The following is a 52,573-nucleotide window of genomic DNA, read 5'->3' as shown; positions in this document are numbered from 1 at the left end:
AGATCCTAGACTAATCTAGACTTAGCAACACAAGCCAAAAAAAGCGCACTTAGGTGCGCTTTTTTTATGCCTGCGATTTAGTTCGTGATTGTTGTGCCCTCTGAAACACGCCGTAAAGCCATCCATGGCGGCTTCGCAGCAGCGTCCCTGCTGCTGAGAGTTCTAGATTGAATAAGCGCCACCCCTTTGGCATCTATAAAGCTTGGTGAGAGGGTAATAACACGCCGCGAACCCATCCCCGCTTTTATGTAAGAGTTCCTGAATCGCACCATGCGTTGTCGGAATTAAAGAGGCTCAGCATTCACTCCCCTCTATCGGTATAAGATAAGCATGAAGCGAAGAAGTGGAAATTTAACGCCTTTGTTGTGATACTGTAACAATTAAAGGGTACTATGCTCTGTTTATCAGTTTTGCGAGATTTTCATGATTACACGACGCCAGTTTTTAGTGGGTTCTTTGGCATTTGGTGGCCTAGCTAGCAGTGCTTTTGGTAAAAAGTTGGATTTGGCGTCTATGCCGATTAGTGAAGGCTATGGTGCACTAATCGCCGACCCTCAAAAGCTGCTCGATTTACCTAAAGGCTTTAGCTATAAGGTTATATCAAGCCTTGGAAATAGCATGTCTGATGGTATGCATGTACCTGACAGAGCGGATGGCATGGGGTGTCTTCCTATAGAAGGTACTAGCGACAAGGTTGCGCTAATACGTAACCACGAACTGCACCCCAAACACTTAAGTGCTCAGCCAAAGTCTATTCAAAAGCATACTAGCGAGTTGGCCTACGACAACTATCATAGTGGGGTTGCTTTACCAGGCGGCACCACAACCATGGTGTACAACCTTACCACGCAAAAGGTAGAGCGAGAGTTTATTAGTCTTGTTGGAACGGTAAGAAACTGCTCGGGCGGCATTACACCTTGGGGGACGTGGCTAACCTGTGAAGAATCTGTAGACCGACCTCATGGCCCGAACGGCGATGTGGTAAGCAAAGATCATGGCTACATTTTTGAAGTCCCCGCAAACGCTGACTCACTCATTGAAGCTAAACCGCTTAAAGCAATGGGTCGTTTTAATCATGAAGCGGCTTGTGTCGACCCCAAAACCGGTGTTGTCTACCTTACCGAAGATCAGGGTGACAGCTTGCTGTATCGCTTTGTACCTAACGAGTACGCTAACTTGGCAGCTGGCGGCCAATTAGAAGCCCTGGTAGTAAAAAACAAACCTCAGTTTGATACACGTAACTGGAGTTCCACAACTATGCCATTGGCGACGTGGTTCGACGTTGAGTGGATAGCATTAGACAATCCAGAAAGCCCGAACGATGACCTACGCGCTAGAGGATATGAGAAAGGTGCTGCCTTATTCGCTCGCGGTGAAGGTATACATTGGGGGGAAAATGAGCTTTATTTTTGCTGTACTAATGGTGGCCAAAAGCAGCTCGGTCAGGTGATGAAACTTGTTCCTTCTGCAGATGGTAAACAAGACAAGCTTCAGCTATTTTTAGAAAGTGAAGACAAGAACTTATATAACTTCGGCGATAACCTAACCGTATGTCCAAACGGGCATCTATTGGTGTGCGAAGACCAATATACTGATATTGTTGATAATCACTTACGCGGTGTTACACCAAATGGAGAAGTGTATAACTTTGCAAAGCTCCATGCGCAAACTGAACTTGCCGGCGCGTGTTTCTCGCCTGACGGCAATACGCTTTTCGTGAATATTTACTCTCCAACGAAGACCTTAGCTATAACCGGGCCATGGCTTGAAGGTTAGAGAGCAGATATTAAGGGTTATCTAGTAAACTGGCGTCATTTATTCTTATTACTTTAAAACGGCGCCGTTATCCCCCAAGTGTGAACTGCAAATTTCTATCGACCTTTCTTTCGTCACGCGTTATTTACTTACTTTCATGCCTTTTCTCGATTAGCTAGTATCTTTATAATTAAATAAATTAATTGTTTGAATCGTTTTAACCCGTTTTAATAGTTTTGCTCAATTAATGATAATGCTCTCAACTTAAGAAGGAGAGCCAAATGAGCGCACTATTAAAAAAGCTAACAACGGCGAATAGCCACCGTGTTTCCTCCACAACTAATCAACCCATTCGAACGCAATGCAATTACGCTGATAACTATTATGGCGACCAAGTTTGCGTAGAAGTCAAAGCCCCTAAACCTCGTACCAACCTTCATGTGGGAGTACAGCTGTGAGAACCTCAATGAAATCAACGTTAACTAAGTTTGTCCTAGGCGGCGTAGCTGCCAGTATGCTTACCTTAGGCGTAAGCGCCGATACACTAACACGTCAAAATGGTGCCCCCGTAGGCGATAATCAAAACTCGCAAACAGCAGGCCCATGGGGACCGGTTTTACTACAAGATTCGCACCTTATTGAAAAGCTAGCGGCATTTGACCGCGAGCGTATTCCTGAGCGCGTTGTTCACGCACGTGGTACAGGCGTTTACGGATATTATGAAAACCTGGTCGACCTTTCAGATGAAACACTGGCTGCGCCGTTTCAATCAGCGGGTAAAAAGACCGACGTTTTTGTTCGTTTTTCATCGGTAGTACATGGTCATCTGTCACCTGAGACGCTGCGTGACCCGCGTGGCTTTGCGGTGAAGTTTTACACCGAACAAGGTAACTGGGATCTCGTCGGTAACAACTTCCCGGTTTTCTTTATTCGCGATGCAATCAAGTTCCCAGATATGGTGCATGCATTTAAACCATCGCCGGTAACGAACAAGCAAGAGCCTAAGCGCATTTTTGATTTCTTCTCGCACGTACCAGAGTCAACGCACACGTTAACTATGCTTTTCTCTGACTACGGCACACCGGCAAGCTATCTAAATATGGATGGTTCAGGTGTACATGCTTTCAAGTTTGTTGATGACGAAGGTAATTACAAGTACGTGAAGTTCACATGGAAGTCGAACCAGCCAATAAAGAACTTTACCAATGAAGAAGCCATGAAAGTGCAGGGAATGGATATGCAGCCGCATACTACCGACATCTACACGCGAATTGGTGAAAAAGGTGAAACAGCGTCTTGGGATCTTTATTTACAAGAGCTGGAGCCAGAGCAATTGGATGATTTTGAGTTTAACCCACTTGATACCACTAAGATTTGGCCTGAATCGCTTGTGCCGGCTAAAAAGATTGGTCGTCTAGTGCTTAATCGTGTACCAGATAACTTCTTTGAAGAAACTGAACAAGCGGCATTTGCACCAAGCAATTTAATTCCTGGTATTGAGCCGTCAGAAGACAGAATGCTTCAAGGTCGATTGTTTTCGTATGCGGATACACAGCGCTATCGCCTAGGTGTAAACGCGTACCGCATTCCGGTTAATTCACCTAAAAATGCGGTTATTAATAACCACGAACAGCATGGTCAGCTTCGAACGACTAGCACTGCGCGCGACGTGAATTATCAGCCAAGTCGACGTCTTGATCTTAACGAAGATCCAGCGTTCCGTTACTCAAGCAAACCGCTTGCAGGTATGACGCAACAAATTCCGTTCTACAAAGAACAGAACTTCAAGCAAGCGGGTGAGTTTTTCAGAAACCTAACTAAAGAAGGTCAGAAAAACCTAATTAGTAACTTAGGTGGTGCGTTGGCATCGGTGCCTGAAGAAGAAATTCGCGTCATTATTAGTGCTTATATGTACAACGCTGATAAAGACTACGGTGCAGGTGTAGCAAAATTAGCGAAAGCACCAATGTCTAAAGTTCGTCAAACGGCGAAAGACTTAATGGAACAGCAAGCTGCACGTGCCGCTAAAGCAAAGCAAGTTGCTGAAAGCCTAACCGCACTAATGCAATAAGCTAAGTAGCAATAGGGTTGGGAGTTACATCACAGTGTTGAGTAACTCCCATTTTTCTCAAACAATTCTTCTTTAACAATCTTTCTGTAACAGCTTTACTGAAAACAGTTTTGTAGTAACCAAATTTAGATTTACCAGTAAGGGGGCACAATGTCTTTTTTAAAGCAAACACTTACGGCAGCACTGTTCGTCGTTGCCACCTTCACCAGTTTTTATACGAGTGCGGTAAGTGACGCAACCACTCAAGCTGATACTCAACAAAGTGCAACTAGGCCTAATATGGAGACCTTGAAAGCACGTTATTTTGATGCAGCGCGGGAAGGTGATAGCGCCATGCTGAGTGCGTTTTATCAAGCCGGTTTAGATGTTAATGTGGCCGATGAAAAAGGCTACACCGCGCTTATTCTTGCGGCGTACCATGGGCATACCGACACCGTGAACTTTCTTATCAGCGAAGCTAATGCCAGCCCATGTCAAGAAGACAACCGCGGAAACACCGCACTTATGGGGGCCATATTTAAAGGTCACGTCAGTGTAGCTAAGCAATTGGTTTTTGCCGATTGCGATATAGATGAAGAAAACGAGCAAGGCCAAACGGCGTTGATGTTCGCAAGCCTTTTCGATAGACAAGAAATTATCAATACGCTTATCGATAAAGGGGCTAACCCAGCTCACATGGATAAAGCGGGTAATTCGGTAGCGGATATCGCTCTTTCGCAAGGTAATTACGAACTAGCAAAAGTACTACGCGAACAAAACGCTAATTAAACCACGTCATATTAGATAGCATTGAATACAACTAGGGGGAACTCCCTATTTGTATTCAATGCATTAAGTTCAATACTAAGCCCATAAGAATTTAGAAGTGGGTTTACTATGAAGTCATTAATTGCCGCTGTGTTCGTTCTGTTTTCTATGCCTTCTTTCGCTGGCGTAATTACCTATGATTTCACACGATTAGTGTTAGGTGACGAAGCTGACCAAACCAGCTTAATTGGGCAAATCACCTTTGATGAAAACGAAACCCAGTTCAATATGAATACATGGCTATCGTTTTTCTTTCAGTTAAAGTTCGATAACGTCTCTTACAACATTCTAGAAGAAGACATCGCTGAATTTGCAGTAGTTGATTTAAATAATGGTGTGTTTGGTGATGAAAGCGGTGAAGGATTTGAGTTCTACATTGAAGATTCAAGCGTTCCCTACGAATTCACTATTAGCTCAGGTTTAGCCGGTCTAGGCGAAACAGACACCTGTGTTTTCTTTGACGGTGGCGACCGCTGTGCGGGTGGCTTGTTTCAAGTAGTTAAAACTGTTGAATCTAATAATGGCTCAACTCAAGTGAGTGAACCTGCTTCTTTTGCCACTGCGATGCTAATTCTGTTTGCGTTTACTTCAATGAGAAAGCGCAAACAGTAATCCTTTTTAAGTTAATGTGTTTCTGGTACCTCGTTCGTTCCCTCCAACATATCTATGTTTCTCGATAGTTGGTGTTTTTAGCCCTCCTTTTGTGAGGGCTTTTTTCTTTTTAAGTTTCTGCTTTTTCAACGCTTTTATAAATTACATCGAATAGGGGGAACTCCCCATAGTTTTGCTTCTTTGGTTGTTAAATACTCAAGGGGTACTCAAAGAGAGGTGTATTATGAAGTTCCTTAATAACAAAACAGTATTATCAGTAGCTATTGCTTGTGCCCTACCAGCGAGCATGGTGAATGCAAAAACTTTCGATAAAACATTGGCTGATGCGCTTGCGGCTTCGCCACTAGAACTACAACAAGTTATTGTTACATTTGAAGGTAAGGGACCTGCCACAACAGAACAAATTACAGCACTTGAATCGTTAGGTATCACTGGAGGTGTTAGCCTACGTAACGTGCCTATTGTTGGTGTGTTAGCCAACAAACAGCAAGTTGAAGCGCTTTATCAACGCGATGATGTGGTGTCAGTGTGGAACAACGACCCACTAGAACTAGAAAACCATGAGTCTACCCAAATTACGGGTGTACAGGCACTACAGGCTGACCGTGACATTCGCATAAATGGCATGCCGGTATCAGGTAAAGGCATTGGTGTAGTAGTAAACGACTCGGGTGTTGACGGCACACACGGTGATTTAGCATTCCCTGATCACGTAGTTCAAAACGTCTTAGCGCAAGTAAACTTAAACAGCTACAGCGGCATTTTACCGATTACATACCAAGAAAACGTATCTAACACCGATATTTTAGGCGGTCACGGAACGCATGTGGCAGGCACAGTAGGCGGTAATGGCGCCAAGAGCGGTGGCTTGCATGCAGGTGTAGCACCCGGTGCAGACATCATTGGTTATGGCTCGGGCGCAGGTCTATTTATTTTAGATACGATCGGTGGCTTCGACTACGCGTTAACACACCAGTTCGATTATAACATTCGTGTTATTTCTAACTCGTTCGGTAACACTGGCGATGTAGGTACAGAATTTAATCCAGATGATCCAACAAACGTTGTGACTAAAGCACTGGCTGACAACGGTATTATTACCGTGTTCTCGGCAGGTAACTCAGGCCCAGGCGAATCGACAATTACCGGTAACTTCAAAAAAGCACCTTGGGTAATTACAGTGGCTGCGGGCAACAAGCAAGGGGAGCTAGCTGACTTTAGTTCTCGCGGTGTCGACGGAAAAGGCGGACAAGCGGTTGTTGATGGTGAAGTGTTCACGTGGGAAGACCGTCCTACCGTAACGGCGCCAGGTGTAGACGTTATTTCTGCTCGTGCATCACTGTCTAGCTTAGGCGGTTTAAGTGCAGCTGACGACGCTGAAATGATTGAACCACAACACCTACCGTTTTATACCGTATCTAGCGGTACTTCAATGGCTGCGCCGCACGTGTCTGGTATTGTTGCACTAATGCTAGAAGCAAATCCAAACCTTCAGTGGGAAGATGTGAAGCGTATTCTTCAGGAAACCGCAACACCAATGGCAGGTATGGACGAGTGGGAAGTGGGCGCTGGTTATGTTAACGCTTATGCTGCGGTAACTGCAGTGCTTGACGGTGAAGAAGTATTCGGCGATACCGTGAAGAAAAATCGCGAATTTAACGCATTTGCTAATGTTGCTGAAGGCGATAGCTTTACGCTACCTACGACTTACCTACCTGTTGGTGAGTCACCTGTAGAAGAGTTTGAAGTAACGTCTGACGTATCTATGGTGGTGGCGAGCGCGTCAATTGAAACGGCTACGGCGTTTGTACTGGAAGATCCAGCAGGCAACCGTTATGGCTCTGGTATCGGCCTACCTGTTTTAGGCTCTTCTGTTGGCACAGCTGCGCCGGGTATGCCGGGTACATGGAAACTATATAGCCGCGGAATTGGTAGCATTAGTGGTGTGTCAGTTGACCCACTAGGTGTTACAAACGGTGTGGGTATCCCTGGCACTAACGATGTGAATATTCGCTTGTTAGTCACATCAGGTTACACCGGTATTGATGATGCAGTAGGTCATCCCGCTAAACCTTTCATTGAATACGTCGTTGCTAATGAGCTAATGGATGCAAAAGAAAGTGGGTTTGCGCCAGACGCACCACTAACTCGTGTAGAGCTTGCTGATACGTTGGCGCTTAGTGCAAACCTTCGTCAAACAAACGACGGTAACACAGTTAACTACACCGATGTGAGTGCAGAAAATGCTGCAGCGGTAAACTCTGCGACAGCGACAGGTGCGGTGTTGGGAGATTTAGAGATGAATACTCAGCCCGTAATGCAAGCTGATGGTGACTTCTTTGGTAGCAACATGCAGGTGAGCAAAGAAGAAATGGCGTACTCAATGGTTCAAGCATTAGGTCTTGAAGATGCAGCGCAAAGCTTTGACTCTCAGAAGGTTATCGCAATTGTTCTTGGTGAAGCGGTGGAAGTTGAAGACACCGATGCGATTGCTCCTGAGTATCGCGGCTATGTTCAACAAGCACTGGCTGCAGGGCTAATGCAGGTAGAAGTAAAAGTAGAGCAAGGTCCATTTGACCTACAGCCTACGCTTAAAGCCTTCTTTAATCCACAAAATGGGGTATCAAGAGGCGAAGCCGCGTTTATCCTAACGCAATACACAGAACTTTAGTCCTTTGAGGCGAGGGCCGGTTGTAACATTCAAAACACGCGGTAAACCCATCCATGGGCGCTCCACAGCAGCATCCCTGCTGCTGAGGGTTTTGAATGCCACAACCGGCCCTCACACACTTTTTAGAGAGGGGTGGCTGAAGTAAGGCCCCTCTTTTTTGTTTAGGGCTTTAATTACCGCAACCAGCATTCGCTGAATATGGAATATGGTAGGGGGGAATGGAAAAGAGTTCCACACTGAGAATAAATCCCAACTATTCTAACAGACCTGCTTTTCCTGCCATTCTGATAAGTTCTGCCGAACTGCTTAAATTAAGCTTCTTATAAATATTACTGCGGTGATTTTCTGCAGTTTTAAGGCTCATATCTAATAGCTCAGCAATCTTCTTACTGGTGTTGCCTGCAGCAACTAAGAAAAAAACTTCTCGCTCTCTTCTAGTTAATACGCTTAGCGGCGATACGTGCTTCTGACATTGATCGCTAGATGACTGGGTTAGTTCATCGGGAAAACAGGTTTTGTTTGCGGCCACTTTCTTGATGGCTTCAACCAGGCTTTCACCGGAAGATTCTTTTAATATGTAGCCTTTAGCGCCTGCGTCGCGCATGGCTTCAATGTATTCCACTTCGTTGTGCATAGACAACACAAGAATTTTCGCATCACTACGCTGAGATAGAATTTTATCAATAGCGACCAGACCACTCATACGTGGCATCGAAATGTCCATCAAAATAACATCTGGCGAGAGCTTTAACACTGCAGCGATTAATGCGACACCATCGTCGCATTCTCCCACTACGCTGATATCTGGGTTGGCATTTAGCATTTGAGACACGCCTTGACGCATAAGCACATGGTCATCGGCTAGCACTACACGAATTGTCATACGGGTACCGTTACTGTTGTTCTGGTGCCTTGCCCTACTGCAGAGTCTATTTCCAGTGTCGCATTGAACGCTTCTGCTCTGTCGCGAATACTAGAAAGGCCAATGCCGGGCTCTATGGCTTTACTGTCAAACCCTACACCATTATCAAGAATATCCAAACGAATAACGTGATGATGGTAAGAAATTGATAAAGTAAGGTTGGTGGCCTCGCTGTGTTTTATAGCATTAACCAGCGTTTCTTGCGCAATTCTAAATAATAATGTGCTTATATCTTTGGGCAGATCAGACGGTACGGCAATCTCGGTGTGATATTCAATATCTTCACCACTAAGCAAATTTCTACAAAGCCAGTTAAGTGCTGGTTTAAGACCTAAGTCATCAAGGATTGTTGGGCTCATTAGCCGCGATAATTGTCTGACATCATTTAACGCCATTTCAGCGATGCCGTGTAGTGCCTCAAGTTCCGGCGATGAGGTTGATAATGCTTGCAGTCTTCGTGTCAGTCCTGTGAGAAGCTGACCAATCCCATCATGTAATTCCCGAGAAAGCTTCGCTTTTTCTGATTCTTGTTGAGCCCACAATCGTTTTGCGAGCTGTTGCAAAACCTCTTGGTCGGCATCTAATCGAGCCTGAAGTGTCGCCTGTAGCGCTTTAATGTTCTCTATCTCGGTGGCCAAGTCAGTCAAAATAGGCGTTCCTGTAGTCTCCAACCTGTTGCTCAGGTAATTGAGATAGCCATTTGGATGTTAAGTCATCCACCGTGTCTTCTTTACCTGGTATGGCGCGATAGTAAAGGTGGTTACGCCAGTAGGTAGGATATAACGCTAATTTTTGCTTTAACTTTTCGATGGACTCTTCATCACCTAGTGACGCCTTTACGTATAGCCACTGCAGGTAAGGCTGGTAGTAGGTTGGTTTAATGAGCGAGCCAAGCTTCTCCATGGCGCTGCTATTTTCATTCAAAGAAAGTCGCTGCTGTATGTCGAGCAGAATTTTAATTTCAGTGATTACCGGTACGTTGGTGTTATCGACAAGTGTAGTGTAGATCTCGTCACGTTCGTTATTTAGTGTGCCTTTATGATGCTTCAATCCCAATGTTAACCATTGATAAACGGCAAATTGCTCGTGGCGCTCTTCGCTAATGGTAGGCGTCACGGTTTCAAGACTGTTTTCTAGGCATAACCAGTTTGCGGTAAGTAAACACATCTCTCCCTGCCATAGTAATACCTCGGTTTGGGCTCTGACATCTTCAGAAGCCTGAGCTAAGCGCCTTGCGTCAGCGGCGTGCTGCGTGGCTTCAGTCAAATTTCCGTTTGCAAAGTTTAAGTAGCTGAATAGCAGGTGGTTATAAAGCTTTTCTTGATTGTGCTGTGTACCGAGTCGTTGCTCGACAGTGGTTAAATAATTGGTGGCGGTATTCTTGTCCCCTTTTACCAAACTCAATTGTGCAAGATTTTGATGGGTTCGAAGTAAGTGAGACTCGTCCCCATTTCTTTCAAATAGCATTTTCGCCTGCTGCCAGTAAATCTCAGCTAGAGAGATATCTCCAATTAGAAAATGCATATAGGCCACATTGCTCATACTTTGCGGCTGAAGTACCTTGTCATCGGTTTGCACACGAATATCAAGACCGCGTTTGTAGTACTCTAACGCTCTTGCGAACTGGCCTCGCTCTTCAAACATAAAACCTAGTGTATCGTTTACATGGGCTTCTTGTGCCAAGTCACCTAAATCGTGGAGTAGTTTTACCGCTTCTTCTAATGACGCCTCTGCAGTGGCATAGTCGCCCGTAAGAGATGTGGCAATGGCGAGGTTGGCTAAGGTTTTAGCCCGCTGAGAGGGCTGCGTTTTTGCATCACGCAATGCCAGTGCGTCTTTAAAATACTGCGCTGCAGCCACATTGTCAGCTGTACGTAGGTAAGCAATACCAAAAGCGTTAAGTACTAAACTCTCGCCTCGGGGATTTTTTGCTTGACGAAACGCTACGAGTGCTCGAGTTAATGAGTCGCTGGTGGCAGTTTCAATGTCCCCATTAATAATTTGCAGACGAGCAAGTTCAAACCAAAGTTGTCCATTATTGGGGCGAAGGACTAAAGCAGCTTTATAGTCGGACATTGCTTTGGCATCTTCGCCAGCCCACTGATATATGTCTGCACGCATCGACAGCAAGTCTGGTCTGTCAGGGAACTGAGAAACAAGCGCATCTATTGATTGTTGAGCAAGAGACAGATCTTCGTTTAGCTCTGCTCTTAATAGCTCGCCCTGTAAACGCCAATACACTGCCAAGTCAGAGAGTTGGAATAAAGTTTCTACCGCTTGCCTGGCACCGTCATAGTCGCCCGTATTTAAATCGTTTCGAGCCTTTGCCACCCATCCACCCGGATAGTCCGGTGTGGTTGCTATAATCGCCTCAACGGTGTCTGCGCTATTTAACGCTTCTCCTTTTTGCCAAGCGGTATCCAAGGCATCAAGGTAGCGTAAGTCAGGAAGTGGTTGGGGCGATTGCGTTTCGATGGCGTCAAATAACGATTGAATGAGCTTGTTAGCAAATACACTTAAATCATCTGACAGGGTGTTTGCATTTACATTATGCGACACGGTAAAAATAGGTTTGTTAGCGGGCATACTAAGTACGCTGGCGTGAAGTAAGTAACTATCGCTACTGGTAGGCGTAGCATCAAGTAATAATACGCTGTTTACCGACGTGGAAGCCGCTAAGTCTACTCTGTCATTGTCGTTATTAAATGGGGATAACGCTAAGTTTGACATCAATGTTTGGGTTTGCGCTTTATCATCTAAAACAATGTGAGGATGAGTAGACAGGGGATAGCGCAGTAACGTGTTTATCGTATCCAAAAGTGGATATTGAGGGTCATTGAGTACGAGTAGCTGAATAGGAGTATCAGAGGGCAGTCTGGGTTGCGTTTTTTGATACCAAGAGTAAGAAAAAATGCTGGCGCTAATCACAAGTACCAATATGGCAATGGCGGAAAAAGTGACAAGGGTTTTGTAAGTTACATTAGCACTGCCGTTATCGCCTGATGAGCTAATGTTAAGCGCTTGCTCCAAAGAGAGTCTCTTCACTGGCAAATGGTGTGTTAATTGATCAATACAAGCTCTGCGTTTTTTCGTCCACAGGTAATGAGAAAAGCCCAATCCTTCTTTTTGGACACAGCCCAGCATATCTTCTAACACTCTTCCTAAGCTGTAGGTGTCAGAATGTTCGCTCGCTTTTCCAGTTTGGATGACTTCAGGAGCGGTATAGCGTTGGTGTCCGCTCGTTTGAGCGCCAGATGCAGCGCTCTGCCCAATTCCAAAGTCGATCAGTTTAATGTCTTCATTGTGATCAAGAAGAATATTGTCTGGCTTTATATCGCCATGTTTAATGCCTATCGATTTACAGGCCAACAGTGCCTCAACGAGCTGTTGCTGCCACTTGTCGAAATCGGCTTTGCTGATAGGTTGTTGAATGCGTGTATACAGAGGCTCGCCTTCAATAAACGCCATTGTAAAAAAGGCGGTATCTCCATCAGAGAAAACGTCATGAACACGGATGATATTAGGATGCTGTAGTTGCCTAGCAATGTTGACTTCATTGCGGATGGTTTGCATTTTAACCGGGTCGCTGGCGCCACCCTCAATGACCTTAAGTGCAACTTTCACATCAAGTAATTCATCGATGGCGCTGAAAACGGTGGCCTGAGCACCTGAGCCAAGTTGTTCAACAATTCGAAACCGGTTAGCTAGACGGGAATTTGGCGCAATAGAAGTCCCTAAAGCAAGCGCCTCAGTTTTAAGAGAATTGTTTTGCGACGAGAATACATCGGGCCTGTTCAAAGCCTTCTCCACACTTCACTAACCACTACAGCGACGCAATCGAATAGACGAATTGCGTCACTAAATTGTTATTTTTATTTTAGCTTATAAGTGAAAGTTTATGCTCAATTGTGTGGAATAACAAACGCATCGAAATCATATTCGCTAAAGAGGTGGCAAAATCTATGTCCGTTTGGGTAAAGTAACGGCGTCCCAGCGTCGAGTCTGCGTACAATACGCCAACGGGCTTTTCATCAATACAAACAGGTACACAGATGGCAGCCTGAATGCCGTGACTGATTATACTATGCTGCTTGTTTAACGATTTGTCGCAAACAATATTGCCAATGGCACGAACAGCGTTAGCTTGCATGCACTGGTTGATGATAGTACGGCTACCGGTAAAGTCCTCACCTTGCATCCAGCTTTCATAGCCTATCCCGAGTTGATAGTTATTTATCTTATCAAACAAAATGAGTGATGCCCGTTCACACCCTAATGATTGGGTTAAACATTCTCTGGCAAGGTTAATAAGAGCAGTACTGCTATTACACTGTTGAAGCTGCGTTTGGTACTGCTTTAGTTGTTGCTTTCTCCACTCTCGTTGGCTGTCAAGTTTGACCACATTATTGAGCGCAAGGGGAGTAAATTCACAGGGTACTGGACCAAGCTGTAATACATGGGGTTTGTCTAGCGTCAGGTGCTTTATTTGAATTCCCGCACTGAAGCACCCTGTAGAGCTCATGTCATTTAGCTGCCAAACGTGATCGTTGTCAGCTTGTTTGTTTGCTCGTAATACAATATGAGAGCGAGAAACTTGGGGGTGGGGTATAACGATGTCTGCGCTTTCAGCGCGGCCGACCTGATACTCTCGACCTTCAAAAAGCAAGTGCTCACTTACGCTTCCGTTATTTTCTGTAAAGGCTATTTGTAACGGCATGGCATATTCCTCGTCGCGTCACTGGTGCCATCTCCTCCCATCTGTTTGTATAAAATTACACAAATAAGAGAGTTTCTTGCTTATCAGTGACGCCAAACGCTGGTTTAATTGCTCTGGTTTCGACGCAATTAAACGTTTCAGTCTCCAACTTGATTTACAATGTTCTTAAGCTAAAGCGTAATGTTTGTAGTTGAGTAAGTAGTAAACCTTTCACGTTCACAACGTCACCACTTGAACGCCATACATCTGCAATTTCATTGCCAGACGCATTATCAATAAGCGATATAAGGCTATCTACAGCAGCCAGTGCCGCATCGTCATCGTTTACCGCCAATGCCGACTGGACATCGTTTATTCCACTGTCTATGGCTGCCTCTAATAGCGCAGCAATTTTATTGCGATTGCCATTTACGATCGTGCTTAAAGAAGCAACTTTGTCATTGATAACAGAACCTGATGGGCGATTATCTAATAAGATAATAAAATCTGAAAATTGTCCTGTGCTGCCGCGTGCACGAAAACTGCCTGATGACGTTAACGTTGTTATGTCTTCAAACTCGCCACCGTCGTGAGACGTAAACAAGCGCCATGGAATGGTTGGCGTGTAGTGAATAGCTTTAGTGTAAAGCTCAACCATCGCTAAACCTTCAAATCCAAAACCAGCGTCAGCTTTCGGAGAGATTGATACAAGAACCGGAAAACCCGAAACAGCGCTTGTTAGTGCTGAGGGCAGGCGGTCTGTAATGGTCAAATCTGTGGGATCAAGCAGCTCAGCGGTAATGTCAATGTTGTTAGCATTTAGGCCAATACTGTTTTCGAACTCTACAGTTAAATCTACTTCAATTAAGCTGCTTAGCGTCAGTTTTGCCTGAATCTTATTGTCGTCGACAGTGAGAGTTGCAGGCGTGACTACCTGTGCTTGTGCAGTGGAAAACAAAAGTAGAGCTGTGGTGGCAACAACGGTGGTAAGTTGTCTGAATTTCATCGCAGTAAACATCATAGGATGACCTCTTTCAGTATTGGTTAAAATTTAACCTAAAATGGTGCCATTATCAATTAATATAATGGCACCGTTTTCAGTGGTTTGCGATTTTATTCGAAATACTGAGCAAAGAAGCGCGAAGCCAATACAGCGTAATGCGCTCTGGTTATAACCGTATCTGGCGCGAAGCTCGCAGTGATAGTAGGCGTGATGCTGAATGGACTTTGCTCTACACCAAACTCTGCGTTAATCAACGACAAAGTAAGTGCTAACTGAACGTAGCCTTTCATATCAGCCGGAATACTGTCTTGATCTTCTAGCACAATTTGCTCACCGTTATAGTCAACAACGATGTCGGCGTTAGGGTCAAAACTAAGTGCTGCTTCTTCCAAGCCAAGCATCTGTACCAGTGAGTAAGCGATATCTAGCTTAGTAACACTAGCGAACGGGTCAGCACTACCATTTTCGCTGCGAAGTACAGGAGACTGTGTACGAAGCTTATCTTTAAGTGCGCCACCTTTAACCATTACTGATTCAACGAACGCTTTGTCAAAACCAGGTACTGAACCAATATTAGGACGTTCTTCATTCAAGAGGTCACGGTACTGTCTAACGGCTCCACCCATAACCGCATAGCGCGCAAAGTCCTTGCGTTTAAGACGCGCATCAGGTGAGAAGCCTCGACTATTGATGGCGTCCATTAAGCGCTCACTTACCGCGAACTCTATGGCGTTTTGTTGAGGGTGACCTTCTACGTCGTCCATACCTTCAAAGCCGCCGCTATTTTCGAACGACACGGTGACGTTAAATGTTTCAGGTAAACCCGGGCCGTTAGTTAAACCTAATGGGTCAGCTTCTACACCAGAGAGTGATGTTAAACCATAAACATATACGCCCCACGTACCAGGCATGGCTGGTGCAGCAACACGCATGGTGGTAGAAAGTACTGGCGTAGTTAAGTTACCGCGATATTCAGTGCCGTCAGGGGCTACAAGAACAAGCTTGGTCAAATTTGCAAAACTATCGGCAGACGCTTTAACAAGTACCTCTTCTGTACCTACTTCAAAAGGAATAACCTCAGGCTCTCCTACCGGTGAATAAAAAACATCGAAGTTTTCTACTCGATCGCTGGTGGTTACAAGTGCATTTGCCTTAAAGCTTTTACCATCTAAGTTATTAACCGTGACTTTATGGTCCATATCTTCAAGTAGGGCAGCAGCAACTGCTGAACGTGCATTAACGTAACCCGCTCCGACTTCCCAGCGCTCATAACCAGGCATGTTAGTGGCTGTCTCTTGCAGCAAGCGCTTAATGGTCGCGTTATCAAGATTCGGGTTCGCTTCCAGCATCAATGCGATAATGCCTGAAACATGCGGTGTCGCCATAGATGTGCCAGAAATCATGGTGTAGAAAGGAAGGTTCTGAGGTTCAATTGCATCTATGTCTGCGTCTCCACCATTCGCGGCGGCGTTCAGTACGGCGCGAGTAGAGATAATGTCCACACCTGGAGCGACAACAGAGACTTCGTTGTTATACGTCCATTGCGTGCCGTCAGGCATTGTAAAGTCTCCAGTCTCGCCTTTTAATCCGCGAGATGAAAAGCCAGCGAGTTTTCCGAACTTGTCACCCGCACCTACAGAGATTCCCCAAGGAATTTGTGCATATGGGTTATGCGAGTCTTCACCAGGGCCATCGTTACCTGCTGCGAATACACTAATCATTCCCATGTTATGTGCTTTGTAACTTGCCAACGAAACAGGGCCGAGTGGTTCGTACTTGCCGCTAGAACCCCACGAGTTGCTGATAACTTTGATAGGGTTGTCGAAGGTGTATTGCTTGCTAATTGCGTAGTCGAAGCCGCCGATAGTATCTAAAAGCAGCACTGCTGCGCCTGAACCATAGCCAATGATGTCAGCATCTGGGGCTGCTCCACGGTGCTTGCCATCAGACATTACACCGCTACCCGCGATAGTACCGGCAACGTGTGTGCCGTGTCCTGAATTTAGGTCGGTATTCACTTGGTTTGATAGTGTTGGACCCGTTACGCCAACGATAGAAAGCGCACCCGGATTCAATATTGCTTGCACGTTATCAACCACAGTATCGCCAAAGAAGTGGTCTTGGTGAGAAGCGTCGATACCTGAATCAATCACTAAAATAGTGGAGCCTTTACCAGTGAACTCAACGTTGTTTCTTGAAGCAAATCCTTCGCCTTGCAAATCAGCAACGCCTGTGATCTCACGTGCATCAGCGTTGTATAGCTTCATTTCACGGTTCGCAAAAACTGATCGTACACCGTCGAATTGAGCAATAGCCTCAATTTGCGCCTTCGTTGCCACCACACCAATAATTGGAAGGTTCTTAAATTGCACGCCTTCTGTAATACCCAAGTTTAATAATTGCGTAATTTGTGACTCGGCAAGTGGTGACATTTGATCGTACGTAACAACAGCCATCAGCGATTCAGCAGGGGAGAGCGACACAAGTTTCTCAGCCATTTGTGAGCCAATGTAGGCATCGGCAAGTGTGTGGGCTGACGGGCTTGCTAGCATAGCTGCAGCTAACGTAGATAGGGCGAACTTCTTCATATTCTTCTCCAAATTCTTGAGGCTGCGCTTTTTCTTAGATGCTTAAGACAATCATTTGACTTGTTGTGTCGTTAGCATTACCGAACGCGTTTATGTTGCTGAAGCGCATGGCATTCGTGCCATGTACTTAATTAAAACGCGGCGTTTTTGGATTAACGTCATCGCAGCAAAGTACGCACTAATAGTGGCCGTTTGAATTTTGTTCGAACATAGGGGTTTCACCCTAAATGTGTGACTTTTTTTGATGTAATAATGTGCAAAATTGCTACAAAGGTTTAATAAAAAATGTCACGTTAAGCACCTATAGTAATGGCGTATGTTGGCGAAATTTAAACATTTATTAGTTTTTGTTTATGTCTTGTTCGCTCTGTTTTCTCCCAAGAGGAGTTTGTCATGAAGTTTGATTCAATTAAGTCTCGATTGGTTTTAATGACCCTTATCTGTGTTATTGGAATGGCTATGCTGGTGATAAGTCAGCATTATTTCACTCAGCGTTTAATTGGCTTAAATCAGCAGCGAGATGCGCTACTGAGAATGGGGCAAGATTTGCTTCAGATGAGACGACACGAAAAGGATTTTTTACTTCGCCACGACACCGATTACTTTGACAAGTTTCTTCAGCAGTCGTATTTGTTCAAAGGGCGACTTACTACCCTTGTCCCCATGTTCAATGAATACCGTCTTCCTGTGGCCGATGTCGAAAGCTTGTCTGCCTCAATGGAGGCCTACAGCGGGGTATTCCAACAGGTTGTCTCTCTTCAAGAGCGAATTGGGCTCACACAAAATGACGGGCTGAGAGGGCGTATTTCCGAGCTAGAAAAGGTACTCAACGAAGGGGCACTTTCTCAAGACCCATTATCAAGAGAGTTGTTAACCAATATTCAACTCGCCACGCGAAATTATCAAATAACCCAAGAAGGGTATTATGCGAAGTTGATGAACGAAATGACTGAGCGTTTAGTTGCTGATTACCGCAATAGTTCGGCGCTTGATGAGTCATTGATACAATATAGAGAAGCGCTGTTGCAATTAGTTGATGCGTTCACAACCTTTGGTGTAACTCACAATGAAGGCCTTCGCGGAGAGTTCAGACAAAGCGCACATAATGTGGAGACACAGCTAAAGGGTGTCGATACCGCATTGAAACCTATGATTGAACAACAAGAAGGCCAAGTGCGTGTTTACAGTCTAAGTATTGCTGCGCTCACGTCTATCGTGTTAATTCTGGTATTGATCAAGAGTTTTGCGACATTTCACCGCGCTTTTGTTAACTTTCTTACTTTCTTTTATCGCTGTAAGCGTCAGTATCAAATGATTGATACGAGAAAGTTAGGGTTTGCAGAGTTAAAATCACTCGCAGAATTGGCGAATGAAATGGTCGAGTCTAAAAGAGATATTGAGGCGCGGCTAGCAAGTGTAGAAGCCGAGTTGGCCACTAAGAAAGCCTCATAACCACAGAGGGCACTTTTATTTCTTAAGCGGTCGACTCATTATTGCATCAATAAGGTATAAGCCAAGCAAGGTAGAAGCAAAAATGAAGTTTAACCGCTTAGGAAATAGCGACTTACAGGTGTCGGATGTGTGTTTGGGCACAATGACATGGGGCATTCAAAACACCCAGCAAGATGCAGACGAGCAAATGGCGTTTGCCCTGGATAAAGGCGTGAACTTTGTCGATACGGCCGAAATGTATCCTGTTCCCCCAAATGTAGATACCTATGGCGATACAGAGCGCATTATCGGTAATTGGATTTCGCGGAACGAATCAAAGCGCTCTGACATTGTTTTAATGACTAAAATTGCTGGCAGCGGTTTGAAGTACATTCGCAACGCAGGGCCCATTACAGCTGACGCTATCGCAAACGCACTCACCTATTCATTAGAGCGCTTAAAAACCGATTATATCGACGTTTACCAGCTTCATTGGCCGAATAGAGTTACACCTCATTTCGGTAAGCATTGGCCGGATGGTGCTGATCCAACCAAAACCAATCGAGAAAAAGAACTGGATGGTATGCGTGATATCCTTTTAGGCATTAAGCGCGCGCTGGATGAAGGGAAAATTAGACACTGGGGGCTGTCAGATGACACGCCTTGGGGCATTCACGCCTTTCTTACACTTTGCAAAGAGCTGGATATGCCGCTTCCAGTTTCTATCCAAAATGAGTTCAGTTTACTTCATGCGAAAGACTGGCCTTATGTAATTGAAATGTGTGAACTAGAGAACATTGCTTACCTTCCGTGGTCGCCGTTAGCAACGGGTATGTTAAGTGGTAAGTATCAGGATGGAGCCAGACCGGAAGGTAGTCGTTGGACACTAGCTCAGCGTATGGGGTTATTTAGAGATAAAGCGCCAGCGCAGGCAGCTACAGCAGAATATATGAAGATTGCAGAAAACGCAGGAATAACACCTTCGCAGCTCGCGTTGGCGTGGTGTAAGCAAGTGCCTGGTGTTACCTCAACAATTATTGGTGCTACCACTGTGCCTCAACTTAAAGAAAATATAGACGCGTTTGATATTTCACTTTCGAAGGAAACATTGGACGACATTCACAGTGTACTAAGGCAGTATCCTTTAGGCTTCTAAGCGAATTTATTTTCTTCCTAAGAATGGCGGGGTAGTACTTCACTCCCCGTCATTTTTGTGTAATACGCACGTCATATTATGAGTTTTTCAAGTATGAAGTTGTGCGTATTATGTCAATGATTGACCCTCAACTAGCCCAGAACAGCGTGCTAGAAAAAGCACATAACTGGCGTAAGTGGTTTCTTTTAGCCTTGTTAGTCTATGTGATGTTATTAGCTGTCAGCATGATTGGCAGCGGATTCAAATTTGCTACTGGCGATCACGCGAAATCTCTTTTTAGTTTTGCTTCTAATCCTGTCATGGGATTGATTATTGGTATGGTGTGTACCGCACTTATTCAGTCTTCAAGTACGGTTACCTCTATTATTGTCGGAATGGTAGCGGGTGGTTTACCCATAACTATCGCTATACCCATGATGATGGGTGCCAACATTGGGACCAGTATTACCAACACCTTGGTGAGCCTTGGTCATGTTGCAAAAAAAGATGAGTTTCAACGAGCCTTCAATGCGGCCACTATTCATGACTTCTTCAATGTACTGTCGGTACTAATTTTCTTACCTCTTGAAATGGCGTTTGGTATTTTGGAGTTTTTAAGTGCCCAATTGGTTGCGCTTCTCCATACTGGTGAAGCCATCGGTGTGTCTGGTGTTAATCCTATTAAAGCGATGACGCAACCGGTAACAGACTTAGTTACACAAGCATTCTCCTTTTTACCTTCTATTTATCCGGGCGTAGCGAAAATAATTCTTGGCATTGGCCTTATTATGTTTTCAATTACCTACATGGGTAAAATTATGAAATCACTTATGGTGGGCAAGGCAAAGGCGCTATTGCATACCAGCATAGGAAAAGGTCCGCTCTCTGGAATAACGTCGGGTGCTGTGATGACCGTGCTAGTGCAATCCTCGTCAACGACTACATCGCTTATGGTACCTTTGGTTGGTAGTGGAATTTTAAAAGCTAAGGATATCTATCCGTTCACATTGGGCGCGAATATAGGTACATGTATCACTGCGCTTATCGCAGCGTTGGGTGTAGTGGGGGTAAATAGTGGATTTGCACTACAAATAGCGCTAGTGCACCTGATTTATAACGTTCTGGGCGTTACGCTTATTTACGGGCTGCCTTTATTGCGCAATATTCCGCTCAATTTGTCTTATCAATTATCAGTGATTGCGGCAGAGCGGAAAATGTACGGCGCAGCTTATATCGGTGGCTTATTCTTTATTATGCCTTTGGGTATTATCTTCACCACTATGTAGCTGACGTAGTGCGCCATTCTATTTTCTGTATGCACAAAAAAACGGCGCTGATGAGCTCAGTGCCGTTTCTCTTTTTTAACCTAGCGCATTTCTTAGAATGCGTATTTTGCTGAAACTTGGAAGCGGTTCATGTCGCCTTCAAGGCCGGCTTCAATCTCACGCTTTGCGAAAGCGTATTCAGCGCCAACGGTTAGCGCTTTAGTTGGCGAGTACAAGTAGTTTACACGTGTACTATAAGTGCTTTCAGTGGTGGCTAAACCTGTTAATGATACGTCATTGTCTGCTTCAAACGCCGAGAACATGATGCTACTGCGCGCTTTTTCGCTCCACTTGTGACGATACGCAATGCCGTAACCTGTTGAGTCTATGGCTTCAAGGTCGCCGCTTTCGGTAAGTACTGCACCATTAACTGCGTTTAGCGCAGAGTATCTGCCTAAACCTTTACCCGTGTTGAACGTGAAGCGAATATCGTCGCCATTAGACAAATTGTATTTACCGGTTACCGATACACCAAAGCTGGTTTCGTCCGCATCAATGCCAGCGGCATTATCATAAGACAACTGTCTTAATAAGCCCGCAACTTTTACATAACCCCAGTCATACTTTGACGTATAGGCAGCTACAAAGTCTGGAACGCTGTTGTCGTCACTCGTAATTCGGCTACCACCGCCAAATGGCGTAATGGTTGATTCTGGGTTTTCAAGCGCAAGCTGAAGGCCGCCGTTGGTATATCTCACCATAACTTGACGACCAAAGGTAATACCGTCAGTCGTACCAATGAAATCAAGAGACTCTGGTAGTGAACCAACGTCCATGAATGTCGTCCAAGTTTGACCTACCAACCAGTTTTTGTAGGTAAGGTATGCATGGCGAACACGAGGCACGTAGGAGTTACTGATACGCTCATCACCGCCGCTCGTTACAATGAAGTCGAGCTCGAAAACACCGTTAATGGTATCGCCTTCAGCAGTTGGAGTAGAAGTAGCAAAGCGGAATCGTGACGTTCTGATATGCGCGTCAAATTGTGGATCTTCGTCAACGCCACCAACAGGTGTTAGTGAAGGAATATAGAAATCGCGACCTACGCTACCTGATGCAATGGTGCCATCTGAGTAGTCACTAACCATAGCGTCGACTTTAATGTAGCCTGTGAATTTCACACTTGTGTCGCCGATTGTTGCTGCTTGTGCTGCACCTGTAGATGCTGCCAGGCACAGCGCTACTGCTGTAGCCGTATTTTTTATTTTAGCTTTCATCGTGTCTGTTCCAAAAAAGTGGTTAAATAAATGTAAATTCAACGTTAACATTGCTGATTGTGTACTTATTATCTCAAAATTAAATAAGCCAATGGTCGCATAAGACTATAGTCGTAATACTTTTTTAGTAGAACCTTAGTTGTATGCTGCTAAGACCAAAGTCTCATTTTGCTTTGTGGGTGAATGGCTAGAGTGTTTCACCATACAACAAGAATTTTACATCATTGATATTGGAGGCAATCTTTATGACCGCCAGCAAAACTTATCCTGTGCCTGAGAACATTCTTCAGTCTACACATTTAACCGCATCTCAATATGATGAGATGTATAAGCAATCTGTAGAGCAACCTGAAGCGTTCTGGGCTGAGCACGCATCCATGCTTGAGTGGTATCAAAAGCCCACCAAAATTAAAAACACAATGTTTGGTGAAAACGATGTGTCTATTAAGTGGTTTGAAGATGGTGAGTTAAATGCCAGCTATAACTGTATTGATCGCCATCTAGCTGATAATGCCACAAAAGTCGCCTTTCACTGGGAAGGTGACTCACCAGAAGATAGCCAAGATATCACGTATCAACAAGTGCACTATGAAGTTTGTAAATTAGCGAATGCACTTAAAGAAATGGGCGTAGCAAAAGGTGATCGTGTTGCGATTTACATGCCGATGGTACCTGAGGCTGCCTACGCCATGCTAGCGTGTGCCCGAATTGGTGCAGTGCACTCGGTGATTTTCGGTGGATTTTCACCTAACGCTATTGCCGATCGTATCAACGACAGCAACGCCAAAGTCGTGATTACTGCTGATGAAGGCCGTCGTGCTGGAAGAAGTATTCCACTGAAAGCGAATGTGGATAAAGCACTGTCTGGTGATGCGTGTCCGTCTATTACTCATGTGTTAGTTCATAAGCTCACAGGAGGAGAAGTAGACTGGAATGCTAAGCACGATGTGTGGTGGCATGACGCTGTTGATGGCGTGTCAGCGCAGTGTGAACCAGAGGTAATGAACGCGGAAGACCCACTGTTTATCCTTTATACATCAGGCTCTACTGGAACGCCAAAAGGTGTAGTACACACCACGGGCGGGTATCTCTTATATTCTGCGATGACCTTTAAATATGCCTTTGACTACAAAGAAGACGATGTTTATTGGTGTACCGCTGATGTAGGCTGGATCACAGGCCACAGCTACATGGTTTATGGCCCTATGGTGAACGCCGCATCACAAGTGTTCTTTGAGGGTGTACCAACCTATCCAGACGTTAAGCGTATTGCTCAGGTAGTGGAAAAATACAAAGTAAATAGTTTATATACCGCGCCAACTGCTATCCGCGCATTAATGGCCCACGGAGATGTTCCAGCTGAAGGGTGTGATGTCTCATCGCTTCGTCTGTTAGGAACAGTAGGTGAACCTATTAATCCTGAAGCATGGGAATGGTACCACCGCGTAATTGGTATGAGCCGTTGTCCTATCATCGATACATGGTGGCAGACAGAAACAGGTGGACACATGATCCTGCCTTTACCTGGCGCTACGGAGTTGAAGCCTGGCTCAGCGACTCGTCCATTCTTCGGCATTCAGCCTGCGCTATTTGATGCTGACGGTAATGAGCTTGAAGGGGCAGCAGAAGGTAATCTTGTTATTAAAGACAGCTGGCCTAGCCAAGCTCGAACGGTTTATGGCGATCATCAGCGCTTTATTAACACCTACTTTAGCGCGTACAAAGGTGTGTACTTCACCGGTGACGGTGCTCGTTGCGACGAAGATGGCTTCTACTGGATCACCGGTCGTGTAGATGACGTGCTAAACGTTTCTGGACACCGTTTGGGCACCGCTGAAATCGAAAGTGCACTTGTTGCCCATCCTAAAGTGGCTGAGGCTGCCGTTGTTGGCTTCCCACATGATATCAAAGGGCAGGGTATCTACGTTTACGTAACGCCAAATGAAGGGGTTGAAGCAGATGAAGCCCTTACTAAAGAGCTTAAGGCGTGGGTGCGTCAAGAGCTAAGCCCGATTGCTACACCTGATATGATCCAATGGTCTCGCGGATTACCTAAAACCCGCTCTGGTAAAATTATGCGCCGTATTTTGCGTAAGATTGCCGCCAATGAGCATGAGCAATTAGGTGACACATCTACGTTGGCGGATCCATCGGTTGTTGATACACTGATAGAGGAACGTCTAAATAAGTAGAAACTAAGGATATAGACAATGATAACCCTTCTAATCGCTGATGATCATCCGCTGTATCGCGATGCACTAAGAGGCGCGTTGTCGTTGTCACTTCCAGCCTTAACCCTCAAAGAGGCGGGAGACCTTAACACTACAGTCGATATTCTCAACAACGAGGATATCGACTTATTGTTGCTTGATTTGCACATGCCGGGTAGCAATGATTTGTTTGGCTTACTGCATATTCGAAAACTCTTTCCCGAACTTCCTGTTGCAGTAGTCTCTGGCACAGAAGACACCACACTTATTTCAAAGATTATTAGCGTGGGCGCGCTAGGGTTCATCCCAAAAACTGCCAGTGCGCAAGATATTGCAAACGCCGTAGAAGCAATTCTGGATGGCGATGTATGGCTACCTGATAACTTAAGTGAAGACGTTGATGAGGTGAATGAAGAGTTCTCTGAATTAGCGGACAAAGTTGCCTCGCTAACACCTTCGCAATACAAGGTGCTTTGTTACATGCGAGACGGCTTGCTTAACAAGCAAATTGGCTTTAATTTAGATATCGCAGAGGCCACGGTTAAAGCGCATGTTACTGCTATCTTTAAAAAGCTGGGCATAAACAACCGCACACAAGCGGTACTTATTGCTTCACAACTTGAGTTGGAGCCGCCGGTTCAGTAGCGTCGAACTTAAGCACGGCTTCTGAGGTAGCAAATTCCGGTAAGAACTTTTCCAATGCCAAGCGGCTTTGTTCACTGAGCAAAGGATTGTCAATTTCAATAACCGTTCGCCCTTCGGTAAGTGCCATACCTTCTCTAAAGTTATCATGAGCCAACAGTAGCTCCTGAAACTTACCCGTTTCGAAGAGCCTTAACAGACCTTCAGCTATCCGCCCGGCTAATGCCTGATTGTCGCTTCCTACAAAGAAAAAGATGGGGCTTGGATACGATATTATAAGGTGTTCATCAATAGTTAGGCCGCGAGAAAGGGTTTTGTCTGAGAGTTCCTCTTTGATTTCCATTACGCTTCTTGGAAACATATCGGCGAAGCCTTCCGAAACAATGCGAAATGACGCCCGGTAGGTCGTTTCCAACACTGGGATATCGTTTGCGCGAAATATCTTCGTATCGGGCCAGTCGTAGCCCAAAACCGCGCGGTATGCTCGTAACGCGTTTAATGACTTTACTTCTTTAAGTCGCGTATCGCCTTCTCTGACCAGCAGTGCACGCTTACCAAAAAGACCCGCCATAATGGGAATGCGAATGGGCAGGAACTGACGTTCACGCTCTGTCGAGGTAACGCTCCACGTCACGTCTAGCATGTTGTGTTCAAGGCTGCGTAGTTGACGTTCTTGCGCCGTTTCTTGGTCGCTGACAATCAGTTCAAAAGAACCGTATTGAGGTTCAGTAACGCGCAGTGATTCTGTGAGAAGACGTTTAGCGTAGGCGTATACGGCGTCTCGTCCAGGATGAATATTTGGCAAGCGGAGAACGGTGTGAGGTAAGTCAGTACTTACCTCATTTATGTTTTGCTGCTGAGCATGAGCACTCAATAGTGTAAATACACTCAACAGTAAAGCGGCAACACTTAGGGCTTTTTTCGTAACGTCCATATTTTGTATTTCATGCACTAAACGCATGCCTTACTGCAAGCTGCCGCAGGTATTAACGTTGTTTAACCATTGGCAAACTTGTATTGCTAGTCTTTCCCCGTCAGCAAAAAGTCGTGTTCGGGGTCTACAATAAATTGACCACTCATCGCTTCTCTTCCGAGCAGCATCAAATAGGTCATTTCAGAGCGGTCCGTTAGGGTTAACTGAATATCCCACTGGTACCCGTCCATTATTATAGGCGTAATTATAACATAGCGCTTCTCAAGTGTAGCCGTTGAGCTTTTTACGCGTTTTTGTCCTTCTACACGTGCTTCTCTGCGAACCACGCGTTCAACGTTGTGAATGTCCGGATGAATATCAAATTTAATCCATAATTCACCGTCTTGATCAAACTCTTCAATGTTATCAACGTGAAGTGAAGACGTTGCCGCCCCTGTATCAACGCGTACGTTCAAATCAGAGATGGCGAGTTTTGGTAAATCGCACAGCTCTACCGCACCAACAATTTTTTTATTGTTCATCAGTTTTTCTACCAATTTTATAAAACAGGCCCCTGTTCTGGTGGCAATAAATTGTCTTGTAATAATTCTACGTGTTCTGCAACAGTATCAGGCTCTGAAAAGTATGCAATGTGGTATACCGCTTCACCTTCTTGGGTAAGCGGAATATTTTGTTTACCAATTACAACACCTTCTGCAGGGCTTTCAAGGCTGTCTAAATAATTGCCAAACGGATCAGCAATAATGGCCAGTTTGTCACCTTTCTCAACATGGTCACCTAGCTGTGCTAGATGCGTCACAAAGCCACTTTCTGGCGCTCGAACCCATCCACTTTGGCGCGCTATAAAACGCTCGATACTGTGGCCCTTGCTGCGGCTTTTATTCAGCATGCCCAAATGACGCATGGTATTAATAATGCCTCTTACGCCGGCACGAATAGAAAACTCGTCATAACGCAACGCTTGGCCTGCTTCGTAAAGCAGAATTTTAACGCCACTTTCACTGGCCGATTCGCGCAAAGAGCCATCGCGTAACTCTGCGTTAAGAAGTACAGGTACGCCAAACGCTTTTGCCATTTCCAGTACTTCTGGGTCGTCTAAGTCAGCGCGGATCTGTGGCAAGTTACTACGGTGTATAGCGCCGGTGTGAAGGTCAATGCCGACATCGCACTTACTTACCACTTCTTTGAAAAACAAGTTGGCTAACCTACCGGCAAGCGAACCTTTTTTACTCCCTGGAAAACTGCGGTTCAAATCTCGTCTATCGGGTAAATAACGAGATTGGTTTAGTACGCCGTACACATTAACCATAGGCACCGCGATAAGGGTTCCTCTTAGGCGTTCGATCGCTTTAGAACGGATAAGTCTGCCTACTATTTCGATGCCATTTAATTCGTCACCGTGAATGGCTGCGCTGACGAACATAATGGGACCTGGCCGCTTTCCTCGTTTAACGTAAACCGGAATGCTCATATTGGTGGCCGTGTACAACGGCGGCATTTCTAACTCAATCTTTTTTGTTTCGCCAGGAGCAATGTTTTCACCCCCAATTCTTAAAACATCATTTACCACTAACGTTTTCCTATATTTACGTTATTGCATAGCAAAGGTTAAAGGGCGCTAGCCCTTTCCACGGGTTTTTGTTTTGTGCGGCTCTGCGCTTTTTTCAATGAACTCGATGATCATACTGGCGACATCTTTATTGGTCGCCTTCTCAATGCCTTCAAGGCCCGGCGATGAGTTTACTTCCATAACGACTGGACCGTTGTTCGAACGAAGAATATCTACGCCACAACAATTTAGTCCCATCGTTTTAGCCGCATCTACCGCTGTTTTGCGTTCCGCTGGACTTAGGCGAACTAAACTTGCCTGACCGCCACGGTGAAGGTTAGAGCGGAATTCCCCAGGTGCTGCTTGGCGCTTCATCGCTGCTACAACTTTTCCACCTACCACAAAGCAACGAATATCTGCACCGCCCGCTTCTTTAATAAACTCTTGCACTAAAATACTGGCGTTAAGACCCATAAAGGCTTCAATGATCGACTCTGCCGCTTTTTGCGTGTCTGCCAATACCACACCAATACCTTGCGTGCCTTCAAGTAACTTAATAACCACTGGGGCGCCGCCAACCGTCTTAATAACATCGTCGATTTTATCAGGGTGGTGTGCGAAGCCTGTTCTCGGCATACCTATGCCTTTACGTGATAAAAGCTGCAACGAACGCAATTTATCTCGAGAGCGGCTGATAGCAACCGACTCGTTAAGGCTGTATGTGCCCATCATTTCAAATTGGCGAACGACTGATGTGCCATAAAAGCTAACCGATGCGCCAATTCGAGGGATCACTGCATCGTAATAGGGTAGTCGCTTACCGTTATAGCGAACTGATGGTCGCGCACTGGTGATATCCATGTAGCAGTGCATGGTATCGATAACGTCAACCTGATGCCCGCGAGCCTGCCCAGCTTCGACTAAGCGTGAAGTAGAGTAAAGACGAGGATTTCTAGAAAGAATTGCAATGCGCATTATAAAAAAGCCTGTAGTTTGTGTTTTATTTTGTCGTTTTATCGACCAATCTATTACCACGTTAGAACGTGATTGTTAAATAGACAAGTCATTTTTGCGCGCATACTAATGTAAGTGTTCGGGGGTGTCTTACGAATAATTCTTGTTGTGTCGATTGCTTTTAATGCATGAACTTGACTGTTTTTCACGTTAGCATTAGAGCGCATCGGCCTTTTTAACGTAAAATCAGAATTTAAGGTCAGTCTGCTTAACGAAAAAATGTAAGGATTTGGGTTAATGAATGAGTGGTGGTATGGGTTTTTGGCGTGGTTAACTCAGTACCAGTCAAATGTCGTGTGGAGTGGTTTGGTTTTACTAATTTATTTGGCGATGTCTCGTAAGTTGCTGCCAAAATTAGAAACCAACATCGTAAAGTCAAAGCTAAAATCAAATAGTGCTATTAAAGGACTTTTTGCTGCACGGGTTATTGTCGCTACAGTATCGTTAGCCTTGTTGTTGCTAGCATGGGGGATCGATTTTTCTGGGCTCTTAGTGCTTTCCACTTCTATCATCACGGTAACCGGTGTTGCGCTTTTTGCTAGTTGGTCACTCATCAGTAACATCACTGCGTACTTTATTTTGCTCACAAACGTAGCGTATCGCAGAGGTAATTATGTGCGCATTCTCGACGGCGATAACTTCATTGAAGGTGTGATTGCCGATGTAGGGCCGTTTAGCACGCGCTTGCTTACCGCTGAGCGTGAAACCCTCATGTATCCTAATAACCTAATTTTAACCCGTCCTGTTTTGCTCAACCCTAAAGAGAAGTGGGGAGCAATGGGAAAAGTGGTGGCAAAGTCGAGCGTAGAAACGCCGGTGGTCAAAATTGAAGAAAGTAAACCACACGACGAATTACTCTAGACGTCTTTCCTTAAACATATAGCGAAAAAACTGCAGCAAGCTACTAGCTACACGTTTTTCGCCTCCCTGATGTAGCGCGTCATACTTTGAAGTAGTGCGCGCAGTTTCGCTGGTTTTAGCGGTTTAGCTAAGAAGTTTACGCCTTGGGCTTTACACTGTGTAACTAAGCTTTCATCTGGTGTCGCCGTTATAAGCGCTGCTGGCACCACAATATTAAGTCGATGTCTTATCTCTTCAATCAAAGCTAGCCCATTTTTCTCGCTGTCATGACTGAGCTGATAATCCATGAGTAAGATTTGAGGCTGAATAGTCTCACAGACTTTCAACGCGTCATCCCAATTGTTCGCAAGCACCACATTGATTCCCCATTTCTGTAATAGGGTCTGCATGGCATCTAAGTTCTCTCTTTGATCGTCCACGCAAAGCACGTCCATGCCTGTAAATGTTGTACTGCGGGGCTTTGCTGTAACGTTGGATACCTGTTTTGGCTCAGCTTTATCCAAGCTAAACGCAAAGCAGCTGCCTTTGCCTATTTTCGAGGTAACACTAATATCGCTGTTCAACTGCAGACTTAAACGTCGAACAACCCCCAAGCCAAGACCAATACCGTGTTCCTTACTTTCGTTTGCGCGGAAAAAGTCACCAAAAATGCTGTCTTTTTTATCGGTAGATATGCCAATGCCTGTGTCGATAACTTTGAAATAAACGGTGTCTTTGACAGGCTTGATAATGAACAAGACGCGGCCATTTTCCGTGTATTTCACCGCATTTGAAAGCAAGTTTTGCGTTATTCGGTATAAGTACGTTTTGTCAGCTTTTACCCAGCACGGGCGTATAATCGCTTTAAAACCAAGTCCTTTTTCCCGCGCGCGCATCGCCATTTCGTCCACAAGTGGTGACAGCAGGGTCCTTACATCAATAGGCTCAATATCGGGTTTCATTTCACCTTGATCTAAGCGTGCAATATCCAGCAAAGTGCCAATGAGTGTTTCGCTAGACGTCACGCTATGGCTAAGCTTTTGAATAATGGCTAGCGCTGACTCAGTCAGTTCTTGTTCTTCAAGGGCGCTCACGTAGAGCTTGGCCGCATTTAGCGGCTGCAAAACATCATGGCTTGCGAGCGCCAAGAAGCGGGTTTTACTGGCATTGGCATCTTCTGCAGCCTTTCGTGCCCTTATCAGTTCTTTCTCGGCATCAGAGCGCCGTTCTATTTCAAGTCGAAGCTCGGCGTTTATGGAGTGTACTTCTTCAGTGCGCTTCTTAATACGAGCCTCAAGGTCAATGTTTGATTCTTCAAGCGCTTGCTGTATTTCCACGTGTCCGGTGATGTCGTTGAAGCTTGTTACGAAGCCTCCGCCAGGTAAAGGATTACCTACCATCTCAATAACCCGTCCATCCATTCGTTGTCGCGTGAAGCGATGGGGCATACCAGAGCGCAAATGAGCCAGCCTTTTTTCTACTTCACCGTCTACGTTATCTGTGCCGAACTCACCTTGTGAAGCGTTATACCGAATAAGCTTTTCTATGGGCGTACCTACTGCCAACAAGTTATCTGGGTAAGGGTAGAGGTTGGCATAGCGTTTATTCCACGCTACTAAATTTAAGTGTTTGTCGACTACGCTAATGCCTTGGTCCATGTTTTCAAGTGACGTGAGTAGTGCAGTCATATTAAATTGCATGGCTTGCGTTGTGTCATCGAAGAAGTTGATAACCTCGGTAAAGTCCATCTTCTTACCACGCAATGCGCTGTCTAGCAGTACTTTGGCACTCGATGCGCCAATAACGCCACCCAAGGCGCGTTCGCAAAATGATAAAAACGACTCATTTGGCGTATCGTCGTGCTTTAATTGGCAATTATTGAGTTGCTGATATTGTTCCAACAATTGTTCACAACGACCGGATCCCATAAAGGTCGACAATAGCGTTATAAGATCGGAGACGGTCACGTTAGTTGCCTGCGCTTTAACGGTATTGTTAGTGGAAATGGCAGGAGACACAAAGGCTTCAGCTTGCATTCTGTCGATAAGACGCTGCGGTGCAAAGTGTGAAAAGAGTATGTAAACAAAGCTGTTTGCCGCTAAGCTAATCATAGCGCCTTGGCTAATGAGTTCGTTTTGTTCCATTTGTGAAACTTGCTCGCTCACAATGGGAAGCACAAGCCACAATACCCAAATCACTAATCCCACCATTAGCCCTGCGTAAACCCCGTGCGCATGCGCGCGTTTCCAGTAAAGTCCGCCAACAATGGCTGGCATAAGCTGGATAACTAACGAGAACGCAATAAGCCCAATTGAATGAAGCGAGCGGCTGCTGGTCATTTGCTGGTGGTACAAAAACGCCATAAGCAAGATAAACGCGATGACGATACGGCGAATAAGCCTGATTTTGCTCGACACGTCCTGTTTGTCATCGGTATTACCTGTAAATGCAAGAATGCGCGGCAGAATCACATCGTTGGTGAGCATAGTACTCAGTGTGAGTGTTGCCACAATGATCATAGCTGTTGCGGCAGAGAGCCCGCCTACGAAGACAATCACTTGAAGAAGAACTGACTCTGAAAATACAGCCAGTGACAGTACGTAAGAGTCGGGCTCGATATTAGCGCCAGCAAAAATGGCTTTGCCTGCAATGGCGATAATAGGAATTACCGCTGAAATAATGGTCAGGTAGAGAGGGAATAACCACCTTGCCGTGCGCAGATGACCTAGGCTTAGGTTATCAATTATGGCAACGTGAAACTGCCTAGGCAAACAAACAATGGCCGCTGCCGCCATGATAGTTTGAGCGATGAAAGTAAACGAACCAAACTGCGCCAAGGCTATTTCATTGGTGAAACTTTCGAAGAATGGACCAGACTGGGTGCGCTTCCACGCACTATAACCAACGATGGCAACCAGCACTAACGCCAGCAATTTAATGGTCGATTCGAAGGCGATAGCCAGCATCAAACCCCGTCGGTACTCGGTGACGTCCGTTTGCCGGGTACCGAAATATATTGCGAATGCCGCGATGAAGCCAGTGGCGGCAATAATAATGCCGTTGCTGTTAGGCTGCTGAGTAAGGAGTTGGAAAGTAGCACCCACTGCTTTTAATTGAAGCGCGATATAAGGAATAGTGGCAAGGAGCGCGATAAGCGTAACTACCAAAGCTACGGTTTGGCGCTTTCCATAGCGCGACGCGATGAAGTCGGAAATGGTAGTGATGTGTTGCTTCTTACTGACGAGGGTTAACTTGTAAATAAACTTATAACCCAAGACGTAAACGAGAATAGGTCCAAGCATGATTGGCAGGTAAATCCAGGTGTCTCTACTTGCTTGGCCTACCATGCCGAAAAAAGTCCACGCGGTACAATAAATAGCAAGGGCCAGCGAATATATAGCGGGATGTGACGTTAGTGCTCTAGCGGTGGGCGAGTTCTTTTCACCCCAACTCGCCAGTGAAAACAGCAAGAAGAGGTACAGTACTGCAAGTGTTACCCAACCAAAAACCATAACGTTCCTTTTAACTTAGTTTTAACAATTCTGTCGCTATTATAATCATTTCGACCATGGTCTACCTACGACCATGGTCTCATTTTGAATTTTTAAAGGCAGGTCTAGAGTAATACGCGAGCTCCTAAATGCTTGACTTTGCTGCCTGTGATTGTCTTTCCTCAATCACGTAACACGCAGCAATAACGTTAACAAAGCCGGGCGTTAGGAATATGTAAAATCATAACAATCAATTAACCTGACATGAGGGTGAAACAATGGCATTTAGAAACGAAGAGGACAAAAAAGCGTATTGGAGGGAGAATCTCGCTCTTCTCGCCAAGCTTTTAGTCGTTTGGTTTATCGTATCATTCGGTGCCGGCATTATTTTTGTCGATATCTTAAATGAAATCCAATTTTTTGGCTTTAAATTAGGCTTCTGGTTTGCGCAGCAGGGCGCAATTTACGTATTTGTTGCATTGATCTTTGTCTACATGGCGAAGATGAACGCCATGGACAAACGCTACGGCGTAGATGAGGAGTAAATCATGGACGTTCAAACTTTAACGTTTATTATCGTTGGCGCATCGTTTGCGCTTTATATCGCTATCGCTATTTGGGCTCGCGCAGGCTCAACTAACGATTTTTATGTTGCAGGTGGCGGTGTACCTCCCGTTATGAATGGGATGGCAACGGCAGCAGATTGGATGTCGGCAGCCTCGTTCATTTCAATGGCGGGTCTTATCTCATTTATGGGGTATGACGGTGCAGTATATCTAATGGGGTGGACAGGTGGTTATGTTCTACTTGCGCTTTGTTTAGCTCCCTATTTACGTAAATTTGGCAAATTCACGGTACCTGACTTCATTGGGGATCGTTACTACTCACAAACCGCGCGTACGGTTGCTGTATTTTGTGCAATCTTCGTTTGCTTTACATACGTTGCAGGTCAAATGCGTGGCGTAGGTGTGGTATTCAGCCGCTTCTTAGAGGTTGATATTGTGTCTGGCGTGGTTATCGGTATGGTTATCGTGTTCTTCTACACGGTACTTGGCGGTATGAAAGGTATTACTTACACGCAAGTTGCACAGTATTGTGTAATGATTTTCGCCTACATTGTACCAGCGGTATTTATCTCAATGATGGTAACAGGACATATCCTGCCGCAAACCGGCTTTGGTGCAACCTTAGCAGACGGTTCGGGGGTGCATATGCTGCAGAAACTCGATAATTTATCTGTCGAGTTAGGCTTTAACGAATACACCTCAGGAACAAAAAGTACCATTGATGTATTCTTTATCACCTTTGCGTTAATGGTAGGTACAGCGGGTCTCCCACACGTAATCGTTCGCTTCTTCACCGTGCCTAAAGTTCACGATGCGCGTAAATCTGCAGGCTATGCACTAGCGTTTATCGCAATTCTATATACCACAGCACCGTCACTAGCAGCGTTTGCCCGTGTGAATATGATCGAAACCATTAATGGACCTGAAATGACGGGAACCAGCTATGAAGAGGCGCCGTCGTGGATTAAAAACTGGGAACAAACTGGCCTTATCTCATATGAAGATAAGAACGGTGATGGCAAGATGTTCTATTCGGGTGACGAGCGCAACGAAATGAAAGTTGACCGCGATATCATGGTATTGGCTAATCCTGAAATTGCGAACTTACCTGCGTGGGTTATTGCACTCGTTGCAGCGGGTGGTGTGGCAGCAGCACTGTCAACATCCGCAGGCTTGCTGCTGGTTATTTCAACCTCTGTTTCCCATGATTTACTGAAACGAAACTTTATGCCAAACATTACCGATAAAGCCGAGCTCATGTATGCGCGACTTGCTGCTGGGGTGGCCATTGTCATAGCAGGTTACTTCGGTATCAATCCGCCAGGCTTTGTTGCACAGGTGGTGGCATTTGCCTTCGGCTTAGCGGCGTCGAGTTTCTTCCCGGCAATTATTATGGGTATCTTCAGCAAGCGCATGAACGATAAAGGTGCTATTGCTGGTATGATTTCAGGTATTGCCTTCACTGCGGCTTACATTATTTACTTCAAATTTGTAAACCCAGCGGCCAATACGCCTGACAACTGGTGGTTTGGTATTTCTCCTGAAGGTATTGGTACCTTAGGTATGATGGTGAACTTCATTGTGGCTTTCCTTGTGTTCAAAGCAACAGATGAAGCGCCAGAAGAAATCCAAGAACTGGTTGAAAGCATTCGTTATCCTAAGGGGGCGGGTGAAGCATCAGCGCACTAAACTAATGTTGCCTTAAGATAGGCTTTAGCAAAATAAAACCAATCTACTGGCGAAAGTGAGTAGGTTGGTTTTTTCTTTTTGTGAACTGGACATTTCCTATGACTGCGATGGCTAAACAAGTTGAAGACTTTCTCAACACATCAGCACCTTTTGACGTGCTGGATAAAGAGCAAAAGCTTGAGCTAGTAAAACATACTGAATTGATTTACCTGACAGCGGATAATGTGGGCGACCTGCAAAAGGGCAAATCGTCACTTTTTCTTATTCAAAATGGACAGTTTTCCGTCCAAGATTCAGATGCCCCTTTACGCCATTTAAGTGAGGGCGACTACTTCGGCTACACCAATATAATGGAAAAACGTAATTTTTCATTAAGCATCAGTGTAGACAGTCCAGGTCTGGTTTACTGTTTTGAAGCGTCTGCTGTTACCCCGTTATTTGAACTGCCTGCAATTCGAAATTTTTTTGATGGGCTGCGCAATAATGCCCTTCAAAACCATGCTATTTCCGATAGTAACTCCATGTGGCTTTATAAAGGGCTTGAGGATGTTATTAATAAGTCTCCCGTGTCGGTGGACGTAGAAACGTCAATAACAGTGGCGGCGCAGATCATGACGAATCAAAAGGTATCGTCATTACTGGTTACACGAGAAGATAAGCTTATTGGCATTATCACCGACCGAGACTTACGTTCAAGAGTGGTTGCCGCCTCTCTCGATATTCATCTTCCAGTCAGCCATATAATGACGCCTAATCCTGCGCAGATAATGGGAAATAGAACGCTATTTGATGCCTTGGCGCTTATGACCGAAAGGAACATTCATCACCTCCCCGTTATCGACCAGCAAACCCTTGTGCCATTGGGTATGGTGACAGCCAGCGATATTATTCGTCATCAGCGTGGTAACGTTCTTTTTATTATTGGAGAGCTAAGCAAAGCGGAGAACCTTTACGAATTAACACGGCTATCCTGGCAGTTACCGCATTATTTCTCTGCTCATGCGAAAAAAGCAGGGGACTATGACATTGCTGGCAAAATTTTATCTCAAGCTACCGATATTATGACAAGAAAGCTTATTGGCTTTTTCCAACAGGCTAACGGGAAAGCCCCCATGATGTTTGCGTGGCTTGTTTATGGATCACAGGCAAGAGAAGATCAGACGATGGGTTCGGATCAAGACAATGGACTGCTTCTTGCTGAGCGGCCAAGCAAAACGCAAGCTGAATATTTCGCAAAAATGGCTGATTATGTGTGTAACGGTTTGGCCAAATGCGGCATTAAACTGTGCGATGGTAATATTATGGCGAGTAATCCTAAGCTTAGACTCTCGCTTGAAGAAGCCATTGAAGAAGCTAAGCGATGGGTAAAAGCACCAACTAAAGATGCGATTATGCACTTTAATATTTTTCTTGATGTTCGCTGCGCAGCCGGGGATATAAGTTTATTTAAGCAGTTGCAGCGTCAAAGGGCCCCCTTGATGAAGCAAAATATGTTCTTAGCAGCGCTTACGAGAAATAGTAACGAAATATCGGTTCCGCTTTCCATGTTTCAAAAGTTCATTTATGAAAAAGGCCGTAAAGAGAAGGACGTGATCGACCTTAAAACCCGAGCCGTGGCCTTAATCAACAATATCGCCCGCATATACGCGCTAGCTGATGGCGTTACGTTGCCTAATACACTTGCCCGGCTAGACGCGCTATCGGAAAATTCACAGCTCTCAAAAAGAGATGCGACTAACCTGCGTGATATTTGGCTGTTTTTAAATCGTTTGCGTTGGCGTCATCAGTTGGAAAATAAAGTAACGGACAATCGTGTGTCGGTTTCAAGTTTATCATCGATAGAAAAGCATCAGCTAAAAGCCGCATTCAAGGCTATAGAGCGAACCAATCAAGCAATGGTTATGAAGTTCTCTGGCGGCGTAAGTTAACCCCATGATAACGCGAATAATCGAAGCTTGTGCATCGGTACTGTTTGGGAATCATCAATTCAGAAAGTCGTTACGTGATAAAACGTTGGGCGACATCCCTTTGGCGTCTGTTGATTTAGAACTCACATCGTTAGACCCTGTGACAACTCAAATTACATCGATTGGTTATGTAAGTGGTTCAGCTGGAAAAATTACGCTTTCCTCCAGTGGCTATCACGTTATTAATACGTCAGCGGACTTAGGACAAAGCCCTGTAATACACGGATTGACCTTAGATATTTTGCAACAAGGCGAAGGCTTAGCAGACGCCATCAATTCATTGCTACCACTACTGAAGACACATGTTCTAATTTTTCACAATGCGCGATTAGATTTGATGGCGCTTGATAGTGCCTTCAAACGGTGTAGATTACCGCAGTTGGAAGTGCTCTATATTGATACGCTTCAACTCGCACTTTATCAGTTAAACAAACAACATCAGGTGCTACCGAGTAATAGTGCAACGCTAACGGTTTGTAGGCAACGGTTAGACTTACCCGCGTTTCCTGAACACAACGCACTAGATGATGCGTTAGCGACAATACAGTTGTTCTACGCACAGCTAAATGAATTGGGAATTACTTTGGAGAATTCACTCGAGTCTTTGGCTCACACGAATGCTGTTGGCCGTTTTAAGCTGGGAGTACCGCATTAGCGTCTAAAGCAAGGCGATGCTAATTATAGTGCCTAGGCCTTAAGTTTTGTGGGATGACTCGGTGCATTTATTTTGCCAGCGCTTACCGCTGTCGGCGCCACGAGTTGATTCCGTCCAGAGGTTTTAGCCACATACAGATTTTTGTCTGCTTCTAACATGACGTAGTCGATAGTTTTATTGTCATCAGCATGCTTGACGGCTAAGCCTGCACTTAGCGTAACGCGCTCATACTCAGATGCCGCATGAGGAATATTCAGGTCATAAACCGTTCGCAATAAGCGCTCAGTGACGGCCTTCGCGCCGTCTACATCGGTGTTAGGCAGAATAACCAAAAACTCTTCACCGCCAATTCTCACTAATTTGTCCATAGGTCGAAGTAGGGCGTCGTTAATCGTTTTACTGACCTTCCACAAACAGCTATCGCCATCTATATGACCATACATATCATTGAACAGTTTAAAGTGATCAACATCAAAAATAACCAAGGAGAGAGGAGTAACATTACGCAACCCATCTCTCACTAAACGGGGTAAATAGTCGTCTAAATAGTGGCGATTGTAGGCACCTGTTAACTTATCTACATAGATAAGCTTTTCGAGCAAATCGTTTCTAAGCTTGTGATTGATGTGTGATTTTACACGGTTGCGTAGGGTACAAGCGTTTACCGGCTTCACCACAAAGTCAACGCAGCCAGATTCCCAACATCTCGACTCTTCTTCATCACTTGACGAAGAGGTCACGAAAATAATAGGAATGTGAGCACACAACGGCTTTTTTCTTAACAATGCGGTGGTCTGATGCCCGTCTAATTCGGGCATTGAAACATCCATGAGGATTAGGTCAGGCGTATGGTACTTGCAATATTCAATTGCTTCTTTACCTGAGCCCACAGAGGCGCAGGCGACTGTGTCTTCAAGTAAAGTTTCCAGAACAAGTCTGCTGCTGGCTTGGTCGTCGACAATCAGTACTTTGCAATCTGCTAAAGTTCGGTCGCCAACTTGTTCAATATACACAAGTACTCCTAAACACAAAGGTGAGTGTTCAGGTTCAAGAGTACGCCTAATTTTAGAAAATGTGGATTAACCAAAAGTTTAATATTTAACCATTTGGTTCAATTTCACTCTTATCTTCTTACTTTATATCGTTTCTACGAAAACAAATTAAACACTGCAAGACCAAATACGCCGAAGGTACACAGCGTGCCTATCATATAAAAATAGCTTCTTGGGCTTGGATTTTTTTCTGTAGCGATTGCGTAATACAGTCCCATATGAATGATGCGACTTAGCGCGTAAATCCAAACAAGTGCTGCAAGTATGCTAGTTGATGCGCCAAGAAAAATGCAAAGAAGAGCTGGGAGCGTAAACTGATGAATATTTTCGAGCGAATTGTGAAATGTTCTGTGGCTTCTGAATACGAAACTATCATGACTCAATTCCTCGCTGACTTTCCCAGGAATATAGCGAGACTGTTTTCTGTGAGCGATAGCGGCAACGATGTTTTGCACGAAAACGGTAAAGCTTATAAGCAAAAGGCCCGCAATACTATATGTGTAGACTGTGAACACGTGAACTCCTTTCTTTATTCCTTGAATGGATTCAGACGACTGGTTGGATGACAACGAAGGCCTGTTTAAACATGCCCGTGACCAACTAACCGTTTAACGTTTCTACGCCGAGACTTGTTGAAGAGATCGAAGCACATGCATAAATCAATGAACAAAAGCACTAATTTTTAGTGCTTTTGTTTTCAACGCTTTTCTTTGCAAGAGGGATTACAGCGCCGCTTTAACATCGTTTGGAAGCAACACAGTATCGATCACGTGAATAACACCGTTACTCGTCATGATGTCGGCTTTAATCACATTTGCGTCGTTTATCATAACCTTATTCATATCAGTTGAGACCATTACCTTGCTTCCTTCAACGGTAGTGGCATCAGATAGCCCAGCTACATCTTTTGCTGTGACTTTACCCGTTACTACATGATAAGTGAGAATTTTAACAAGGGTTTGTTTATTCTCAGGTTTCAATAGCATTTCAACGGTGCCTGCCGGCAGCGCAGCAAAAGCTTCATCGGTGGGAGCGAATACAGTGAATGGCCCATCTCCCTTTAGTGTAGTAACCAAGTCGGCAGACTTAACTGCGGTGACAAGTGTAGAGAACATGTCGTTGCTTGCAGCGGTGTCGACAATATCTTTATGTCCATCCTTGGCATGATGGCCAGCAACCGCTGAGGCACTCAATACAACTAAGAAGAACGCACTAATTAACTTTTTCATACTCTTTCCTTTTACCTATTAAATTACGTTAAGTGAAATTCAACATCCTTCGTTTCGCCAACTACTGACCTACGCCACTGAAAGCTACTGAATTGAGAATTGTTACGGCACTTCAGGGAAATTTGATGATTAACTTTGTGTAATGCCAAGTCGCAATTTATGAGCACCTAAGGAAGCGAGTAAAATTATGCGTTGAACGAGCTTTGAACTTAGTTGTAAATAAAATGTAAATTCATGGTGCGCTGCTATACTTAATCTATCGAGTAAATAAGAAAGGTGCCTATTATGAATGCTCGACTCGCTGTTCCTTTGTTGTTATGCATAGTGCTTTCCGCTTGCCAATCTACTGATAATCAGCATGTAAAAGATGCGCCCACTTTGTTAAATGACAGTCTCTTTCCTTCCTATACGTTATTTCCCGTAGAGTCTTCAGATGAAATTTTTTACTTAGACGAAGACGCACAGTTTTTTGCTGAGCAAGCGGTCTATGAAAAAAGCGCGCTGCAAAAAAATGTAAAAGGGTTAGTGAAGGCCATATTTGACCATTCTGATCAGGGAATGCTTTACAGAAACGGTGCTAACACCACAGCAAATACTACGTTCAATAATAGAGCCGCGAATTGTTTGTCTCTTTCCATTATGACGTATGCGTTAGCGAAACATGTAGGGCTACAAGCCACGTTCTACGAAGTAGAAATCCCTGAATACTGGACTCGTCGAGAAGGGTACAGTTTACTAAATGGTCATATTAACTTACGAGTTCAACTTCCAGAAGATCCCAATGTCGTCTCTATTGGAGGAAGTTTTGCGGACGTGGATTTCGACCCCCAAACCCTCAGAAGTTACTTTCCTAGAATCGCTGTGTCAGAGGAAAAAGTTATAGCGATGTTCTACAACAATAAGGGGGCTGATGCGCTTGTTGCCAACAGTTATACCAAGGCCTATAGCTATTTTAGGGCTGCTGCTACCATCGCACCGGAACTGGCCCAAAGTTGGGTCAATCTTGGAGTACTCTATCGAATGGCCGATGCGTACGAACAAGCAGAGGCGGCCTACAGGCATGCTTTATCTTTGAATAGTGAAAACCTCACAGCATGGGAAAATTTATCGATACTTTATCGTTATCAAGATAGGTTTGAAGAGGCGAAAACAATCAACCAAATGGTGGATACTAAACGCCAAAGCAATCCCTTTTACCACTATATATTGGGTGAACAAGCTTTCGATAATGAAGAGTACGAGGCAGCGATATCATATTATTTAAAGGGACTAAAACTTGATAATACCCGTCATGAAATTCTGTTTGGATTAGCGAAAACGTATTTTGAAAGCGGAGACATAACCAACGCTGAGCAATACTTGTCTCGCGCTATCAAGCATGCAAATAACAGGCAAGACAAGTCTCGTTATCAGTCCAAATTATCAGCTTTAGCGAATAATCAATGAAGTGGGTGTTGAGAAGGTAGGCGGTATAATTCAGGCAAAAAAAGCCGCAGACTAGCTGCGGCAAAAGAATAACACTACAAAAGGAACTTAATTTATATAACGCCCAGCTCACGAAGGCGCTCTTGCAGGTATGACCCTGCGGTATGACGTTCTGAAAGAACAACATCTGGTCTGGGGTGTAAGAACAGTGGCAATGAAATACGAGATTTCGTCATGTCAGCACCATCTGGGTTTACAACCCTATGCGTAGTTGATGGGAAGTATCCGCCAGATGCTTCTTGAAGCATGTCGCCAATATTCACAATCAAGTTCCCGAAATCACAAGGAACTTCAATCCAACTACCGTCTTTAGCTTGTACTTGCAATCCTGGCTCGTTGGCTGCAGGCAAGATAGTAATCAAATTAATATCTTCGTGAGCAGCTGCGCGAATTGCGTCTATTTCCTCATCACCTTTTAGTGGCGGGTAGTGTAGTATACGTAGCAAGGTTTGATCAGAATCTTTGATCATGTCACCCAGCGGTTGACTGTACTTATCGCTCACCTCTGAAGGAGAATGTTTTTCTATCCAACCCAATAGCTCTTTCGCTAGTGTGTTTGCTTCCCCATAGTACTGGGAAATCTGCGGGTGTAGCGCTTCTGGACACTGACCCCACGGATAGAAGTGGTAATACTCTTTAATGTCTTTTTTCGTAAAGCCTTTGGCTACCTCAGATACGCTCTGAGGGAAAAATCCGTCTTGTTTACCCTTGTTGTACAGGTAATCGTTCTTCTCTTCACTGTCGAAGAAGCCCTGCCAATTGTCGTAAATACCTTGAACTAATGACTGTTGGATAGGGTGATTTTTTAAAACACCGAACCCTGTCTCGCGAAGTGACTTCACGAATTCTTCTTGTGCGTTTTCCGCTTGGTAATCAACAGCAACTAATTGCATAACTTTATCCCGTATATTTTGACTGCGGCATTATAAAGGTAGACGGGCTACAGAAAAAAGTCGCAGAAATTGACATAAATCAACCCCGCGAGGAATTTGCGCGTAATTTACAGAAACCTGACCAGTTAGTCTAGTAAAATCTTGACCAACTGGTCCAAATTAATGAAATTTAACCAAGAGAGAGGTAAAAGCCCGCTAGCGCGGCACTCATTAAGTTAGATAACGTTGCAGCAATAACAGCTTTTAACCCCAGTCTCGCAATTTCTTTTCTGCGTGTTGGTGCCATAGCACCAATTCCACCCATCAAAATAGCGATAGAAGAGAAGTTTGCAAAACCACAAAGTGCAAAGGTGATAATGGCCTGAGATGCTTCAGATAGCTGTGATTGGTTCTCTAGGAAGTTTAGGTAGGCAACAAATTCGTTAACTACCATTTTCTGACCAATAAAGCTGCCTGCAAGTTGCGCTTCCTCCCATGGTACGCCGATTGCCCATGCAAGAGGTTGAAGCACATAACCCAGGATCCCTTCAAACGTCACGTTTTCATAGCCAAATAATCCTGCTGTCCAGCCAATAAGGCCGTTAAACATGGCAATAAGTGCTATGAAAGCGAGTAGCATTGCACCTACGTTTAACGCAAGTTGCATGCCTGATGCAGCGCCACTGGCGGCTGCATCAAATACATTGGCGTAGCCGGTATCTTCCGCATCTACGTCATGTAAATCTTCATTTGGCTTACTGGTTTCTGGCAACATGATTTTTGCCATAAGTAAGCCACCTGGCGCAGCCATAAAGCTAGCTGCTAGCAAATACTTAAGATCTACCCCCATGCCTGCATAGCCCGCCATTACTGAACCAGCAATTGACGCCAAACCACCCACCATAATGGCAAATAGCTCAGAGCTCGTCATATGTGGAATAAAAGGGCGAACCACAAGAGGCGCTTCTGTTTGGCCCACAAAAATGTTGGCAGCAGAAGACATGGATTCAGGTCGGCTAGTTCCCAGCGCTTTCTGTAAAAAGCCACCGATAACCTTGATGATCAAACCCATTACTTTGAGGTGATAAAGAACGGCAATAAGCGCCGAGAAAAACACGATAACTGGAAGCACGTTAAAGGCAAAAATAAACGCGATCGACTTGTCACCAATAGGACCGAACAAGAAATTAATGCCTTCTTGGCTATAAGCAATGATGTTGGCGACAAAACGCGTTGCGCTCAACAATACTTCTTTACCAGGTTCAGAATACAGGACAAACGCGCCAACGGATGCTTGAATAGCAAATGCGCCACCAACGGTGCGCCAATTTATATTGCGTTTCGCCGATGATAACGCGAAGGCAATACCCAGAAGGACTGCAATGCCCAGTAAACTCACCATAGTAATGTTCCCTTAAAGAAGCGCTTGCTGAATGTGTGATTTGATCACATCTAATGCAATTTGGTTTTTGCCACCTTGCGTCACTACTACGTCGGCAGTGAAGCGGCTAGGTTCGATAAATTGATGATACATAGGCTTAACAGTTTCTTCGTACTGTTTTGCCACAGATTCAATACTACGACCGCGTTCTTTTAGGTCGCGCATCATTCTGCGCATCAAACAAATATCAAGAGGAGTATCAATGAAGATCTTCACGTCGTACAAAGGAAGTAGATCAGTACGAGCAAGTAGCATGATACCTTCAAGAATAATGACTGGCGCAGGATTTAGACGCTCAGTTTCAGGCAAACGCGTATGCGTTTTATAGCAGTAATGTGGATAGTCAATAGGCTGACCATCGCGCAATGCTTGCAAGTGTGCTTTCAAAAGCTCATGTTCAAAGGCATTTGGGTGATCATAGTTGTTCTTCTCACGTTGCTCCATGGGAAGATGATCTTGCGCACGGTAGTAGTGATCTTCGCGCAGCACTTGAACAGGGCGGCCTTGAGCACTGAAGCCGTTAAACAAATTTTTTGTAAAAAGAGACTTCCCAGAGCCAGAAGCTCCAGAAATGGCAATAATAAGTGGCGATTGCATAGTACTATAAAGCTGATTTTGTTGGTGCAAAGATACGCGTTTAGGCCTCGCGAATCAATGTTATATTCACAAGTTCTCGGTTTTTGGATCGGTCTTTGCTAGAACTTTATCGTATTTTCAAGGTATTGCAGGGCGTTTAGTCAGCTTACAAAAAATACCAAAAAGTTCTCCAAGTGGTCAGTTTTTAACTGAACAAGTCAAAATATCGCTAGTTACCAATTATCTCTATATCGTCATCCTTAATACTCGGTAATGCATACGAATGCTGCTTCGAGCGAGAGCCCTCACCTTGCGCTCTGGGTGGGTAGTAGGTTTCTTTTTCATCAACATAACCAGAGAATACATCATCAAGTGCAGCGCGTATTTCGCTGAGGGTTTTATCTAAATTTGCATTGAAATCTGGGCGTTTTCGCTTGGTATGGCCCAATTCGATTAATCGACCAAAACACTTGTTAGCCAATGCCATTAACTCGTGTGGCACATCTTTGTGAGGAGGCAGAGACTCATTTGGGTTATCTATGCAGTATTTAACTAGTGCGGTATAGAAACATAGAGGTTTGTTTTGTAGTGTCACTACTTTGTCATCAATACCGTTCGAAATCGTTTTTTCCTGAAGGTTGATAACAAGCTTTGGTTTAGGAGGAAGCACTAATTCTTCAAGTGAAGACTGTGTTCGTCTCTTTTTACTCGTAAAAGCGAAAAGGGGAGCAATAAGAAACGCGAGTAAAATGCCAAGCCAACTAAGACCAACCTCATTAATAGGTGCTCTACTATTGATAGAAATATTTATGCTTTGCTCTGCATTCTCGAAGGTGGTGCGGTGTAGTGCTGGATATTCAGATAAGTCTGATTTGACCTGAACTCCTTGGATTTCGCTAACGACAACAGGGAGTGCCTTTTCTTCGACTACTCGATTAAGGCGTTCAAGGTAACGACCTATAGCATATCTGTTCTCTGGCGTGTTCAGCGTTTCATTTCCCACATCAAGGAAAGCGCTATCTAAACTGATTCTTCTCTCAACTACGTCAATAGCCCGGTGAATAGAAGATTGATGCGCGAAATACTGGCCTACAACAGATGCAATTTGCAATGAGATTAGCAATAAAGAGAAGATAATTGCGAGCTTAATAGGAGACCTAGGGCGAAGTTTTATTTTACTCATTTGTTACACCCTTCTTCCAGCGTAATATTTTTGTAATATGGTCTCGGGTGGGTTGTCGCTATTTCGTAAACAACCGACTGCACAGCGCAGAATAAGTCGGTATTTTGAGTCTGCATCTTCAAATACCATTGCATGCCGCTTACGCTTTCTAGCAGTGGAGATATATAGTTTTTAGAGAAAGTTTCACCGTCTTCTTCAGCCCAATACGTGGATATAATATCGACCTCGCCTGCAAGGAGTGCGCGCCTTAGTTCTTTATGAGAACTGTAATAAATAATATCGATATTGCTACTGTTCAGGCCTAAATGATGGAGAACGGTTTTCGGCACTATATGGCCAGAGCGACTACTTGGATAATCAAGAAGACCTATGCGTTTTCCTAGAAGATATTCTTTGCTTAACGTTGGCTTCTCTCTGAGAGAAATGAAGAATGCGGGATAGTCGGGGTGCGCGGCTAACTTCGTTAGACCGTATATTTTGTCAGCGCCGAAAGCGTCTACTATATTACTTTTCACTAAAGCGAGATCAACAACGCCGTGATTGATGTATCTAAAGGTGTCGTAATCGCTTTGTCCAACTACTACCTTTATGCCGCTATATTGACGTTTTATTGTACTGTCCGAGCATAAGCGCTCATTAACCATTTCTGCGATACGACCATCGGTTATATAGGCAGAAAATATGTCTTCATTTCCAGATAATCCCGTTTCACAGGTTAATATTTGACCGGTTTGTGGCAGAATGTCATCATAAAAAATAGAATTTTTAAAATAGCTAGCTACGCTACATAATAATGCAACGACAGCAAAGACAATCCACTTTACAGAGGTAACAATTCTAAAATCTGTCAAAAAAACGACCAAATGAATTAACGATTTATATGCGGATTTCATCAGTTAAGGTTACTTATTGCAATAGGTAAATTTATTTTAAAATAGTAAGTCATTGTTATTTTTGTTATTTTTATGGGTAAACCTGATTTTTATTAAACGCTGTTTATTAGTATTCGATATGGCAAGAATAGGAACAGCTAATCGCCGTGAATTGACGAGAATAATAACAAGTAAATTAATCTGACCATTTGGTCAAGATATTTTTTGCAAAGTCAAAGGCCTAGGGGGATTGCTGCTAAATAAAAATGTAAAGTTGTAATAAAATTGACATGAATCTCTATAACAATTTCGTCGGTTCATATTAATTGAAGGTCGACTACGGGAAATACCCTACTAGCGAACCTAAAAACAAATTTAAACAAAAAGGGAAACACACATGAGAACATCAGCAAAGTTCAGTCGCATTGCGGCTGCGGTTGCGCTGTCAATCGGTTTGTCGTCAACTGCAATGGCGCAGGTAACGTCATCTGAATTGAACGGTAAAATTATGGGCCCGCAAGGTAACCCTGCAGCAGGTACTGTAGTAACAGTTACTCACGTTCCTACTGGTGCTGTTAAAACAGTAACAGTAAACAGTGGTGGTACGTTTAGTCTTCGTGGTCTTCGCGTAGGTGGTCCATACACAGTAGTTATTGATTCTGACGAATTCGCTGATCAAACTATCAACGATGTTTACCTAGAGCTTGGTGAATCAGCATCTATCGAGCGTATGCTTGAGCCAGCTGCTCAATACGAAAACATTGTTGTAACTGGTTCTCAGGTTAGCAGCCTATCTTTCGGTCAAACTGGCCCAGTAGCAAGCTTCGACCTTTCTACTCTTCAAGAAGCACCTGCTATTAACCGTGATATCACTGACATCGTGCGTATTGACCCACGTATTTACGTAGACGAAGGCGGCAGCAACGGTATCCAGTGTGTGGGTAAAAGCCCGCGTTTCAACAGCTTGACTGTTGACGGTGTTCGCATGAACGACCTATTCGGTCTTAACTCAAACGGCTATCCAACAGAAAGAATGCCTTTCTCTTTCGACGCTATCGCAGGTGTTTCAGTTGAAATCGCACCTTTCGACGTAATCTACGGTGGTTTCTCTGCGTGTAACATCAGTGCCGTAAGTAAAACCGGTACTAACGAAGTTCACGGTTCTGCATTCTACGATTTCGGTAGCGACAGCTTACGTGGTGACTCACTTGAAGGTGATGATATCAACCTAGGCGCGTATACTGAGAAACGTTACGGCTTCACCGTTGGTGCACCGCTTATCAAAGATAAACTATTTATCTTCGCTGCATACGAAAAACTTGAAGGTGCAAACACCTTTGACCGTGGCGCTATCGGCTCTGGTTCGATTAACGAAGTTAACATTACTCAAGCAGAAGTTGAGCGCATCCAACAGATTTCTCAAGACGTTTACAACTTTGACGCTGGCGGTGTTCCATCAAGCCTTGCTAACGAAGATGAAAAGCTACTTGTTAAGTTAGACTGGAACATCAACGACCAGCATCGTTTAGCGTTTACCTATAACTACAACGACGGTAACAACTTCGCTGAGTCTGATGGCGATTCAAACGAATTTGAATTCCAAAGCCACCTATATGAGCGTGGTGCAGAACTTCAGTCTTTCATCGGTGTACTTTACTCTGACTGGACAGACAAATTCTCAACCGAAATCCGCGTAGCTCGTACAGAGCTTGATAACCTTCAGCGCTCTTTCTATGGCGACGGAACACCAGGTGGCAATGATTTCGGTGAAATTATCATTCGCATGGCTAATGATCCTAATGATGACGCTGATAACCTTTCTGTTTATCTAGGTTCTGATGACAGCCGTCAAGCCAACGACCTAGACTGGGATGCAACTAGCATCATGTTCCGCGGTAACTACTACTTCGATAACGGTCACACGCTAACTTTCGGTTATGAAAACGACAAGCTTGATATCTTCAACCTTTTCGTACAGCACGCCGAAACAACAACTACATTTAACAGCATTGATGACTTCGAAAATGGTGCGAATGCTCGAATTGATTATGGGTATGCTTACTCGGGCAACCTTCTAGATAGAGCTGCTGAGTGGGGCTACACTTCACACTCTACATATGCGCAAGACGAGTTCTACCTAACTGATGACCTGAAAGTAGTTGCTGGTCTTCGTTATGACTGGATTACAACGTCAGACCGCCCTCTAGAGAACGCTGAATTCACCGAATCTTACGGTTATAGCAACAGTGCAAACCTAGACGGTGTAGACCTTCTTCAACCACGTGTTGGTCTTAACTACACGCTAAGCGATAGCACAGAACTACGCGGTGGCTTTGGTCTTTTCTCAGGCGGTAACCCTAATGTTTGGATGACCAACAACTACCAGAACACCAACGTTACTGGTGGTGAAGTACGTGGTGATTACGCAAACATCCTAGATGGCAGCGTAACTTGGGTTAACACTGAAGACGGCGTTACTGCTGGCCCTGGTTACTCAGTACCGTCTGACCTTGATGCTCAGATGGATGCCGGTGTTGGTAGTAACTTTGAACCAAATAACCTTGACCCAGACTTTGAAATGCCTAGCGAGTGGAAAATCTCTGCAGGTATGACGCACATCACAGACGAAGACTACGTATTCAACTTAGATCTATTGGTTAGCATTACGCAAAACCAAGCGATGATTAAATACAAAGGCATAGAACCTGTGGGTCTTACAGAGGAAGGCTATATTGAATATGAAAGAACGGGCTTAGGTTCACTAGAGTTAACTAACTCTGATGAAAGCTCTACTTCTTATTCATTAACAGCGACTATGAACAAGTCTTGGGACAACGGCATCTCAATCGTGGGTGGTTATAACTACAGCCACGCTGAAGACGTTCAGCCTATGACTAGTTCTGTAGCGTTCTCTAACTTCCAGTTCCGTGCATTTACCAACCCAAATGAAGAAGTGTCTTCACTTTCAGATTGGAATATCGCACACCGCTTTACGTTGGACTTCCGCTATACAACTGAGCTTATCGATGGCTACAACACTACGTTCTCTGCATTCGCGGTTGCTCAGTCTGGTAAGCCTTACAGCTTCACTATTTCTGAAGACGAAGTAAATAGCATCTTTAACTTCACACCATACTTGGATTCTAACAACGTACTTCCAATGGGTGCTGAGCGTAACGATGAAGAAAGTCCATGGTGGGCGAAGGTTGACATCGCTGTTCGCCAAGATGTTCCAGCGTTCCACGAAGACCACACCGCACAAGTATTCTTCGTAATCGATAACTTCACGAATATGCTAAACGATGATTGGGGTATCCTAGAAGAGACTTCATTCAACACGGCTGTAGTCGGCACTGCTAATCCAGAGCGCCGTCAAGGTGATGCGTCACTTTGGGAACTACGTGTAGGTGTTAACTACCGCTTCTAAGCTGTAGAAAAACACTAGCTACAAGTTGTAGTGTTAGGTGCCACTCTCCTTAACAGGAAGTGGCACTTTTTTATGCCCGTCATTAATCTCACAATCATGCAATCAAACGATCCTCCGCTTTTTTAATGATCTAACTACGTACATTAGCCGAAGTAATTGACGACAAATTTTTAAATGCTCGCAAGGAGGGCTTATGTCAAAACGTATGCTAATGGTAATGACATCTCACGAAATTATGGGTGATACCGGCAAAAAGACAGGCATGTGGTTGGAAGAGTTTGCTGCGCCGTACTACGCATTTAAAGACCAAGGATATACGATAACTTTGGCGTCACCCATGGGAGGGCAAGTGCCTATCGATCCCAATAGTCTGGCTGACGATGCAATGACCGACGACGCTATGCGATATACGAAAGATGAGCTGGCGCGTAGCGCTATAGCGTCGACTATTCCGCTTGAAGATGTGAGAGCTGAAGAGTTTGACGCGGTGTTCTATCCAGGGGGACACGGTCCGTTGTGGGACCTTTCTGACAATGTGCACTCGATAAAACTAATCGAAGACACTATCGCAGCTAATAAACCCGTTGGGGCAGTATGTCACGCGCCAATTGTGCTTAAAGACGTTAAAACGCCTGATGGCAAATACCTGGTAGAGGGAAAATCTGTTACCGGATTTTCAAACAGTGAAGAAGCTGCAATGAAACTTACAGATGTAGTGCCTTATCTGGTTGAAGATGAACTGGTTAAAAAAGGCGGTAAGTATGAGAGCGCCGACAATTTTGCTGTAAAAGTGTGTACCGACGGATTACTGGTGACGGGACAGAATCCGCCGTCATCAAGACCAGCAGCCGATGCGCTGATTAAACTATTGAGTTAGCGTCAGCGAACAGCAGAATATATAGTGCCCTCAATGAGAGGGCACCGTTTTAAAAGCGTGGCTACCTAAACGTTCTCAAACAGGTCTTCAACACGCTGTCTTAGTTCTTCAATTCTAGACACATCCGCTGGCGCGATGAAAATAGTGTCGTCACCTGCAATGGTGCCCAAAACTCCGTCTTTCTTACTTAATGAGTCAAGCAAGCGCGCAATAAGCTGTGCAGCACCAGGGCTGGTTCTAATGATTACCATTACGTTGTTGTGAACGATATCCAGTACCAGCTGTTTAAGAGGGCTTTTAGCCGTAGGCATACCTAGCTCTGGAGGCAAGCAATACACCATGTCGCCTCTAGCATTGCGGGTTCTTACTGCACCGAACTTGCTTAGCATTCTAGAGATTTTAGATTGGCTGATGTTGTCGAAGCCTTGTGCTTTTAATGCATCAACAATTTCGCCCTGTGAACCGTAACTTTCTGCTTTAAGAATTTCTTTAAAAGCTTTGATGAGTAGCTCTTGTTTTGCGTTTGCCATTAGCGCTCTTTTCTTTTTTGAGGGTTATCGTTAGGAATTATATTTAGTATGCGTATATTGTGCCGTACAGGTAGACTTTGCGCAATTTCTTTGCATAATCATTCATGATAATGAATATCGAGATAAAATCGCCATAAATAACGTTAATAAGACGATCCGGTGATTGAGTTTTCCCCCGCGTTGCATTAGTGTGACGTTCCGTTTAAATACGTGAAGTAATCCCATAGGAGAAATGGTATGAAAGTAGCCGTGTTAGGTGCTGCCGGTGGTATTGGTCAGGCGCTGTCTTTGTTGTTGAAAACACAATTGCCAGCAGGTTCAGATTTAGCGCTTTACGACGTAGCGCCAGTTGTTCCTGGTGTTGCCGTTGATTTGAGCCACATCCCCACTGCGGTAAAAGTAACCGGTCACGGTAAAGATGACCTAGCTGATGCACTAACTGGAGCAGACGTTGTTCTAATTCCAGCGGGTATGCCTCGTAAGCCAGGTATGGATCGTTCTGATCTATTCAACATCAACGCCGGCATTGTTAAAAACCTAATCGAAGGTGTAGCTGATAACTGCCCGAACGCGTGTGTTGGTATCATCACTAACCCAGTTAACACTACTGTTGCTATTGCAGCTGAAACGCTTAAAGCGAAAGGCGTTTACGACAAGAACAAGCTTTTCGGTGTAACGACACTAGACGTTATCCGTGCTGAAACGTTTGTTGCTGAACTTAAAGGTGTAGACGTATCTTCTGTGCACGTACCGGTAATCGGTGGTCACTCTGGTACAACTATTCTTCCTCTACTTTCACAAGTTGAAGGCGTAGAGTTCACAGACGAAGAAGTTGCTAGCCTAACTACTCGTATCCAAAACGCGGGTACTGAAGTTGTTGAAGCTAAAGCGGGCGGCGGTTCTGCAACCCTATCAATGGGTCAAGCAGCGGCACGCTTCTGTCTATCTCTAGTTGCAGCAATGCAAGGTGAGAACGTGGTTGAGTACACTTATGTACAAACTGACGACAGCGACGACGCAGCATTCTTTGCACATCCAGTTCGCCTAGGCGCAAACGGTGTTGAAGAAATCTTGCCATACGGCGAGCTAAGCGCATTTGAAGAAAAAGCGAAAAACGACATGCTTGAAGGCCTACGTGGCGACATCAAGCTAGGCGTAGACTTCGTAAACGGCTAATAGCGCCTGAAGCGGATGTACTAGCATCCGCTAGAAAAGGCTGGATACGTTCTTACGTACCCA

The 52,573-nt window shown here is 44.6% G+C and carries 41 protein-coding genes; 20 read left to right on the top strand and 21 right to left on the bottom strand.

The features are described 5' to 3' along the window. The first annotated feature begins 423 nt into the window (after positions 1–423). From AWH61_RS19250 to AWH61_RS19230, 6 genes are all read left to right on the top strand, one after another. A complete protein-coding gene (locus AWH61_RS19250) occupies positions 424–1,776 on the top strand; it encodes an alkaline phosphatase PhoX (RefSeq protein ID WP_075177949.1) in 1,353 nt (450 codons plus the stop codon). Between the two features lie 260 nt (positions 1,777–2,036). Beyond that, positions 2,037–2,213: a hypothetical protein gene (locus tag AWH61_RS20185; protein ID WP_155279885.1), complete on the top strand. Its 177-nt coding sequence runs from the start codon at positions 2,037–2,039 to the stop codon at positions 2,211–2,213. Continuing rightward, the gene (locus AWH61_RS19245; protein ID WP_456251762.1) at positions 2,210–3,826 is read left to right on the top strand and encodes a catalase; all 1,617 of its coding nucleotides are present in this window, start codon (positions 2,210–2,212) and stop codon (positions 3,824–3,826) included. The genes AWH61_RS20185 and AWH61_RS19245 overlap by 4 nt, the downstream gene beginning before the upstream one ends. A 150-nt stretch (positions 3,827–3,976) precedes the next feature. Next, positions 3,977–4,594: an ankyrin repeat domain-containing protein gene (locus AWH61_RS19240; RefSeq protein ID WP_075177947.1), complete on the top strand. Its 618-nt coding sequence runs from the start codon at positions 3,977–3,979 to the stop codon at positions 4,592–4,594. Between the two features lie 108 nt (positions 4,595–4,702). Continuing rightward, positions 4,703–5,245, top strand: a complete 543-nt coding sequence (locus tag AWH61_RS19235) for a hypothetical protein (protein WP_014977495.1) — start codon at positions 4,703–4,705, stop codon at positions 5,243–5,245. Positions 5,246–5,468: 223 nt separating this feature from the next. After that, entirely contained in the window at positions 5,469–7,916 is a 2,448-nt protein-coding gene (locus AWH61_RS19230) for a S8 family serine peptidase (RefSeq protein ID WP_014977494.1), read from the top strand. Positions 7,917–8,169: 253 nt separating this feature from the next. Here the strand turns inward: AWH61_RS19230 and AWH61_RS19225 are convergent, their stop codons facing one another. The 6 genes from AWH61_RS19225 to AWH61_RS19200 all read right to left on the bottom strand — a co-directional run bounded on the left by AWH61_RS19225 (position 8,170) and on the right by AWH61_RS19200 (position 17,125). Beyond that, positions 8,170–8,799, bottom strand: coding sequence for a response regulator (locus tag AWH61_RS19225; RefSeq protein WP_014977493.1), 630 nt, complete (start codon positions 8,797–8,799; stop codon positions 8,170–8,172). After that, complete coding sequence (locus tag AWH61_RS19220) at positions 8,796–9,485, bottom strand: sensor histidine kinase (RefSeq protein WP_075177946.1); 690 nt, start codon at positions 9,483–9,485, stop codon at positions 8,796–8,798. The genes AWH61_RS19225 and AWH61_RS19220 overlap by 4 nt, the downstream gene beginning before the upstream one ends. Further along, positions 9,478–12,636 (bottom strand): protein kinase domain-containing protein, encoded by a 3,159-nt coding sequence (locus tag AWH61_RS19215; RefSeq protein ID WP_075177945.1) that lies wholly within the window; start codon positions 12,634–12,636, stop codon positions 9,478–9,480. Before AWH61_RS19215 ends, AWH61_RS19220 begins: the two co-directional genes overlap by 8 nt. 79 nt (positions 12,637–12,715) lie before the next feature. Then, on the bottom strand, positions 12,716–13,555 hold the full coding sequence (locus tag AWH61_RS19210; protein ID WP_075177944.1) for a GAF domain-containing protein: 840 nt from the start codon (positions 13,553–13,555) through the stop codon (positions 12,716–12,718). Positions 13,556–13,709: 154 nt separating this feature from the next. Next, positions 13,710–14,555 carry a DUF6689 family protein gene (locus AWH61_RS19205; RefSeq protein WP_014977490.1) on the bottom strand — a complete coding sequence of 282 codons (846 nt, stop codon included), beginning with the start codon at positions 14,553–14,555 and terminating at the stop codon, positions 13,710–13,712. A gap of 92 nt (positions 14,556–14,647) precedes the next feature. Then, on the bottom strand, positions 14,648–17,125 hold the full coding sequence (locus AWH61_RS19200) for a S8 family peptidase (RefSeq protein ID WP_075177943.1): 2,478 nt from the start codon (positions 17,123–17,125) through the stop codon (positions 14,648–14,650). Positions 17,126–17,518: 393 nt separating this feature from the next. On the opposite strand from AWH61_RS19200, the gene AWH61_RS19195 reads away from it, so the two are divergent. The 3 genes from AWH61_RS19195 (at position 17,519) to AWH61_RS19185 (ending at position 20,977) form a co-directional block, all read left to right on the top strand. Then, entirely contained in the window at positions 17,519–18,577 is a 1,059-nt protein-coding gene (locus tag AWH61_RS19195) for a chemotaxis protein (protein ID WP_075177942.1), read from the top strand. Between the two features lie 82 nt (positions 18,578–18,659). Then, positions 18,660–19,712: an aldo/keto reductase gene (locus AWH61_RS19190; RefSeq protein WP_075177941.1), complete on the top strand. Its 1,053-nt coding sequence runs from the start codon at positions 18,660–18,662 to the stop codon at positions 19,710–19,712. A gap of 110 nt (positions 19,713–19,822) precedes the next feature. Then, positions 19,823–20,977 (top strand): Na/Pi symporter, encoded by a 1,155-nt coding sequence (locus tag AWH61_RS19185; RefSeq protein ID WP_075177953.1) that lies wholly within the window; start codon positions 19,823–19,825, stop codon positions 20,975–20,977. A gap of 92 nt (positions 20,978–21,069) precedes the next feature. Here the strand turns inward: AWH61_RS19185 and AWH61_RS19180 are convergent, their stop codons facing one another. Beyond that, positions 21,070–22,233, bottom strand: a complete 1,164-nt coding sequence (locus AWH61_RS19180) for a DcaP family trimeric outer membrane transporter (RefSeq protein WP_014950826.1) — start codon at positions 22,231–22,233, stop codon at positions 21,070–21,072. Positions 22,234–22,478: 245 nt separating this feature from the next. Here AWH61_RS19180 and acs point away from each other — a divergent pair, with 245 nt between their 5' ends. Both acs and AWH61_RS19170 read left to right on the top strand, forming a co-directional pair. Next, on the top strand, positions 22,479–24,425 hold the full coding sequence (acs, locus tag AWH61_RS19175; protein ID WP_014950825.1) for an acetate--CoA ligase: 1,947 nt from the start codon (positions 22,479–22,481) through the stop codon (positions 24,423–24,425). An 18-nt stretch (positions 24,426–24,443) separates the two neighbouring features. Then, positions 24,444–25,088, top strand: coding sequence for a response regulator transcription factor (locus AWH61_RS19170; RefSeq protein ID WP_014950824.1), 645 nt, complete (start codon positions 24,444–24,446; stop codon positions 25,086–25,088). On the opposite strand, the gene AWH61_RS19165 is transcribed toward AWH61_RS19170, so the two are convergent. The 4 genes from AWH61_RS19165 to rimK are packed head-to-tail and all read right to left on the bottom strand — an operon-like array spanning position 25,048 to position 28,543. After that, positions 25,048–26,046, bottom strand: a complete 999-nt coding sequence (locus tag AWH61_RS19165) for an amino acid ABC transporter substrate-binding protein (protein WP_249922689.1) — start codon at positions 26,044–26,046, stop codon at positions 25,048–25,050. The two genes, AWH61_RS19170 and AWH61_RS19165, sit on opposite strands and share 41 nt — an antisense overlap. A 59-nt stretch (positions 26,047–26,105) precedes the next feature. After that, a complete protein-coding gene (locus AWH61_RS19160) occupies positions 26,106–26,540 on the bottom strand; it encodes an ATP-dependent zinc protease family protein (RefSeq protein WP_014950822.1) in 435 nt (144 codons plus the stop codon). Between the two features lie 17 nt (positions 26,541–26,557). Next, on the bottom strand, positions 26,558–27,589 hold the full coding sequence (locus AWH61_RS19155) for a succinylglutamate desuccinylase/aspartoacylase family protein (protein ID WP_014950821.1): 1,032 nt from the start codon (positions 27,587–27,589) through the stop codon (positions 26,558–26,560). Positions 27,590–27,637: 48 nt separating this feature from the next. Next, complete coding sequence (rimK, locus tag AWH61_RS19150; RefSeq protein ID WP_014950820.1) at positions 27,638–28,543, bottom strand: 30S ribosomal protein S6--L-glutamate ligase; 906 nt, start codon at positions 28,541–28,543, stop codon at positions 27,638–27,640. 276 nt (positions 28,544–28,819) lie between these two features. On the opposite strand from rimK, the gene AWH61_RS19145 reads away from it, so the two are divergent. Continuing rightward, entirely contained in the window at positions 28,820–29,443 is a 624-nt protein-coding gene (locus AWH61_RS19145; RefSeq protein ID WP_075177939.1) for a mechanosensitive ion channel family protein, read from the top strand. A gap of 47 nt (positions 29,444–29,490) precedes the next feature. Here the strand turns inward: AWH61_RS19145 and AWH61_RS19140 are convergent, their stop codons facing one another. Next, complete coding sequence (locus AWH61_RS19140) at positions 29,491–32,934, bottom strand: PAS domain-containing hybrid sensor histidine kinase/response regulator (protein WP_039228591.1); 3,444 nt, start codon at positions 32,932–32,934, stop codon at positions 29,491–29,493. Positions 32,935–33,191: 257 nt separating this feature from the next. On the opposite strand from AWH61_RS19140, the gene AWH61_RS19135 reads away from it, so the two are divergent. From AWH61_RS19135 to AWH61_RS19120, 4 genes are all read left to right on the top strand, one after another. Further along, entirely contained in the window at positions 33,192–33,458 is a 267-nt protein-coding gene (locus tag AWH61_RS19135; RefSeq protein ID WP_014950817.1) for a DUF4212 domain-containing protein, read from the top strand. Between the two features lie 3 nt (positions 33,459–33,461). Next, the gene (locus AWH61_RS19130; protein WP_014980378.1) at positions 33,462–35,168 is read left to right on the top strand and encodes a sodium:solute symporter family protein; all 1,707 of its coding nucleotides are present in this window, start codon (positions 33,462–33,464) and stop codon (positions 35,166–35,168) included. 98 nt (positions 35,169–35,266) lie between these two features. Then, positions 35,267–37,096 carry a putative nucleotidyltransferase substrate binding domain-containing protein gene (locus tag AWH61_RS19125; RefSeq protein ID WP_075177938.1) on the top strand — a complete coding sequence of 610 codons (1,830 nt, stop codon included), beginning with the start codon at positions 35,267–35,269 and terminating at the stop codon, positions 37,094–37,096. A 4-nt stretch (positions 37,097–37,100) separates the two neighbouring features. Then, positions 37,101–37,790, top strand: coding sequence for a 3'-5' exonuclease (locus AWH61_RS19120; RefSeq protein ID WP_075177937.1), 690 nt, complete (start codon positions 37,101–37,103; stop codon positions 37,788–37,790). Positions 37,791–37,822: 32 nt separating this feature from the next. On the opposite strand, the gene AWH61_RS19115 is transcribed toward AWH61_RS19120, so the two are convergent. The 3 genes from AWH61_RS19115 to AWH61_RS19105 form a co-directional block, all read right to left on the bottom strand. After that, entirely contained in the window at positions 37,823–38,803 is a 981-nt protein-coding gene (locus tag AWH61_RS19115; RefSeq protein WP_069944997.1) for a GGDEF domain-containing response regulator, read from the bottom strand. Between the two features lie 134 nt (positions 38,804–38,937). After that, on the bottom strand, positions 38,938–39,357 hold the full coding sequence (locus AWH61_RS19110) for an MAPEG family protein (RefSeq protein WP_014950813.1): 420 nt from the start codon (positions 39,355–39,357) through the stop codon (positions 38,938–38,940). A 207-nt stretch (positions 39,358–39,564) separates the two neighbouring features. Then, a complete protein-coding gene (locus tag AWH61_RS19105) occupies positions 39,565–40,071 on the bottom strand; it encodes a fasciclin domain-containing protein (protein WP_075177936.1) in 507 nt (168 codons plus the stop codon). 285 nt (positions 40,072–40,356) lie between these two features. Between AWH61_RS19105 and AWH61_RS19100 the strand changes: the two genes are divergently transcribed. Next, complete coding sequence (locus tag AWH61_RS19100) at positions 40,357–41,517, top strand: tetratricopeptide repeat protein (RefSeq protein ID WP_075177935.1); 1,161 nt, start codon at positions 40,357–40,359, stop codon at positions 41,515–41,517. 92 nt (positions 41,518–41,609) lie between these two features. Here AWH61_RS19100 and AWH61_RS19095 read toward each other — a convergent pair whose 3' ends face one another. The 5 genes from AWH61_RS19095 to AWH61_RS19075 all read right to left on the bottom strand — a co-directional run bounded on the left by AWH61_RS19095 (position 41,610) and on the right by AWH61_RS19075 (position 46,521). Continuing rightward, positions 41,610–42,449, bottom strand: coding sequence for an isopenicillin N synthase family dioxygenase (locus tag AWH61_RS19095; RefSeq protein ID WP_075177934.1), 840 nt, complete (start codon positions 42,447–42,449; stop codon positions 41,610–41,612). Between the two features lie 169 nt (positions 42,450–42,618). Further along, positions 42,619–43,830: a NupC/NupG family nucleoside CNT transporter gene (locus tag AWH61_RS19090; protein ID WP_014950809.1), complete on the bottom strand. Its 1,212-nt coding sequence runs from the start codon at positions 43,828–43,830 to the stop codon at positions 42,619–42,621. Between the two features lie 12 nt (positions 43,831–43,842). Beyond that, positions 43,843–44,466: a uridine kinase gene (gene udk, locus AWH61_RS19085; RefSeq protein ID WP_014950808.1), complete on the bottom strand. Its 624-nt coding sequence runs from the start codon at positions 44,464–44,466 to the stop codon at positions 43,843–43,845. A gap of 208 nt (positions 44,467–44,674) precedes the next feature. Further along, positions 44,675–45,628, bottom strand: coding sequence for a hypothetical protein (locus AWH61_RS19080; RefSeq protein ID WP_075177933.1), 954 nt, complete (start codon positions 45,626–45,628; stop codon positions 44,675–44,677). Then, positions 45,625–46,521, bottom strand: coding sequence for an ABC transporter substrate-binding protein (locus AWH61_RS19075; RefSeq protein WP_039231278.1), 897 nt, complete (start codon positions 46,519–46,521; stop codon positions 45,625–45,627). The genes AWH61_RS19080 and AWH61_RS19075 overlap by 4 nt, the downstream gene beginning before the upstream one ends. 376 nt (positions 46,522–46,897) lie before the next feature. On the opposite strand from AWH61_RS19075, the gene AWH61_RS19070 reads away from it, so the two are divergent. Beyond that, a complete protein-coding gene (locus AWH61_RS19070) occupies positions 46,898–49,927 on the top strand; it encodes a TonB-dependent receptor (protein ID WP_075177932.1) in 3,030 nt (1,009 codons plus the stop codon). A 193-nt stretch (positions 49,928–50,120) separates the two neighbouring features. After that, positions 50,121–50,804: a type 1 glutamine amidotransferase domain-containing protein gene (locus tag AWH61_RS19065; RefSeq protein ID WP_075177931.1), complete on the top strand. Its 684-nt coding sequence runs from the start codon at positions 50,121–50,123 to the stop codon at positions 50,802–50,804. 65 nt (positions 50,805–50,869) lie between these two features. Here the strand turns inward: AWH61_RS19065 and argR are convergent, their stop codons facing one another. After that, positions 50,870–51,334 (bottom strand): transcriptional regulator ArgR, encoded by a 465-nt coding sequence (gene argR, locus AWH61_RS19060; protein WP_014950803.1) that lies wholly within the window; start codon positions 51,332–51,334, stop codon positions 50,870–50,872. A 237-nt stretch (positions 51,335–51,571) separates the two neighbouring features. Between argR and mdh the strand changes: the two genes are divergently transcribed. After that, positions 51,572–52,510 (top strand): malate dehydrogenase, encoded by a 939-nt coding sequence (gene mdh / locus AWH61_RS19055; RefSeq protein WP_014950802.1) that lies wholly within the window; start codon positions 51,572–51,574, stop codon positions 52,508–52,510. Positions 52,511–52,573: the final 63 nt, after the last annotated feature.

This window comes from Alteromonas sp. W12 (assembly GCF_001924945.1).
Classification (GTDB): Bacteria; Pseudomonadota; Gammaproteobacteria; order Enterobacterales; family Alteromonadaceae; genus Alteromonas; species Alteromonas macleodii.
Note: the sequence above shows the minus strand (reverse complement) of the source record. Positions and strands in the feature narration are given on the sequence as shown.

What these genes read in the sequence shown, in the direction of transcription:
- AWH61_RS19250 (WP_075177949.1), top strand. Translation starts at nt 424, where the DNA reads ATGATTACACGACGCCAGTTTTTAGTGGGTTCTTTGGCATTTGGTGGC.
- AWH61_RS20185 (WP_155279885.1), top strand. Translation starts at nt 2,037, where the DNA reads ATGAGCGCACTATTAAAAAAGCTAACAACGGCGAATAGCCACCGTGTT.
- AWH61_RS19240 (WP_075177947.1), top strand. Translation starts at nt 3,977, where the DNA reads ATGTCTTTTTTAAAGCAAACACTTACGGCAGCACTGTTCGTCGTTGCC.
- AWH61_RS19235 (WP_014977495.1), top strand. Translation starts at nt 4,703, where the DNA reads ATGAAGTCATTAATTGCCGCTGTGTTCGTTCTGTTTTCTATGCCTTCT.
- AWH61_RS19230 (WP_014977494.1), top strand. Translation starts at nt 5,469, where the DNA reads ATGAAGTTCCTTAATAACAAAACAGTATTATCAGTAGCTATTGCTTGT.
- AWH61_RS19225 (WP_014977493.1), bottom strand. Translation starts at nt 8,799, where the DNA reads ATGACAATTCGTGTAGTGCTAGCCGATGACCATGTGCTTATGCGTCAA.
- AWH61_RS19210 (WP_075177944.1), bottom strand. Translation starts at nt 13,555, where the DNA reads ATGCCGTTACAAATAGCCTTTACAGAAAATAACGGAAGCGTAAGTGAG.
- AWH61_RS19205 (WP_014977490.1), bottom strand. Translation starts at nt 14,555, where the DNA reads ATGATGTTTACTGCGATGAAATTCAGACAACTTACCACCGTTGTTGCC.
- AWH61_RS19200 (WP_075177943.1), bottom strand. Translation starts at nt 17,125, where the DNA reads ATGAAGAAGTTCGCCCTATCTACGTTAGCTGCAGCTATGCTAGCAAGC.
- AWH61_RS19195 (WP_075177942.1), top strand. Translation starts at nt 17,519, where the DNA reads ATGAAGTTTGATTCAATTAAGTCTCGATTGGTTTTAATGACCCTTATC.
- AWH61_RS19190 (WP_075177941.1), top strand. Translation starts at nt 18,660, where the DNA reads ATGAAGTTTAACCGCTTAGGAAATAGCGACTTACAGGTGTCGGATGTG.
- AWH61_RS19185 (WP_075177953.1), top strand. Translation starts at nt 19,823, where the DNA reads ATGTCAATGATTGACCCTCAACTAGCCCAGAACAGCGTGCTAGAAAAA.
- AWH61_RS19180 (WP_014950826.1), bottom strand. Translation starts at nt 22,233, where the DNA reads ATGAAAGCTAAAATAAAAAATACGGCTACAGCAGTAGCGCTGTGCCTG.
- acs (WP_014950825.1), top strand. Translation starts at nt 22,479, where the DNA reads ATGACCGCCAGCAAAACTTATCCTGTGCCTGAGAACATTCTTCAGTCT.
- AWH61_RS19170 (WP_014950824.1), top strand. Translation starts at nt 24,444, where the DNA reads ATGATAACCCTTCTAATCGCTGATGATCATCCGCTGTATCGCGATGCA.
- AWH61_RS19165 (WP_249922689.1), bottom strand. Translation starts at nt 26,046, where the DNA reads ATGCGTTTAGTGCATGAAATACAAAATATGGACGTTACGAAAAAAGCC.
- AWH61_RS19160 (WP_014950822.1), bottom strand. Translation starts at nt 26,540, where the DNA reads ATGAACAATAAAAAAATTGTTGGTGCGGTAGAGCTGTGCGATTTACCA.
- rimK (WP_014950820.1), bottom strand. Translation starts at nt 28,543, where the DNA reads ATGCGCATTGCAATTCTTTCTAGAAATCCTCGTCTTTACTCTACTTCA.
- AWH61_RS19145 (WP_075177939.1), top strand. Translation starts at nt 28,820, where the DNA reads ATGAATGAGTGGTGGTATGGGTTTTTGGCGTGGTTAACTCAGTACCAG.
- AWH61_RS19140 (WP_039228591.1), bottom strand. Translation starts at nt 32,934, where the DNA reads ATGGTTTTTGGTTGGGTAACACTTGCAGTACTGTACCTCTTCTTGCTG.
- AWH61_RS19135 (WP_014950817.1), top strand. Translation starts at nt 33,192, where the DNA reads ATGGCATTTAGAAACGAAGAGGACAAAAAAGCGTATTGGAGGGAGAAT.
- AWH61_RS19130 (WP_014980378.1), top strand. Translation starts at nt 33,462, where the DNA reads ATGGACGTTCAAACTTTAACGTTTATTATCGTTGGCGCATCGTTTGCG.
- AWH61_RS19125 (WP_075177938.1), top strand. Translation starts at nt 35,267, where the DNA reads ATGACTGCGATGGCTAAACAAGTTGAAGACTTTCTCAACACATCAGCA.
- AWH61_RS19120 (WP_075177937.1), top strand. Translation starts at nt 37,101, where the DNA reads ATGATAACGCGAATAATCGAAGCTTGTGCATCGGTACTGTTTGGGAAT.
- AWH61_RS19105 (WP_075177936.1), bottom strand. Translation starts at nt 40,071, where the DNA reads ATGAAAAAGTTAATTAGTGCGTTCTTCTTAGTTGTATTGAGTGCCTCA.
- AWH61_RS19100 (WP_075177935.1), top strand. Translation starts at nt 40,357, where the DNA reads ATGAATGCTCGACTCGCTGTTCCTTTGTTGTTATGCATAGTGCTTTCC.
- AWH61_RS19095 (WP_075177934.1), bottom strand. Translation starts at nt 42,449, where the DNA reads ATGCAATTAGTTGCTGTTGATTACCAAGCGGAAAACGCACAAGAAGAA.
- AWH61_RS19090 (WP_014950809.1), bottom strand. Translation starts at nt 43,830, where the DNA reads ATGGTGAGTTTACTGGGCATTGCAGTCCTTCTGGGTATTGCCTTCGCG.
- udk (WP_014950808.1), bottom strand. Translation starts at nt 44,466, where the DNA reads ATGCAATCGCCACTTATTATTGCCATTTCTGGAGCTTCTGGCTCTGGG.
- AWH61_RS19080 (WP_075177933.1), bottom strand. Translation starts at nt 45,628, where the DNA reads ATGAGTAAAATAAAACTTCGCCCTAGGTCTCCTATTAAGCTCGCAATT.
- AWH61_RS19075 (WP_039231278.1), bottom strand. Translation starts at nt 46,521, where the DNA reads ATGAAATCCGCATATAAATCGTTAATTCATTTGGTCGTTTTTTTGACA.
- AWH61_RS19070 (WP_075177932.1), top strand. Translation starts at nt 46,898, where the DNA reads ATGAGAACATCAGCAAAGTTCAGTCGCATTGCGGCTGCGGTTGCGCTG.
- AWH61_RS19065 (WP_075177931.1), top strand. Translation starts at nt 50,121, where the DNA reads ATGTCAAAACGTATGCTAATGGTAATGACATCTCACGAAATTATGGGT.
- argR (WP_014950803.1), bottom strand. Translation starts at nt 51,334, where the DNA reads ATGGCAAACGCAAAACAAGAGCTACTCATCAAAGCTTTTAAAGAAATT.
- mdh (WP_014950802.1), top strand. Translation starts at nt 51,572, where the DNA reads ATGAAAGTAGCCGTGTTAGGTGCTGCCGGTGGTATTGGTCAGGCGCTG.